A 57,671-nucleotide genomic window follows, 5' to 3' on the forward strand; every position below is an offset into this window, starting at 1 on the left:
CCGACGTCAAAGTTCCGAATTCGATTTAAGGTCAAAAGTTACACGGAAAGCCCGCTTCACGGCGGGCTTTTTTCGTTCCCCGCTTCCCCGTCCCTATGGTCTCCAACGCGTCCGAATATACAGTTGTGCGTTCATGGCGGACATTTCCGCCTTTTTTTCATTCCTTAATGACATAGGACTGGCAGTTCCTGCATTTAAACCGTATAATGATAGCGGGTCCGATAAAATAAAGCGTTCTCATCTGACTCTAATATCCAGTTACCAAACTCGGAGGAATGTATTCATGAGACTAGAAAAAGACTTTCTCGGCACCAAAGAAGTTCCCGAAGACGCATACTACGGCATTCAAACGATGCGTGCGGCAGAAAACTTCCCGATTACCGGCCAGCGGATTCATCCGGAGCTGATCCGGGCGATGGCCATGGTCAAAAAAGGGGCCGCGATCGCAAACATGGAGATTAAACGGCTGCTCCCGTCCAAAGGCGAAGCCATCGTCAAGGCGGCAGACGAGATCATCGGCGGGAAATGGTTCGATCATTTTATCGTCGATCCGATCCAAGGCGGAGCAGGCACGTCTATTAATATGAACACGAACGAAGTCATCGCCAACCGCGCGCTCGAGCTGATCGGCAAAGAAAAAGGCAGCTACGCCGACATCAGCCCGAACAACCACGTCAACATGGCCCAGTCGACCAACGATTCCTTCCCGACGGCGGTGCATTTGGCTACCCTGACGATGATCGAGAAGCTGCTGAAAACGATGCAGGAATTGAAGCAGGCCTTCGAACGCAAAGCCGAAGAATTCGACTCCGTCATCAAAATGGGACGAACCCATCTGCAGGATGCGGTTCCGATCCGTCTGGGACAAGAATTCCAGGCATACGCGCGCGTGCTTGGGCGGGACATCGACCGCCTGGCCGCGACGAAGAAAAACCTGCTCCACATCAATATGGGCGCAACCGCCGTCGGTACGGGCCTGAACGCCGACGTCCGCTACATCGAACATGTCGCCAAAGTGCTTGCCGAGCTGAGCGGTTTCCCGATCGAGCCGGCGGACCATCTGGTCGATGCCACCCAAAACACCGACGCGTACACCGAAGTTTCGGCCGCGCTGAAAATTTGCATGATGAACATGTCCAAGGTCGCGAACGATATCCGCTTGATGGCCTCCGGACCGAGAGCCGGACTTGGCGAACTGTCGCTCCCGGCAAGGCAGCCGGGTTCTTCCATCATGCCGGGCAAGGTCAATCCGGTCATGTGCGAAGTCATCAACCAAATCGCCTTCCAGGTCATCGGCAACGACCATACGATCTGCCTCGCCTCCGAAGCCGGACAACTGGAACTGAACGTGATGGAACCGGTGCTGGTATATAACCTGCTCCAATCCCTTGAGATCATGAACAACGGCTTCCGCGTATTCCGCGAGCATTGCATCGAAGGCATCCAGGCCAACGTGGAACGCTGCCGCGAATACGTCGAAAACAGCGTCGGCATCATCACTGCGCTGAACCCGCATCTCGGATACGAGGTCGTTTCGCGCATTGCCCGCGAAGCGATCCTGACCGGCAAACCTGTCCGCGAATTGTGCCTCCTTTATAATGTGTTGACCGAGGAAGAACTGAATATCATTCTGGATCCTTATCAGATGACGAATCCGGGCATCGCCGGCGCGGAACTGCTGAACAAGGAGTAATCCAAACGGCCAAGCAGCGCTTCACGCGCTGCTTTTTTTGTCCTCTTTTTCTCGGTCAAAGTCCGTGGGGCGTGGCAGACGTTCGGTATAGTAACTAGGCGCAAGCTTGTTTTGTTATTGTGAATTTTTCATATAATGAAATTATCACTTTAAATAGTTGGAATTTTTGGAGGATAAGCCCGCTTTTTTGGGTGTGGAAGCCTCATGTCATCCGCTTGTTTCAAAATATGGAATATTCAGGAGTGATTTTAGCCAAAATACGATAATCAACGATTTCATTCAGGAAGAGGGAACAAGCCTCAAATGAAAAAATCAGCATCCGTGCATATCGTGCCAATTTTGATGTCCCTTATGCTAATGAACGGCCTGACGAGCCATGTCATCATCAATCCGCTCGTGCTCGATGCGGCTGGCAGGGACGCGTGGCTTTCCGTTATTTTCGCGACCGTGCTGCTGGTGCCTTGGACCCTGATGCTTGCCGTTTTCATGAAACGGACCGGCCAGCAGAAAATTCAGCCGTGGCTGGCGGAAAAAACAACTCCCGTCCTGTCCTGGATTTTGGTTGCTCCATTGATTATTCATTTGTACCTGATCGGCGGCGTTACCCTTTATCATACTTCCGGCTGGACGATCAGCAACTATTTGCCGGCGACGCCCAAAATCGTTTTGGTCGGCACCTTGATGTTCGTATGTTTCTATATGGCCAAGCTGGGCATCCGTTCGATCGCCGTCAGTGCGGGGATATTGCTTCCCATCGTCGTCCTACTCGGCTTTTTCGTGTCGATTGCCAATGTTACGGAAAAAAACTTCAATTTGCTCGCCCCGATTCTGGAGCACGGAATAATGCCGCCGGTGAATGGAATGATATATGTTGGCGGGGGTTTTGTGGAAATCTTCGTTATTTTGTCCATGCAGCACCGGATCACAAACCGGGTCAAACCATGGCACATGGCCGTCTACGGCCTGATCATCTCCTACATCACCCTCGGCCCTATCCTCGGCGCCATATCGGAGTTTGGGCCGCAGGAGGCCGCAAAGCAAATGGAATCCCCCTATGAACAGTGGAGGCTCGTAAAAATCGGGAGATATGTGGAGCATGTCGACTTTTTTTCGGTTTATCAATGGCTGGCCGGCGCATTCATGCGGATTGCGCTTGCCCAATATCTCCTTGTCGAAATACTCCCATTTAAAAGCAGGGTGATGGCGAACCGCTTTCTGCTCGCCGTCTCCTTCAGTTATGTCCTGTTTGCCATGTTTCCTGTCAGCCAAGACGCGTTCTATCAAGGTTTGTATCGATATTACTTTCCGATCTCGCTTTGCGTAAACCTGTTACTATCCGTCATCTGGACCGCTATAACGTTTTTGCCGGCGAAAAGAAAGGAGGAAGCATCGTGACCCCGTCCGAATCACCAAACGAAAACGCGGTATGGACGCTGCCAAAAATCCGATCCGTCTTTTCCAAGAGCTTCGATGTCGTCATCCGAACGTACCGTTTGGAAAAAAACTCCGCTTCGTCCGACGTCGTGCTCATATACGCAAGCGGACTCGCGGACTCCGCGCAAATCAGCCTGGTCGTACTTCCCGAGCTCCAGGACATGTACCGGGAATCCGGCTTTTTCCTGCAGCAAAACGGCGACCTGTATTCCAAATTGGCGCTGGACGAAATGAAGGAGCCCGTCACCGAACAGGAAATCGAGGATATCGTATTCCAAGGGGGTCTCGTCATTTTGATCCCGCTCACCAATCAAATGTATTCTTTGGATATTTCCAACGCTCCCAAACGCACTCCCGAGGAGCCCAACGTCGAAATCTCGATCAAAGGGCCGAAAGACGGTTTTACCGAGGATTTTGTCACCAATATCGCCTTGATCCGCAAGCGCATCCGCAGCAAGTCCCTTTGCTGCGAAAATCTGATTTTGGGACGCAGGTCCAGAACAAGGATTGCTTTAATGTACTTCGACGACATCATCTCAAAGAGTATCCTGACGGAAGTCAGGCAACGCCTGGACCGGATCGATATCGATGCGATCTATTCGATCAATCAGCTGGAGGAGCTGTTGTCCGACTCCAGATATGCCCTCTTCCCCCTGCTTGATTTTACCGGCCGGCCGGATTACGCGGTTGCAAGCCTGATCAACGGCCGTTTCGTCATCATTATTGACGGCATTCCCATGGCGTTGATTGGGCCAGGCACCTTGTCGCTGCAGATGAAGTCTCCGGAGGACGTTCATTTCAACTATATTTATGTTTCTTTTGTGCGGCTCATCCGGATCCTCAGCCTGCTCATCTCCATCGGCCTGCCCTCCTTCTGGGTAGCTGTGACCGCTTTCCATCAGGACCAGATCCCTTTCCGGCTCATGGCGACCATTTCGACCGCAAGATTAGGGCTTCCTTTTTCCGCCCAAATGGAGCTTTTCCTGCTGATGATCCTTCTTGAAATTTTCCGCGAGGCGGGAATCAGGCTTCCAAGCACCATCGGGCAGACCTTAACGGTCATCGGCGGCTTGATTATCGGCGATGCAGCCATCCGCGCGGGGCTCGTCTCTCCTTCCGTGGTCGTCGTCGGAGCCATCACTGCGGTTGCAAGCGCCACGCTCGTCAATCAGACGCTAAGCACCGCCGTGAGCGTGATCCGATTCGGGCTGTTTTTTGCTTCGTCCATTCTGGGCATGTACGGGATGATCCTCGGCTTGATTCTTTTGCTGGCCTATGCGTCAAGACTGCGGTCCTTCGGCGTTCCTTACTTGACGCCCGTATCGCCTTTTCACGCGAAAGATTTTTTCCTTGCCATTTTGCGGGGGCCTTGGAAGCTGATGCGTAAAAAGCCGACGTCGCTCGGCACCATGGATTCGGATCATTTTGGGGAGAACCCGCAATGAGGAACGCAAAAAAAATCGCCTTATCGCTTCTCATCCTGATGCTCGTTTCCGGCTGCTGGAATTCCAAGGACATCCAGAATATGGCTTACGTTACGGCTCTTGGCGTCGATTATGAAAACGGCCGCTTCAAAAGTTACGCGCAGGTGCCGAATTTTACCAATATCGCCAAATCGGATACCGGAGAAGAGGGAAAACCGGTCCCGATCTGGGTTGGAGTCGGCGAAGGAAAAACGTTGACCGAATCGCTCACGACCATGTACGCCACTTCGCAGATCAGGGTTTTTTGGGGGCATTTGAAGGCGCTGGTCCTGTCCGAAAACGCCATGAAACATGGAATGAAGGAAATCTACGACATGCTGAACCGCTACCGCGAGGTGCGATACAACATTTTGATGTACGGCACGAACGAACCGCTGCACGAGATCCTGATCCAAAAGTCCATCCTGAATTTTTCGCCTCTGGACACCCTTATGGATTTACCGTACCAGATCTATTCGCAAAGGTCGTTCATCCTCCCCGAATACGGCTACAAAATCATCGCGCAAATGAACGAGCCGAGCGGACTTGCCATGATCCCGTGCCTCACGATTGACCGGACCGGCTGGTACGAGGATCGGAACCAACGTTCGATGTTCCGGATCAACGGGGCGTATTTTTTTCAAAACAAGGAATTCCGGGGCCATCTAAGCGAGGATGATCTCAAGGGGACGAGATGGATTCAGCGGCAATTGGTCCAATCCCCCATGAACATCCCGGATCAAGGTCCTCCCGTCGCCGCGATCGTTCTCCAAAAACCCCATCTGTATGTAAAACCCGTCATCGAAAACGGCAAGGCCCGATTCAAGATCCGGGTATCCGTCGATGCGTATATCGATGAGCTGATCAAAGACACGCCGCATAAAAAGATGGAGGAAATGGCAGGCGATGCCATCCGGGACGAAATCAAAATGAGCTTCAAAAAGGGATTGGAGAAAAAAGCCGACGTCTTCATGCTTGATGAAAAGCTTTACCGCAAAAATCCGAAAAAGTGGCATGAGTTTCATCGCGCCAGCCCGTATCTCTTGGACGCGGACTCCATCAAGACCATCGATATTCGGGTCAGCATCGAAAGCTCGGGGAAATATAAGCAAAGGGTGAATTAGAGTTCGCCGATCAAAACGCAAAAGGAGCCCGTTTAGGCTCCTTTTTGTATGTTATTGCAGCGTGAGAATTTCCGGTCCGTCCGCGGTAATCGCGATCGTGTGCTCGTATTGGGCCGACAATCCGCCGTCAAGCGTTCGTGCCGTCCAGCCGTCGCTGTCGATTTTGCTGCGGTACGTTCCCGTGTTCAGCATCGGTTCGATGGTAATGACCATGCCTTCCTTCAAACGGGGGCCGAGTTTTGGCGGTCCGTAATGCGGCACCTGCGGTTCTTCATGCATTTCCCGGCCGATGCCATGGCCGATGAACTCGCGGACGACGGAGAAACCTTCGGCTTCCGCGTACACCTGGATCGCATTCGAAATATCGCCGATCCGGTTACCGATCACCGCCTTTTCGATGCCTTTGTAGAGCGATTCTTTCGTCACGTCCAGCAGGCGCTGCGCTTCTTCGGACACGTTGCCGACCGCATAGGACCAGGCCGAATCCGCCAGCCATCCGTTCAAGTTCACGACCATGTCCACGGTCACGATGTCGCCGTCCTTGAGGGCGTAGCTGCCCGGGAACCCGTGGCAGATAACGTCGTTGACGGATGTGCAAGTCGCGTAAGGAAATCCGTTATACCCTTTCTGTTCGGGCGTCGCTCCTGCTGCCCGGATGAATTTTTCCGCGAAACGGTCGATTTCGATCGTCGTGATTCCCGGTTCGATCAGCTTTCGGATCTCCCGGTGGCAAGCCGCGAGGATGGCTCCGGCTTCCTTCATCTGTTCGATTTGTGATCTGGTTTTAATCGTAATCATGTAATCCCTCATTCCTGTCTGATCTCTTTATTATACCCTGAACCTCAGAAAAACGTCCATCCGGCGTGCTTTCACCGATGGCCGGCCATGTCAGTGCGGAAATGTTTCTAGCAGAGAAAAGGATCGCTTGCGCATAAACATGATACTCTCTTTTGCATTCGAAAAAAAGTCCTGACCCTTGCGGATCAGGACTTCGTTTTTTTGTGGAATGCCCTGAAGTTCCTGCTGCTTAAGCCGCCGCCTCGGCAGGCTGCTGCTTTTTGCTTCCTTTCCACAGGAAATAAATCAGGCTGAAAACCAGGAAGATGACGGCGACGATGCCGAGCACGCCGGCCTGTTTCCACATCAGGTCGTAATCCCCGCTGGATATGATGGCTTTATATCCAAGCACGCTGTGCGACATCGGAAGCCAAGGATTGATCGGTTTGAGCCAATCCGGAATCAGTTCGAGCGGGAACGTGCCTGCGCTGGTCGTCAGCTGCAAAATGAGCAGAATGATAATGAGGAAACGTCCCGGCATATCAAACCACGTGACGACCGCCTGCACGATAAACATAAACGTCAAACTCGTGATAAAGGTGAAGAGGAAGAAATACGGCACGCTCTGCACCTTGAGTCCAAGTCCGTACAAAATGATGGTCGCCGCCACGACGGACTGGAACAAGCCCATGCCCGCAAAAGAAAGCGTGCGGCTGACGAAACGGCCGAAGCCTGTCGCTCCTTCCACGGTCGTGCCTTTGAGCGAAATCACGAGCGTCGAGATGAGCGCCCCGACGAACAAACCGAGGGACATGAAATACGGCGTCAAGCCCGTGCCGTAATTCGGCACTTTGCGGCTGTCGTTTTCCTCGGAGTCGATCGGCTGGGCGAACATTTTCACGAGATCGTCGGTCTTTTTCAGCTCGGAAGTTTTTTCGGCCGCATCGTTCAGCTTGGTTGCCAGCTCCTTCGAACCGTCGTCAAGCTTCGTGATGCCATTGGCGAGCTCGCCCGCGCCTTTATGCAGCTGCTGCGACCCGTCGGCAAGCGTCACCAGGCCGCCCGACAATTTGTTCACGCCGCCTTTCAGCTGGGACGTGCCGTCCACGAGCTGCTTCGAGCCGGCGACAAGCGCTTGGCTGCCGTTTGCCGCTTCTCCGAGCTTCTGGTTAAACGTTGAAAGTCCGGCGGTCAACGCGGACTGCCCTTCATTCAGCTTCGCGGCGCCCTGCACGAGTTGTTCCTGGCCTTTCACAAGCTGGCCGCTGCCTTCAAGCAGCTGTTTCTGCCCGCTATGAAGCGCCGTTGCGCCGGTCAGCAGCTGCTGCTGCGCGTCATGCAGGGAATCGGCGCCTTTGGACAGCTGTTCCTGGCCAGCCGCCACCTTGGCGCTTCCTTCCGCCACGGATTGGCTGGCGGCAAGCAGCTTCTGGAATTGCGGGTTTTTGGCCAGTTCCGGGCTGGAGGAGGCAAGCTGCTGCAGTCCGTCGGCAACGCCCTTCGCGCCTTCGGAAACCTTGGATGCCCCGTCAAGGGAAGACTTGAGTCCGGAAGATAGATCCGCGCTGCCCTTTTCGGCGGCTTGAAGCCCCGCCTCAAGCTTGCCTGCGCCCTGCTCCGAACCTTGAAGGCCTGCGTTCAGCTTTTTCGCGCCTTCCAAGGAGCTTTGCAGCCCGGCATGCAGCTGCGTACCGCCCTGCTGCGCCTGCTTCGCTCCGCTCAGCAGCTGGCCTCCCGCGGCGTTCAGCTGACCCAGCCCGCTGGCGAGTTTGCCCGCGCCCTGGTTCAGCTGACCCGCGCCCTGATGAAGATCGCTTACGCCTTTGGCCAGCGGCCCCATGCCGTCTTTGGCTTCCAGCGTGCCGTCCGCCAGCTTTTTCAGGTTTTCCTTCAGCTTGACGGCTCCTTCGTCAAGATCGACGCTGCCGTCATGGATTTTGTCCGCCCCGTCGCCCGCTTCCGCAAGTCCGTCCGAAACTTCCGTGAAGTTGTCGAGCAGGCTTTCGGTATACGATTCGGTGACTTTGGCGGACACTTTCGCTTTAATGTCCTTGATCGCCGTATTTCCGATCTGGGAGGCGATAAAGTTGTAATCCCCGTTCGGTTCATACAAAATTTTTGCCGGCTGCGGATGATCGTCCAGCAGCGTCGTGGCTTGTTCGGAGAAGTTTTCGGGGATGGTAATTTTCATATAATAGCGGTTTTCCTTGATCCCCTTCTCCGCTTCCTCTGCGCTGACAAACTTCCAGTCGAAATCTTTGCCTTTTTTGAGTTCATCCACCAGGTCCGAGCCGATATGCAGCTCTTTGCCTTTGAACTCGGCGCCTTTATCCTGGTTCACCACGGCGACCGGCAAATTGTCCAAATGGCCGTACGGGTCCCAGAAGGCTGCCAGATACACGCCGCTGTACATGATCGGGATAAACATGACGGCAATGATCGGGATCAGCACTTTCGGGTTTTTGACGGCCGCAGCTAAGTCTTTAAAAAACACGGATAATGCATTCATGTCTGGCGGTAGCCCCTCCTTATCCAAATATCGATGATGCCAAAAACATTCTGACTGTTTTCATCATCCGGTCAATCATGCGCATGCGAAAGCAGGCTCCGGGTATCCGTCGCCGGTTCGCATGCCCGAGCTGAGCTGCTCCCGATGTATGAGCTTGGTTTGGCGGTGCTACTTCCATGGTTCCGGAATGCGTTACGCGTTCGCAGCGAGCCCGTTCTCCAAAAAAAGCCGGATATGCTCCTTGATCTGCTCCTTGGATAACGGCTCGTGGTTTTTGTTCCACTCCGAAGTCAAGGCGATGTACATCTTTACCATCAGGAAAGATACGATTTTGGGGTCGCAATCCCTCAGCTCGCCCCGGGCAATCGCCCGCTCGATTTCTTTTTCGATATACCCCAGAATGACGTTTTCCACCTGGGCCATCGCTTCTTGCGATTGAGGCGTGCCGACGTCCCGAAGCTCCTGGGACAGCTTGATGAGGAGTTCGTGCTCGCTGCGGAATTCCAGAAAAGAATCCAAAACGCGGAACAAATTGTCAAAAAACTTCCTGTCATGGTCCACTTCCCGCAAAATGATCGATTTCATTTCGGAAATGACGCCATTGACGATTTCGTCGAAAAGCTGCTCCTTGGTATCAAAAAACGTATAGATGGTCCCTTTCCCCACATTGGCGATTTTGGCCACCTGGTCCATCGTGGTCGCTTTGTAGCCGAACAATGCGAAGGACCGAGAAGCCGCTTCAAGCACCTGCTTTTTACGATCCACCGTTCCTATGATTTTCCCCTCCCGAATTCGCTCTACATCCTATGATTGACCGAAAAACAATTCCAGTCATAAGGTCAATGTTAACTTTATCACGTTTTGAAGGATATGACAAATGTTTAATACAGATTTTCTGTAAAAAAACCAAAAAACCACCGACCGCTTTTCAAGGATGCATGGTCGGCACGAGCCGGCAAGACCGTCAAGAAATGACGGAAATGCGGTATTTGGCCCGTCCCGTCGTCAAGCTTAAGCCGTTGCCGTCGGGGCTGCAGTCGAACTGTCCGTCCACGTAGATCTGGTATTCGTCCCTAGGCAGCGGCAATTCGCCGTCCCCGCTGACGACGTTTCCCGCCCCGTGTAAAATGAGGGAGCTTCCTTCCGCGTATTCGTCGAAGGTCGGCACCGTTTCGTCATATTCCACGCTCACCAGGCGTACCCGGGTTTCGTCGATATCGTCCCGCTCCTCTTTGCGGATCAGCAGCGTTTCTCCGGTTTTTTGCTCCAGCCATGCCTTTGCGGCGTTCAGTTGGTCACTCATTGGTTTACCCCTTCTTCCTTGGAATGTTATGAAACCCTTTTTTCCTAATATGAGTCTAACCATTCCGGCGGGACGCAAAACATCGGGCGGTCAGAAAAGCACCCTTTCCTGCCCCAAAGAAAAAACGCCCGACATCCTCGGACGTTTTATCGTTTTATAGCATTTCAATGCCTTTAGGCTTTCTCCTGCCGCTTCTGAGGGAGTTCGACCCTTGCCTTCCCCATCGCAATGACGAAAATGACGGCGATGGCAATCGGGACGAGAGCAATCAGGAACACATGGGTGATCGAACCTGACATGGCGTCGATGATTTTGGAGAGGACAGCCTCCGGAATCTTCGTACGTACGCTAGGCTCGAAGATTTGCTTGGGATCTCCGAGGCTGGACATGGCGGAGTCGGCATTCCCGCCCATGCCTTTGAAGTTCTCCGTCAGCTTGCTCGTAAACAGGTTATTTTGAATCGTGCCGAAAATCGTAATCCCCATGGTCATCCCCAGCGAACGAAGAAACTGGTTGGTCGAGTTCGCGGTCCCGCGGTAGCGCGGCTCCAAATTATGCTGGGAGGCCGTAGGCAGCAGCGAAAACGAAAAGCCCATGCCAAAGCCGACGACGACCATGAACAATGTCAGCAAATAACGCGCGGAATCCGGCTGGAGCGTGCTGAGAAGGTACATGCCTGCAAGATAAAACACAACCGAAATCCCCATCAGATTGCGATAGCTTGTCTTCGTCGAAAATATGCCGCCGATCGAACTGCCCGCCACCGAACCGAGCATCATCGGCGTCAGGATCAGTCCTGCATTGGTCGCCGAGCCGCCGTACACGGCCTGGACGAAGATCGGAATGTACACCGTCAATATAATGAACGTGCCGCCGTATAAAAACGCTAATATTTGCGATGAAGCAAACAAACGGCGTTTAAAGAGGAAAAACGGCAAAATCGGCTCCTTCGCCCGAAGCTCCACGAAAAAGAACGCGACGAAAAAAACGGCGAAGAGCGCAAACAGCGAAATGATCGGCGCCGAACTCCAGGCATACTCCTTGCCTCCGAGCTCCAGCGCGAACATCAGGCTGATGACCGCAATAACGAGGGTCGCGGCGCCCCACCAGTCGATCTTTTGCTTCGAATGGGAAGGCGATTCCTTATAGTTTTTCATGATCAGCGCAAACGAAACGATCCCGATCGGAACGTTGATATAAAACACCCATTCCCATCCCATGTAATCGGTAATATAGGCCCCGAGCAGCGGACCGACCACGCTTGCCGCTCCGAAAACCGCACCGAGAAGCCCGGTCATTTTGCCCCGTTTTTCCGGCGGAAAAATGTCAAAAATAATCGTAAACGCGATCGGCATAAGCGCTCCCCCGCCGATCCCCTGGATCGCGCGGTAGATGCTGAGCTGCTCGATCGTTTGAGCCAGCCCGCATAACGCGGAACCGATCAAAAACACGGCCAAACCGAAAATAAAAAATCTCTTTCTGCCGTACATGTCCGATAATTTGCCGAAAATCGGCATGCCCGCCATGGTGGTCACCATATACGCGGACGTGACCCAGACAAACTTGTCCATCCCGCCGAGATCGGACACGATCGTCCCCATGGCCGTGGCAACGATGGTATTATCGATAGCCGACATAAAAATGGCAAGCAACAAGCCTGCCACAACCAGCTTTATGTTGTTTTTGGCAGCTTCCATTCGCAAACCCCTTTCCCCTTTGCAAAGTATGAGCAAGTTCGATAAAATCATATTAATATCTCATTTATCGAATATCTCGTTCATCGAGATATGTAAATATTAAGAGGAGGTGTCTCGTTTGTCAAGCGAACGGCAGGAACAGCCTGCAGATCTCCGGGAACAGCTTGCGCTGCTGATGCGGGGGTTGGGCACCCGAACCGTATTGTACCAGCAGTTTGTCGCCGCCTCCCACGGTTTGTACAATAACGATCTGAAATCGGTTGACATTTTGCGCGAAACCGGGCCGATTACGGCAGGCGAGCTATCCAAAATTACGGGGCTGGCGACCGGAACGATCACCGCGTTGATCGACCGGCTTGAAAAATGCGGTTACGTACGCAGGGAAAACGATCCGGCCGACCGGCGCAGAGTCATTATCGTTCCGGTATACGAGCACAACGAAGCAATCAAAAACACGTATTCGCCTCTTCATTCGGCGATGCTGGAGCTTGCCTCCCAGTATTCGGCGGACGAGCTCCGGCTGATCATGCAGTTCATCGGCAAAACGAGCAGCATATTGGAGGAACAAATCCATCATCTCAGCGCTTCCCGCGGGAAAACCTCTCCTGAGCCTTAAACGGCTCCGCCGTCCTTGACAGGCGGAGCTTACGCCTCGCACACGGCATAATTAGCGTGGTGATCAGCGTGAAGCGTTTAATCGTGCGAGTTTTTGAAAAAACAAGGGACGGTCTTTCCGGCAAACCCGGAAAAACCGTCCCTTTTCTTTTTATTCGTAGCTGTATGTCAGGTTGAACCTGAATTAGTTGAATACTTTGACGCGCTCTTCAAGCGGCTGGAATTGTTTCTCGCCGGCAGGAGCCACCACTTTGCCGAACGGCATTTGGGCAATCAGCTTCCAGCTCGCAGGCAGGTTCCATTCGTGAGCGACCTTTTGGTCGATCAGCGGGTTGTAGTGCTGCAAGCTTGCGCCCAGCCCTTCCTCTTCCAAAGCCGTCCATACGACGAGCTGAAGCATGCCGTTGGATTGATTGGACCATACAGGGAAATTATCCTTGTAAGCTTCGAATTGGGCTTGAAGACCTTCGATCACGGCATTGTCTTCGAAGAAGAGGACCGTGCCGTATCCATTGCGGAATCCGGCCATTTTCTCGGCCGTCGGAGCAAAATTTTCGGCTGGAACGACGCCTCTGAGCGTTTCTTCCGTCAGGTTCCACAGTTTGTCATGCTGTTCCCCCAGCAGCACGACAACGCGTGCGCTTTGGGAGTTAAAGGACGATGGCGTATGTTTGACCGCTTCGTTTACGATTTCGACGATCTTTTCGTCCGAAACGGATACATCCTTGCTAATGGCATAAATGGAACGTCTGTTTTTGAGCGCATTGATGAAATTCGACATAAGTATAGTTGCCTCCAATATTTTATTTACTTACTTTTTTTATTATATAACCCCATCAACTTACTTGCAATACTTTGTTTTTCTTAACTCGCCTGCACGTACACAAAAAAACCTTTCCTAAAACGGAAAGGTTTATACGCGGCCGCAGCCTTGTATGTTATTTTGTTTATTTCACGACGACCACTTCGGGTTCCGGTTCAAAGCCGAATGCGTTATTGACCCCTTCAATGATCACGTTCATCAAATATTTCACGTCTTCGGCGGTGGCATGCCGGTGATTGATGATCATGTTCCCGTGATACGGCGAGATCATTGCGCCGCCATGCTCCTTGCCCTTCATGTTCAACCGGTCCACAAGGGCGCCCACCGGAACGCCGTAGTCGTAATTGTTTTTGAACACCGAACCGCAGGAAGGGAATTCGAAATGTCGTTTTCCGTTACGGTAATTGGCGATGTCGGTCATTTCGGCCGGAATGACGATGCCCTGTTTCTTAAGCGCTTCGGCTTCCCCATCCATGTACGAATAAAAAGAAGCCAGCGTCGACATGCCTTCCTTCGCCTTCCACCGCGCAAGCAGCTCATTGCCGGCAGCGATCTGCTTCTCGTCCGGCACGGCAAGCATATCCGCCCCGAGCACCAGCCATGGGTTCATCTGGAAAATGGATTGTTTGTAGCCGTATTGGCACTGCGACACGTCGATCGACCGAACGGCCAAGGACGGGTCGGACAAGTCGACGTAATAAACGGTTTTAATGATGTCGCTGATCTGATGGTGATTGTATTTCGCGTTCATATAAATTCCCGCGCCAAGTCCCCCGGGCAGCAAGTAGGTGAACTCGTAGCCGGGAATGCCGAACATCCTGCCGCTGATCGCCAGCATGGACATCGGCGTTCCGGAGGATATGAACCATTTGGTCGGCTGGATGTCCCAATAGACGAATTTTTTCAATGAGATATACAGCGTATCCTCCTGCGGACGGTCCGGAAACAGCAGGTTCGAACCCATCCCGCAAATAAAATAATCCAATCCGTGCGTTTTGCAGCCCCGCAGCAGTGTCAGAAGCTCCTCCACCGTTTCGGGCATGGCAAAAAAGTTCGCTTCGCCCCCGATTTGGTACGATGAATGGTTGGCCAGCGGTTCGTTCCGCAGGCACAGGCTTTCAAAAGTCATCCGGTTATTCAGCATTAGGTTCCTTCTCGCTTTCAACTTCATTATTAATGTTCAAAATCAATGAATGATTCCTTTTCGCCACGTAAACGTAGACCTATCTATTCTAATATATCGCCAGTCATTACGCCATGTGTCAATTCATACCCGCATCCAGGAATTATATCCGATTTTTTGGGGAAAGGAAACGGCGAACGCCCGCGCGGCAAAGTATCCGGCAGCATGTTCGGCGCAATGCCGGCGGTCTTTCGTAAACGGCTGCGGCCTCCGTTTTTCAGGCGCTTATCCGTATTTTCTTGTTTTCCATATGTTTCTATACGTTATTTGATGCGGCAAACCGGGCGGAAATGGCATTTCTGCCGTCTCGCCGGCGTCCTTCACCGCGTTATTTGACAGCGGACAGTACGGCATCGAGGAATCGAGCTAACGGTCTCATTTCCCCCGAATAAAAAAGAAGCAGCGAAGGTTCGCTGCTCCATGCCGCTGCCGTCCGAAATGCTGCGCGTTGACATGCGAACGGCGGCAAAATCATTTCGTCTCTATATCCGACTGTCCCCAATATGCCTTCATGCCGGTAATGAGCCCTTCCTCGTTAAACGTCATCAGCTCGATGACATGAATGACGATCGTTGCGCCTTCGACTGTCGTTTCGATATGAACGGCCATGGCTCCCGAATGTTCGTGCGACCCCCGAATCGGTTCCTCGCGGCGGATCCGGGTGCTTCCATTCACGACCTTACGGTAAAATTCCGCGATCGCGGCCTTGCCCCGCACCGGCTCGGACCCCGCGGGATCCTCTACGACCGCATCCTCCGCATATAATGAAAGGATTCCTTCCAAATCGTCCCGGTTAAAACAATCGATGTAGTTCTGCATGGCCGTTTTGATATGCTGTTCGGTAAGCATGGCTGATCCCTCCCTTAATTGACATCATGTCCAATAAGTACATTATACCTTCCGGGAAAGCGTTTGTAAAAACAAGGTTGGTAATCTCCACGGACGAGCCGCGCTTTACACGGCGTTCCGTTAGTTATAAGGTTAATATGTTGAGGTCAAATGAATTGTACTGGAGGATTCTGCATGAAATCAGACTTGGAGACCGTGATGCATGACGGGGATATCTTCCGAAATGCGGATTTGGACGGACGAATCCTGATCATGACGGCGGTCGAAGCAGAGCGGCAGGCCGTCATGCGCGGAACCCGCGATTCAAAGCGGTTTAATGTTCAACTCGCCGGATTCGGGCCGGCCTCGGCGGCGGCACGGACGGCCGCAGAGCTTGCGAAGGGCAGCTACAGCCTGGTCATCAGCGCAGGGATCGCCGGAGGCTTCAAGGGACGGGCGGAGATCGGCTCCACCGTCATCGCCGACCGGATCGCGGCCGCCGATTTGGGCGCCGAAACCCCTGACGGGTTTCTCAGCGTGGACGAGCTTGGTTTCGGCAGCTCCGTCATCCTGCCTGATTCAAAGCTTGTGCAAACCCTCTCCGATGCCATGGCATCCGAGGGGATTCCCGTTAGCCGCGGCACCATCCTGACGGTCACGACGGGAACGGGTTCCGCCGAAACGACCGCCAAGTTAACCGCGCGGTACGGCGATGCGGCTGCCGAAGGGATGGAGGGCTTCGGCGTGGCGACCGCCGCCAAGCTGTGGAATCTGCCCGTGCTCGAAATCCGCACGATTTCGAACGTCGTCGGCCCGAGGGACCGTGCGGCCTGGCGCCTCGGCGAAGCCTTTGCCGCGCTCGAAGCGGCAGGCGACATTTTAAGGAGGGTATTTACCGAATGAAGATTGCTTTTTCACCATGTCCAAACGATACCTTTGTCTTCCATGCATGGGCGCATGGCCTTATTCCGGGCGCACCGCAGCTGGAAGTTACCTATGCGGATATCGACATTACGAACCATCTGGCCGCCCAGGAACAAAGCGATTACGACGTGCTCAAAATTTCCTATGCAGCATTGCCTTGGGTGCTGGACCGCTACGCGCTTCTGCCATGCGGCGGCGCTCTCGGCAGAGGCTGCGGGCCGCTTGTGCTCGCGTCGGGCGGACCGGATGCGCCTAAAAACGCCGAAGGCTTGTCCGGACGGCGCGTAGCCGTCCCAAGCGAACGTTCCACCGCGTACCTGCTGTTCCGCTTATGGGCTGCCCAAAACGTCCCGGGAGGCATCGGGGAGATCGTCGTCATGCCGTTCGACCAAATCATGCCTGCCGTTCGTGACGGAAACATCGACGCCGGGCTTGTCATCCACGAAGCCAGATTTACGTATCCCAATTACGGCCTGACGCTGATGGCGGACCTGGGCAACTGGTGGGAACAGGATACCGGGCTGCCGATCCCGCTTGGCGCCATCATCGCCAAACGGAATTTGGATCTCAAGGCCATTTCCGATTGGGCGCGCGCATCGGTGGAATACGCGTGGGCGCATCCGGAAGCTTCCCGCGAGTACGTCCTCAGCCATGCCCAGGAAATGGATCCGAAGGTGGCCGACGCTCACATCGATCTGTACGTCAATTCCTTTACCGCGAATTTGGGCGAAGACGGTTATGCCGCAATCTCTTCCCTGCTCACGCGCGCGGCCGATGAAGGTCTTGTCCCGCCGATCGATCCCAAGGCGCTCCTGCTGCCTTAACCGGAAAAACCCGCGTTTCTATTGGCCTAGAAACGCGGGTTTTTCTATATCGCAGGTTATCTTAGCGGAAATCTTTCGGAATTCTGCGGGCTACGCCGGTCAAAATCGCTGCCTGCACGACCGCTTTGCGGACTTCGATGACGACCTGGTCGTTAAAAATGCTCGGGATGATGTACAGCTCGTTCAACTCGCCGCCGGTCACGACCGATGCGATGGCGCGCGCGGCAGCCAGCTTCATCGGTTCGTTGATGCAGCGCGCCCTGCAGTCGAGCGCCCCGCGGAACAATCCGGGGAATACGAGCACGTTGTTGATTTGGTTCGGGAAATCGCTCCGACCGGTAGCGTATACCCGTGCATGAGGAAGCGCCTCTTCGGGCGACACTTCGGGCACCGGATTGGCCATGGCGAAAACGATCGGATCGGGTCCCATTCCACGGATATCTTCGCCGTTCAGCAAGTTTCCGCGGGATACGCCGATAAAGACGTCGGCGCCTTTAATGACTTCCTTCAGCGTTCCACCCGTCGCCTCGACCTGAGGCTGATCCGCCAGCCACTGCCACATCTCGTGTTCGTACGTTCCGCCTCTGACGATCGCGCCTTCGCGGTCCACGGGCACCAATTTGGTCACGCCTGCGCTCAGCAGCATCTTGCAGATGGAAACCCCTGCGGCGCCGATGCCGTTAACGACGACCCGGATGTTTTCGATCCGTTTGTTGACGACCTTTAAGGCGTTGAGCAGCCCCGCGATGACGACGACGGCCGTACCGTGCTGATCATCGTGGAAGACCGGAATTTCCAGCTCCTCGGACAATCTTCTTTCGATTTCGAAGCAGCGCGGGGAACTGATGTCCTCCAGGTTGATGCCGCCGAAAATCGGGCTCATCGCCTTAATGGTGCGGATGATCTCCTCCGTGTCGCGGGTATCCAAACAAATCGGGAACGCATCGACCCCGGCCAGCTGCTTGAACAGCATCGCTTTCCCTTCCATCACGGGAGCCGCGGCATAAGGGCCGACGTCTCCGAGTCCGAGCACCGCCGTGCCGTCGCTGACGACGGCAACCGTATTGCGTTTGATCGTCAACGAGTAAGCCTTTTCCGAATTTTCGTGGATGGCCGTGCAAACCTTCGCCACGCCTGGCGTATAGACCCGGGACAGGTCGTCCCGGTTTTTGATCGGCAGCGTCGGCTGAATTTTGATTTTGCCGCCCAAATGAACGAGGAAGGTCCGGTCCGAAACGTTGATCAGCTTGATGCCATCCTGTTTCCTAAGCGATTCGACGACGTTGTTCTCTTCGGTGTCCACGACTTCGACGGTAATGTCCCTGACCGAAGAATCTTTTCCCGGCCTGATCACGTCGATGGACGTGATATCCCCCCCGGATTTGCTGATTGCGGCAGCAACATCCCCAAAGGTGACCTTCGCATGATCAAGTTCAACGCGCAGAATGATACTCGTGTTTGCCATGATGCTTCCTCCCAAAAATATATGTAGTCATCCTCATGTAATCGATTTCAGCACGCACATATCATAACAGCCGAAGGGCTCCAATACAAGCCTCCTTGGAATCATTCTGCTTCCATTTTCGTCTTTCGGACGGAGGACAAAACTCAAGGAATGTTGGCGTGGTGCGCATTCGACATCCTTTTGTTTGTTTCATGCACTCCCATAACGACGGCGATCAATTCATAGCTCCCCAAACGTTCGGATTCGTTCCGCAGGCAAAAAGCTCCGGATTCGAACCATCCGTTCACCTTTTCGAATTGGGCAACCGCGAGCCCGCGCTCGTCGGTGATCGAATATTCCTTGAAGAACGCGGGCGAAAAAATTTCGTAAATTCCTCTCCCCTCTGATTCGTAAATGAATTTTTTCGACATGAAACTGAGACGGTGTTTCAGCACGCCCAGCAGGCTTCCGTCCGCCCCCGTCACCTCCCATTTGGTTGACATGAACCGGAACTTTCCGCTGCAAACAAGATTCCCGCCGGCATCAAGCACGTCGAGCGACGAGCCGAACGCGCTTTTCAAATCCAATGTCCCTGCAGGCTCCCGCCTGGCGTTGACGATATCGGTACGGCCCGCATTAAAGAAATTATCTCTAAAATACAGCTCCAAGATAATCGGCACCTTCTTTCAAAGACGAATTCTTCGTTCACCGTTCCACGGAGCAAGAAAGCCATGGACAAAATGATACGATCCATGGCTTATGTTCATGCACACGCTGCATATTTTCGGTTTTCAAGCCTCCGTTAACATCACGGCAAACGACAAGACAATTTTATACTATTTTAAGCATTTTTTCTATACGCTAGGCCTGGTTCAGCTCGCATTTCATATGTACCTGATGAACCGTGGCTTTAAAGCCGGCTTCCTCCAGAATCCGTATGAGCCGCTCCTCGGATACCCGCAGATTGACGGCGCGGCGCGTTATATTTGCATCCAGCGGGGCATACGCCCGGGACAACAGCGCTTTGAGGAGCTCCGAGGCTCGCTCTCCCGTATCTTCTACGGTCCGGCACTGGTACAGAACCGTCGCCTGATGTTCTCCGCCCGCGTCCATCGTTTTTCTAAACAGCGCATAACCCGCAAGTTCCCCATTTGCGTCCGTTGCGATGACCGATTCACCGCCGGCGATGTTTTCCCAATGGGTTTGCCACGGCAGGTCTCCGACCGGAAGCTTGAAACGCTGAACATCCCGGGGCAGACCGAACCGGAATTGGTAGGCATCCGCCCCCTCCGACGCAAAAGCATCGGATTTCAATCCTTCCTTTTGCTCGTAAAATCTTAAATCCCCGATCCATCGGTATCCCATCTTCGCGTACAGCTTGATCGCCGGTTCATTTTCGCTCAGCGCCTCCAGCAGGGCCGCCTCGGCGCCTTTTTCCCTGCAGACGTCAAGCGCCGCCCCGATCAGCTGTTTGCCGAGCCCCCGGCCCCTGTATTCCGGAATGATCCCCGTGCCGCCGTTCCAGGCCGTCAACCGTCCGTCGACGGTGCGAAAACCGTTCATGACGAAACCTACCGGCTTGCCTTGATCGCAGATCGCGATCGACGCCTCCATGGAGAGCTGGTTCTCCGGAATCCGTTTGATGAACGCGTCGACGCTCATCGTCATGTCGAATGCGTATCCTTTGAAGCCTTCGTTCCACAACCGGGTAAGCTCACTCGCCGAAAATTCGCTAAACTTCACAATTTCCATGTCCCATCGTTCTCCCCTGCTCAACATTTTCATCGATACGCGAGCCCGAAAAGCGGCCAGCGTTCAGACGCCTGCCGTGATTATCTCTTGTTTAGCGCCCCGGAGCAAGCACGCCCCGGACAATCCACTCGCATCCTCTTCGGCAACATCATCACGCTTGCCTCAAGAATTTCGCTTCGGCTTCTTGAACCACGCTTTCGGAAAGAGGATCTTGATCCGAAAATAAATCGGGATGGTCCTGCAACATTCCGCTTATGACCTCCGTCATTCGGACGGCATCGCATGCCCAGCAATCCGCCTCCCCCAATTTCGCCCGGCGGATCGCCCCTGTCCGCTCAAGAATTCCCTCCACCTTCCAGAAATGTTCCGACCACGGAAGTCCGCAATGGCGCCGGGACGGAACCGGAATTTCCGTGCCGTCGCCAAGCACGACGATCAGGTTTTCATGGCCGTCGGTCAGTCTTCCGGGAACATCCGCCCATTCCTCGATCCCGTGAATAAACGTGTTGCGCCTTAAATCCACCCCGACAAGCAGGATGGTCGCTTTGCGGTCCAGCAGTTTCCCCCAAGGGGATTCCCTGTGGCACGGCGTGTCATAGCGCTCCGCTCCGGCAACAAAATCCCCGGCATCCCTGCCTAAAGCGGCGACGGAGTGCGTCGGATGATACGAACGAACCACTCCCTTGCGTTTGCGGAACAATTCCGGCAAAATGCCGACGCACGAAGGCGATGATTCGACATAAAATTTGGGATTATCAGCCTGAATGTATGACCATGTATGGGTTGGCAGAACGAGCAGGCCCTCCCGCATGTATTCGCTCAGCGCATCCAAAACCGTATCCGCTCCTCCTTCCACTTGCCCGACGCTTTTCATGGAAGAATGAACGAGCAGCGTCCCCTTCCGGTCGATTCCGGCCGCTTCCAGCTGATCGATTAAACTACGACGCGTATGCATGGTATGCCTCCTAAAAATTCATCCTATGGACCATTTGTTCCCAGTATACCGCAGACAGCCGCAATAACAACCCGCCCTTTAGGCTTTATTTCGCTGCCAAGTCCGGGACGAATGATGTTTATCCGGACCAGGTGCGCGGTCGCCATGGAAACCCCTTAGCAGGAAAAAAGCCGGATGCCCTTACGTTCCGGGGCATCCGGCCGATAAACAATGCTCGTGAAGGGGCATTTTGGCATATGGTACGATCGATCCATACAAGACGAACCGCGCGGGGCGGACCGGTATAGGAAAAATGCCCCCTATTCGGCTCAGCTCCCGTTTTTTTTTGTTTTTCGGCACCCTGCAGCCCCGCATTTCGGTTGTATCGTTCGCATAGCCTACATCATGAACAAAATGTGAATGGAAAGCAATCTTTTTGTAACTTTAAACGGAAGCGCTTATGATAAAGTAAGTACCTGTGAACCACTTCATTGACATCATCATCCGTACGGAGGCATCCAGATCATGAACATAAGCGAATCGATCTTTTCCGCATACATATCCCGCTTTTTGAGGGACCGATCCGGTTTGGAAAGCAGGGTTAGTCCATATGTCTAATCAGTTATCCCACAGCAAACGTTACATGCCGGGTCTTGACGGTCTGCGGACGCTGGCGTTGTTTTTTGTCGTTTTGTACCATCTGAACGTCGAATGGGCCCCGGGTGGACTGCTCGGCGTCAGCATCTTTTTTGTTTTATCCGGATATTTGATCACGGATTTGCTCACCGCGGAATGGAGCCGCAGCCGGTCGATCGACCTGAAATCGTTTTGGATCAGGCGATGCCGCAGGCTGCTCCCTGCCATGCTCGTCATGATGGCGGCCGTCGTCGCATGGGTCACCCTTTTTGACCGTTCCTTGATATCCGTCTTGCGCGGCGACGTTGTTTCTTCGCTTTTATACATAAACAATTGGTATTCGATTTTCCATCAGGTATCCTATTTCGAAAAATTCGGCCCCCAATCCCCGTTCGGGCACATGTGGTCGCTGGCGGTCGAGGAACAATTTTACATCTTGTGGCCCATACTGCTGCTCATCGGCATGAAACGGATGAAAAAACGCGGGCCGGTCTTTTTGCTTGCCCTGGCTTTGGCGGTTTTGTCGGCGCTTGCCATGCTTTTGCTATACCATCCCGACACGGATCCAAGCCGGGTCTATTACGGCACCGACACGCGCGCGTTTTCGCTGCTGATCGGGGCTGCCCTCAGCATCGTTTGGCCCAGCCGGAACATGTCCGCCTCAGCCGGGCCGGGAACACGCGTTACGCTTAACCTGATCGGGGCGGTTGGGTTGGTCTCGATTTTTAGGATGGTATGGAAAACCAACGAATACGACCCCTTTTTATATCCGTACGGGTTCCTGCTCCTGTCGCTGCTCACCGCCATGGTGATTGCCTCCGCCGCGCATCCGGCAAGCTTCGTAGGCAGGCTGCTCGGCATGAAACCGCTGCGATGGATCGGGGTGAGAACCTACGGGATATATTTATGGCATTATCCGGTCATTCTGCTTTCGGGCGGCGCAAATGCCGAACCGAACGTATGGCGCGCCCTGCTGCAAACGGCTTTAAGCGTCGCGCTGGCCTGTCTGTCCTATAAATATATCGAAGAGCCGGTCCGGGGAGGCCTCGTCGGCAGGTCGTGGCGCAAACTCCGCAAAGGCAGCGTTAACTTGTCCCTCGTGCCGATGAAAGGCTGGGTAACGTTAGCCTCCGTGCTGCTGATGGTCGTCGTGTCCTTCGCCGGACTCGCCATGCGGGCGCCGGTAAGCGCGTCGAAGCTGCATCAGGAGGCGGCGGCCGCGCAAGTCTGGGCCCCGTCCGAAACGCCGGCAGAACCGGCTGCGGGTCCGGCGGGAGAAGAAAGCGAGGACGCGCCGCCGGTTAAAGGGGCGCCGGAAAGCACGGCGGCCAAAAACGATGACGGGGAAGCCGTCCGGACGGATCAGCCGATCGGAAACACCGCCAACCTCGCGGATGGTCCGGCGAAAAAACCGGCAGCGGACGCGGAGGCACCGGCGAATTCGGGCAGCGGCCGGCAGCCGGCGGGCAAGGAGGGTGCACCCGAAGAGGGCTCAGCCAAAGCGGGTTCAGCCAATGATGATTCAGCCGCAACCGACGAGCCTAAGGATTCCGCAAGCCAACCTGGCAAAACGAAACCTCCGCGCGCATCGGCCGGCGGCAAAACGCAGGTTCCTGGCACTCCGAAAAGCGGCAACAGCGTTCCGGTGACGGCCATCGGCGACTCGATCATGCTGGATGCGGAGCCTTATTTGCAGCAGCTGATCCCCGGAGCGGTGATCGACGGCAAAATCGGAAGGCAAATGGCCGAAGCGCCGGAACTGGTCGCCCGTCTCCGGGAAGAAGGAAAGCTGGGCGATCAGGTCGTGATCGAGCTGGGCACGAACGGCCCGTTCAGCAGCAAACAGCTGATGTCGCTTCTGGATTCCATGCAGGACGTGCGCAGGGTCGTGCTGGTGAATGCGAGGGTTCCGCGCAGCTGGGAGAGCGTCGTTAACACCTCGATCAAAAAAACGGCTTCCGCTTATCCGAACGCGGTGCTGCTCGATTGGCACGGGGCCAGCGAAGGCCAATCGTATTTTGAACCCGACGGCGTCCATTTGAAGCCGGAAGGCGGACAAACGCTGGCGGAGCTGATCGCCCAAGCGGTCGGATACGGCAAATCGTAAACGTTATTGCCATGATCTCTGCTCTCGCGGATCGCATGGCTGTCTTAAACTTGCCGATGCCCAAAAAAGGACCTCTTCATTCGAAGAGGTCCTTTTCCCATGGATGCAGTCACCCTGCCTGCTGCCGGCGACTGCTGCCGATGACGCCATTTTCCGTATTCGGCCTTGCCGCCAAGGATCCTTCGATGATGGCATCCAGCAGCTTCGCGAAAGAGATTCCCGCCGCATGCGCGCTCTGCGGCAGCAGGCTGGTCCGGGTCATGCCGGGCAGCGTGTTGACTTCGAGGATATATGGAATGCCGTCCTTCAGCATCATATCGACTCGGGCATACACCGAACACTTCATCGCCCGGAAGCTTTTGACGGCCGCATTGCGAATGCGCTGTTCAAGCTCCGGTTCGAACGCCGCGATACGCTCGTCGCTTTGCCCCGGCTCGTATTTGGACGTATAATCGAAAAATTCGGCGCTTGGTTTAATCGACAAGATCGGCAACAGCTCCCCGTTCAGCATCCCGCACGTGATCTCCTCGCCGTCGACATAAGCTTCCACGAGCACCTCTTCGCCATAGGCAAAGGCGGTCTTCGCCGCTTGCCGAAGGCTTTGTTCGTCCCTGACCAAGGTAACCCCGATGCTGGAGCCCCCGGCATTCGGTTTGACTACGAGCGGATACCCGAGCGCGGCAACCTGCGGACTCCGGATATCGTCCAACTGGCTGAGAAGCACCCAATCCGGCGTATGCAGGCCTTCGCAACGCAGCAATTTTTTGCTTACATCCTTATCCATGCACAATGCGCTGGACAGCAGCGAACATCCCGTGTACGGGATCCCCATCGTTTCAAGCGTGCCTTGAATCGTGCCGTCTTCGCCGAAGCTGCCATGGAGGGCGAGCAGCGCCAGATCGATCCCTTTCGCCTGGGCAAGCAAATCCTGTTTATGCCGAATCTCGATCGGGATCGCCTCGTATTTCGTCCGGTCCAGATGAGCCATCATTTCTTTCCCCGTCGCTAGCGACACTTCCCTTTCGGAAGAAACCCCGCCCATAATGATGCCTACCTTCATCGTTGCGCCTCCAATCTTTTGGTCACTTCTTTTCCGATGATTTCGATTCCGCGGCGAAGCTCGTCGTCGCTCACCCGCGAAAAGCCGAGCCGGAGCGTATTTGCCCCGCCTCCATCCGTAAAAAACACGTCCCCTGCGGTATACACCACGCCTTGCCTGTAGCAATCGGCGAGAATTTCCCGGGCGCTCAGCCGCTCGGACAGTTCGATAAACAGGTGCAATCCGCCTGAACCGGTTATCCGCTCGCAGGGGATGTGTTCGGTGCAGCAGCGGACGGCCAGCTCGTGTTTTCTTTTATACTCCGATTTGGCCCTTTTCAAATATTTTTCAAAGTTGCCGTTATGGAAATATTGGAACAGCACCGCCTGGTCGAGCGTCGACGTATGGATGTTCCGCGAACGCTTCACGCTGACCAGCGCATCGATCAATTCCCGGTCCGCCGCAATCCAGCCGATCCGGATGCCCGGAAACAGGATTTTGGAAAAGCTGCCGAGGTAGATGATGCTGTTCCCCTCCCCGCCGAAAGCGGCGAGCGGTGCCATGTGGGAGCCCGAATAACGAAGCTCCTCGTTAAAACCATCCTCGATCAGCGGTATCCGGTGTTCCGCGAGCAAACGCAGCACCTCGACCCTTTTTTCCGCCGACATGACGATTCCGGTCGGATTATGGTACGAAGGCGTCAAATACGCCAGCCCGAACTCGTTCTCTTTTAACGCCCGCTCGAACAAATCCAGCCTGACGCCGTCCTGATCCATCGGAATTCCAGTGATGTCGTAGCCGTGCAATTTCGATATTTTAATCGCCGTGTGGTGGGTCGGGTTCTCGCACAGAATGTGCCTGCAAGGCACCTTAAGCGAGGATAAAATGATATCGTACGCTTCGGTAAAGCCGTTCGTGATCAAAATGTCCTTTCCTTCCATGTCGACGCCTTTCGTTTCCATGTACCCCGTCAAATATTGGATCAGCGGTTTATACCCTTTGGCATAGCCGTAATTCAGCAAAATTTCCCCTTCCAGAGCCATTCGGTCCAAAAAGGCGCGCTTCACGTTGGTAAGATCGAACAGCTTTTCGTCCGGCGCGATGCTGGCGAAGTTGATCATGCCTTTTTCGCCCCGCAAATCGCGTTTCATCAGGTCAAGGTCGACGGCCTGTTTTGCCGTATCGTTCAGCCGCTGCTGCCAATCGAGCGACCAGGACGGGACGGAGGCGATCCCGACGCGGGAAACGAAGCTTCCTTTGGAATGCACCGTATAGATGAATCCTTCTTCTTCCAGCTCGGAATACACGGTTACCAGCGTATTTCGGCTGATGCCGAGCATCGTGCTCAGCTCCCTTGTCGACGGCAGCTTCTGATCGACCCTTCCTTTTCCTTTCGTAATCCACTGTTTCAAATATTCTTTAACCTGCACCGTTAACGGCCGGCCTTCCACAATTTTAAAATCGGTAAACATATGGCAATCCCTCCGTATACTATCTTGGCATAAAGCAGGAGCGGATGAAAGAACCACCGGGATGTGTTTTGCCGCCGGTCGTGGTACGGCATGGAAGATACGAAAAAAGGGCGGCCGACAAGTCCATAAGGGATGGACCTCTCTGGCGCCCTTGATTTTTAAACCTGGCTGCATCCGATGCCGCAAGGAGGGGGTTTCCTTTCCCCCAAGGTTTTTACGGCAAATTTCTTTCGATGCGCGGCACCGTGGACAATGCCACATTACCGGCTACCGCGCGGGAAATCATGCAGGAGCTTTCCGCTTTTTCGGCAAGCCTGCGGGCATGCTCCAAATCGTGATCCGCAGCTTCGGCCTTCAGCACGATGTGCGGCTTATGCGTGATGCTGACGTACGTGAAGACGTTGTTCGTGACGTCCACGATCCCTTCCGATTCCAGCGTCAGCTTTTCGACCGGCAGCCCGCCCCGCTCCATCATCGCCGCCAGCGTGATCAAATAACACGTCGCCGCGGCCCCGAGCAGCATTTCGTCGGGATTGGTGCCGATTCCCGGCCCGCCCATTTCCTTCGGAATCGAAATGGCCGTTTTCAGCTGGCCCGCTTCGATCGTTCCCTGGCTGTTGCGGCCTCCGTCCCATACGGCTTTCAAAATAAACGAATGATTCATAGATGCCATCCCCCCATGCATGATATTCGGTTGTTTTATAATATCATAACATAACCGGCATCGTTTATTTTCCATGCCGCAGCATGGCCGCTGGTTCGCTTCCGATTCCTAAAAGGATTTCACTTTCGCCAGGAGCGGACACGCGTCACTTTTTCCCGTTCGCCGGGATCGGCAGCGTAGGCGCTTCCCTTATTTCTTCGGGCAGCCGCTGGGACATGCTCGGCACCTTTCTCGGCATGTATTCGATGACGTCCGATGAATGAATGGACACGCCGACGCGGCCTACGCCCGCAAACGCCCGGATCAAAACGGGCTGGTTGTAGGCGTTTTTAAAGACGAAGTCCGGTCCGCCCCAACTGACCGTCGCATCCCTGCCCGGCGGAACATAGGGCACGTGGCGGCTGTGGGAGTAACGCTGGACGATGCTCAGCCCTGCCCGATCGGCCGCGTTGAACAGCGTCGAGGATACCTGGCAAATCCCTCCGCCAATGCCTTCGGACAATTCGCCCCTGACGATGACGGCCGCTTTCCTATACCCTTTGCCTGTCGTTCGAATGCCGACCACGCGATTAAAAGAAAACGTTTCTCCGGGGAACACGACGGTGCCGTCGATCGCTTTGGCGGCCAACGCGATATTGTGAGAGCGGTCGATGTTGCCCGCATTGTAGTACGTTACGTAATATCCGATCTGCTGGGCCCGCAGCGAAGCAAGCAGCTCCGTGTCTACCTTGGGATAGACCGGGTACACCGGAACCTCTATCGAAGCCGGGCCTCCGCCGTAGAGTGCATCATAATAACGTTTCATGAATTCTTTGCGGTCAAGCTTATGCCCGTTTTGACCGGGCACGATTTGCCCGTTTCCACCGATGCGGGCGTTGACGGGTTCCGTATACGTTTTCCGGTCCAATTCATTTACCCATCGGTTATATTTTTCCATATCCAGCAAAGGAAACACGGGTAACCTGTGCGCATCCAAGCTCAGGCTCGATACGGATTTCCCTTCATGGGTGACGGTTAACCCGCCGTTATGCTGATCTGGAGCGTGATCCTGCAGCAGGAGATACAGGAGATATGCCGCTATTGTCCACTTCAAACCTCATCACTCGTTTCGACATTGTGGTTCCATCGTTGGTTACGCCTTGAAAAACGATGTATTTTTGCGATGAACCCGGCGTTATTCAGCGATCTCTCTTCCTGCTATTATGATTACATCGCTTGGTATTCATGCAAGAAATAACAATTCCAACAGATATCCCTCCATACAAAAACGCCCTCGGCATTCGTAAATGCCGAGGGCGCCCTATAGGCTCCGGACTTCGCTGTCATCCGGCCGTCAATTGAAACAAAGCCGCTCCATGCGGAGGAATCGTCCATTGCAGCGCGTCTTCCAAATGGCCGCATACTTCTCCGGTCCACAGGTTTTTCGCATCCGCGCCTCCGTCGATCCCCAACTCGGCAAGCGGAACGGAGACTTCCGCGGCGGTTTCGCCGATGTTGAACAGTGCCGCGTAACGTTCCCCGTCAGGCCCTTCGGCCGTCCACACCGCCTTGCCGTTCCCGCGGCTCACTTGCCGGGCACCGAAGCTATGCTTATGCATGTATAACACGTCGCGGTTTGTCAGGAGGGATAAGGTCCACTCGTCATTGTCGCGCATCTCTCCCCCGAACATCAGCGGCGAGCGGAAAATCGTCCATAGCGTCATCATCGTGAGCTGTTCGTCCCGCGTAAAGTTCGTCATCCGGTCGGGGTGGCTGGCGCGGACGCCGATGCGCCCCAGCGGGAGCATGTCGCAATCCGGCCAGCAGCCGGGTTTCGGGCGTCCCTGCCATGCCTCGCAGCGGTCGAACATGTCCAAAAGAAGCGGCCACCGATCCCAGAAATCGTCGGTCATCCGCCACATATTGGCATTCGCTTCAAAAAAATCGGCGTGCTCTACGGGCGCTGGCCCGGGTGAAAGGCTCAGCACCATCGGACGGCCGGCGTGGTCGATCGCCTTGCGGATCAGCTCGATCTCCGCCAAATGCGGCCCTCCGTGCAGCCATGAAGCCGCGATGTCGTCCACCTTGACGTAATCGACGCCCCATTCGGCATAAAGCTCGAACAGCGAATTGTAATATTCCTGCGCGCCTTGCTTGGAAGCATCGACGCCGTACATGTCGGTGTTCCAGCCGCAGAAGGAACAGGGATGGGCTATGTCCCGGGCGGTCGCCTCCGTCCCCTTGATCGGCGTATTGTCATGGACCGCCTGCCGCGGAATGCCGCGCATGATGTGGATCCCGAACTTCAGCCCGAGGCTATGCACATAGTCCGACAGCGGTTTGAACCCTTTGCCGCCTGCCGCGGAAGGAAAACGGTTGACCGCCGGAACAAGCCGCGAATAACCGTCGGTTTCCAGCCGGACAAAAGGTCTGTAGAGATCCGAGTTCGCCCCCGGCTCATACCATTGAATGTCGACGACGACGTACTCCCATCCATAATCCTTCAAGTGCTTCGCCATATATTCGGCGTTGCCGCGAACTTCCTCCTCCGTAACGGCGGCGCCGTAACAATCCCAACTGTTCCACCCCATCGGGGGCGTCGGTGCATAGGAATGATGCTGCATGTCGTTCCTCCTTAAATAGCATTCATTTGCTGTATGTCCCTATCATAAGGTTCGGAGGAATCACGTTTCTATAGTAATCTTTCGTGGAAAATAGCAAAATATTGCGGTTCCGGAGACTAATCAAAATACAACCGGCTGAGCGTCAGCTGACCCTGTTCCGACCGGAAGCTCCCGGGTGTCCGGCCGGTCATTTTCCGGAACACTTTAATAAAATAACTCCCTCCGGAATACCCCACTTCTTCGGCAATCCGTTCGATGCCGAGGTCCGTTTGCCGAAGCAGCCGCATCGCCTGCTCGATGCGGACCCGGTTCAAATATTCGCTTGGCGTTTCGCCGGTCGCGGCCGCAAACGTGCGGAGCAGATGGTACTTCGACACTCCGAGCCTCTCCGACAGCTGATCCAGGCTGATCATGCTGCCGTAATGCGTGTCGATATAGCGGGCAGCCTGACGCACCTTTTCCGGCCAATGCCGGCGTTCACCTTGCGGCGCGGTCGCAAAACGGCACAGTTCGGACACGAACTGGTACACATAAGAGGAGGCTGTAAAAGGATCCGTGATCCGGCCGTCGTTCGCTTGCTCCCATATGTCCTCCAGCAGGCGGATCGGCCGGCTGGTCGCAGGCAGATGCGGCGCTTGCCCCATCCGGCTTTTCGCTTCCTGCCAATTCGGCAAAATCAGCGACGGCCGCATCAGGATGAACATGAAGCTCCACTCGGGTCCGCCCTCCGGAAAATAATACCGGTGATCCCCCGGAATTTCGGCCATAAACGCCCGTCCCGCATCAATCCGGTACGCTTCGGCGCCCGATTCGAAAACGCCCTCGCCTTCGATCGTATACTGGAATAACAACAACGGTCCGTCCTTCCGCGTATACCCGTCCCACCGGTAAGCCGGACTCTGCACCGCGTCCCTCCCAACCGCAAACAAGCTGCACAGCGCCAAATGGTCCGGAGCCGAAAATCGAAAGCCGTATGTGCCTATCCTGTTACCGGTTCCCATATGCCCTCTCCTTTTACATCGTTTTTGCCGCAGAATCGCTGCTGCGTTCCCCATGGAGAGATTCGCCGCCATTCGAAAACATGGCTATGAACGAACTTTCGGCAATCGCTCAAGTCAAGGTTACGACGATCATGGCCAAGCGTCAATGCGGGGGAAGCTCATTTAAAAAAGCTGCCGCTTCCGCGGCAGCCTTTGGTCATGGCAATCCAGTATTGTTCATTGGACATGCAGGACTTGCCCGCTCACCGTTCGGATTCGGAAAACCGAATCGAATGGATGGCGTCGGTGGACGGATCGAAACGGATAAACACGTACACTCCGAACTCGCGGCCTTCCTTGTTTCTGACCCAAAGTTTGAATCGCTCCTCCGATTCGTTTGGCGTCCGTTCAATTCTCCCCAAATGCCGATAGTCGATGATGTCAGCCCGGTACCTTTTTTGTGCTTCTTTAACTGCTATTGCGCCCCATTTTTCGTATTCAGGATTGGCATGAACTGGAGCAGCCAACATAACGAACACCGTCATCAGGGAAATCAACCATGTTTTCATTCAACGACCACCTGCCTGTAACGTTTTACTTCCGGCTTTTCCCTTATCGCGCATTCACTCAAGGCTTTTTTTCCATGATCGGAGATGAAGCGAGGCACGAAAAAACAAACACCCGCTTTCAAGCTCGGGTTAAAAACGCCTGAAAACGGGTACTTGTGCATATTTAATGGTTGATGTCGCATTTATTCATAATAAACGCAATTTGGTTTTCAAGCCGATTGATTTGCTCCTGAGTCTCTTGGTCTTCCCTGCCCAGACCGCGGAGCGAAGCGAGTTCCTCCTTGAGTTGATGCAGGTCATCCCCTGCACGGGAACAGTCGTAGCTGCTTTCAAGGTTGTCCAGCATGCCTCATTCCTCCATTTTTTCTTGGGTGTACTTCCCTATTATGGAGGATTCGGACGAGTTTATTCAGTCGAAAGGCATTGCGGGTCACCCCGCTTATTATGCCTCTTAAGCATGATTTTTCGAAGTAGAGAGGTCGTGCGGTATCAGGGCTAACCCTTTCATCGTTCCGCTTCCCCTCCCCCGGTAACTTCGCCCATCTTCCGCAGGAAGGATTGAATATGTTCATGCATCGCTTGAATGTCTTCGATCCGAACATCCGTACCGGCGTACAGCTTGGTCGGAACTTCCGCGGCTTGTTCCCGCAAGTCCTGTCCTTTGGCGGTCAATTCGATGATCACGCTGCGCTCGTCCTCCTTGTCGCGGGTTCGCGTGATCAGCCCCATCGCTTCCAGCTTCTTCAAAAGCGGCGTCAGCGTTCCGGAATCCAAAAACAGCTTTGCACCGAGCTCTTTGACGGTCACCCCGTCCCGTTCCCATAAGGAAAGCAGCGTGATGTATTGAGTATACGTCAGTCCAAGCGGCGACAGCAGCGGGCGGTACAGCTTCATCATCTCGCGGGAGCATGTATAAAAAGCAAAGCAAAGCTGATGTTCCAGCTTCATATATTCGTTAGGCTGCATCTATCTCACCTGCCATTTAATTGTATGCAATTTATTATTCGAAATATTATAGCATTTGGAACTTGGACACGTCAAAGATCAAAAAACAGCTTGAATTCGTCATTTGAATTGTATACAATCTAATTGCACAAAATTATAACGGACTCAGGAGGAGAGGGTATCATGTCAATCTACGATATCGAGGTTCAAACGATTAAAGGAGAAGTACAGACGTTGGAACCGTATCGCGGCCAAGTGCTGCTCATCGTCAATACGGCGACCAAATGCGGGTTCGCTCCGCAGTTCAAAGGGCTGCAGAAGCTGTACGATGCATACAAGGAGCGGGGGTTTGCCGTTCTCGGTTTTCCTTGCGGCCAATTCGCCAACCAGGAGCCGGGAACGGACGCGGAGGTCGCCCAGGCTTGCGAGCTGAATTTCGGGGTGTCCTTCCCGCTGTTCGCCAAAATCGACGTCAACGGCCATAACGCCCATCCGCTGTTCCGGCACCTGACCTCGGAAGCCCCGGGCCTCCTTGGCTCCAAAGCGATCAAATGGAACTTTACGAAGTTTCTGGTCGACGGCAGCGGAAAGGTCGTGAAACGGTTTGGACCGACGGAAGAGCCGGAAAAAATCGAACCGCATATTCTCCAGCTGCTGGGGATCAGAGCATAATTATATAGGAAGAAGACTGAAGAAATCCTGATTGGCTGCCGGCCTTTCGGGGTTTCTTTTTTTCTTCGCTTCCCGAATCGATGGAGCATGTCTATAATTTTTGTCACAATCCTGTATAATCGGACATGGAGAGGTTCAAATTTTATGTTTTAGTTTATATCTACTTTATAAGCGAAATTATGATCTTTGGGCCATGAACGCTAGGTCTATGGTCCTAATGACGAAATCAAACACCAAATCACTGCCCCTTAGGCGGAAACCCTAAGCGGAGTTACATATCGGGGATGGAGGCGCAAAATGGAAAAAATACCGATGGAGGAGTACTCCTATTTGCAGCATGTATACCACAATGCTCCTTTTGGCATTGCCATGTTTACGCTCCGGGGGGTGCTCGTCAAAGCAAATCCGGCACTCACCCGTATCCTGGGGTATTCCTTGGAAGAACTGAACAAACAACGTTTTGACAAGCTGATTTACCCTGACGACCTGGAGCGAAACATCCGCCAAATCAGGACGCTGTTCGAGAATTATCCCAAACAGAACGAAATCGACGTCGAAGGCAGGTATATGCGGAAGAACGGGCAGATTGTCTGGGCATCCGTACATATATCCATCATGCCTGATCCGGAGGGGACTCCTCTCTATTACATCGTGACGCTGAATGATATATCCAAAAATAAAGCCGCCGAGCAAAAACTGCAGGAAACGGTTGAACGGTATACCTCCTTAAAAAGATATAACCACGATGCGATCATTTCACTCGACCTAAGCGGCAACATTTTGAACGCCAACACCCGGGCGGAGCAAATGACGGGCTGCCCTGTCAGCGAAATGGCCGGCAAAAGCATCGCCCGTTTCATCGGGGAGTATAACCTGCGGCGGGTTTTGCGGGAGGCGCTGAACAATCCGACCGTCGAGCAGGAGATCAAGACGATCCGGCATAAGGACGGCCATTTGGTCGAAGTCATTACGACAATCGCTCCGATCATCATTAACAACAAAAACGTAGGCTTCTATATCATCGCCAAGGATTTCACCGAGCAAAGACAGCTGATCATTGCCAAAGAACTTGCCGAAAACACGAACAAAGCCAAAAGCGAATTTTTGGCGATGATGAGCCATGAAATCCGCACGCCGATGAACGGGGTCATCGGAATGACGGATCTGTTGGAGACGACGACGGAGCTGGATGACGAGCAAAAGGAATATATCGAGATTATCCGCAAAAGCGGCGAAACCTTGCTGTCGATCATCAACGACATTCTCGATTTCTCCAAAATCGAAGCCGGGATGACCGAGCTTCAAGAAGATGCGCTAGACGTGAAGCAGTGCATTCAAGAAACTTTGGATGTGTTGTCCGCCAAAGCCAGCGCGAAGCAGCTGGAAATGACCTTCGCCGTGGACGACGACATCCCGGACCTGCTGTATGGCGACTCCAAACGGCTGAAGCAGGTGTTGATGAATCTGGTCGGCAACGCCGTCAAGTTTACCTTGCATGGAGGGATTTCGGTCAGCGCGAGAAAGCTCTACCAGGAAGGAGACCTGATCGACCTGGAGTTCAAGGTTTCCGACACGGGGATCGGCATTCCGGACAACAAGCTGGAAGCGATCTTCGAGCCGTTTTCCCAGGTAGACAACTTTATGACCCGCAACTACGAAGGCACGGGCCTGGGTCTGGCCATCAGCAAAAAGCTGGTCAACGTGATGGGCGGCAACATATGGGTTGAGAAAAAAGAAGGCCCCGGCACGACGTTCGTATTTACGGTTCTGCTGAAGAAATATCATCAGCCCCCCAAACAAAGCGCATGCGACGATCAGCTGGAATCGCTGCCGGACCCGCTTCAGATTCTGATTGCCGAAGATAATGAAATCAACCAAATCGTATTGAGGAAAATTTTAGAGAAGCAGGGGCATGCGGTCACCGTCGTGACCAACGGGCATGACGTGCTGCGGGCCGTGGAACAGGCATCCTACGACATCGTATTCATGGACGTGCAAATGCCGGGACTGAACGGACTGGAGGCCACCCGGAAGCTTAGGGCCACCGTGCCGAAGGATCAATGCCCGATGATCGTGGCGGTTACGGCCAACGCCCTGAAGGATGACCGGGAAATCTGCCTTGCGGCGGGAATGGACGACTATATCAGCAAGCCGATCAAAAGCAAACCGGTGCTTGCCGTGCTGGAGCACGTCATCCGTGAGCGGAAAGTTTCGAACCGATAAATGTCCCGGGCTCGAAACTGGCGCGAGCGGATCATCAACTGAGCGTAAAGCCGGAAAGGCCGGTCATGGGTGAAAACCCATGACCGGCCTTTTTTGTCCGCTTCCTATATGGATGATGGTTCGATAATTTCATTCGTCCCCGCTCGAAACGTCTTGAAAAAGGAGCCGGCTAAAATAATACAGATCGTTTTTCCAAACCGGCCAATCGTGACCGCCGTCCTTTGTAATGTACCACGCGTGGGGAACTTCGTGCCGGGCCAAATAGTCGTGCGTCCGGGTGCTGATCGATAAGAGTTCGTCCCGGTCACCGCATGAAAGCCATAACAGCTTGAGACTCGCCGACGTTTCCTTCGGGTTGGGGACGAGCAGTTCGGGTGCCTTCGTATTGGGGGCAGGAGAAAAAGCCCCAATCCATGCGAAACGGTCCAGATAATGCAGCCCGATATTCAAGGACTGCCCCCCGCCCATCGATAACCCTGCAAGCGCCCGGTTTCCGCGGTCCGTGAACACCGGGTAATTCGATTCGATAAAAGGGATCAGATCGTGAAGCAAATCCGATTCGAACGTCTCGAATGCTCTAACCTTGTCGGCGCTGAAAATATCCCCCGTCGCCCGGTCGTCAGGCATGGCGCGGCCGTTGGGTAATACGACGATCATGGGCGCCAGCTTGCCGTCGGCATACAGGTTGTCAAAAATGACCTCCGGATGCCCATGGTTAAACCACTCCGCTTCATCCCCTCCTATGCCGTGCAGAAGATAAAGCACGTTATATCTCTTTGCTTCGGAAAACCCTGGCGGGGTGTAAACCATCGTTTTTCGGGAATTCCCGACCGTCGAAGAGAAATATTCCACCGTATTCATGTTCCCGCGCGTTATGTTTTCCCTGGGCCGGTCGAATCCGACCGGAGCCTTTTCTATCATCATCCCGATCAACCCTTTCCGAAAAGCGTTTTTATTGAAATGCCCTACAATGGAGCATGAGATTCAGCACCTATTCGAACCCCGGGATCGAAAACCGGGAAAGCGACGTTGGTTTTGCCTTTAGGCGACTTTTCATATGGTTTCAAGCACCTTCCAATAAGACGGCTTGGGCTGATGCTTGATGTCGAACAGGAAGGGCCAGTTTTTCCGGCCGCGCACAGGGAAATGGTCCAGCCAGGTATAATCGTCTGCAGCCCCCCAAAAAGTGACGGACGTTATATATTCGCTGTATTCCTGAAACAACCGGAAAAATTGCCCGTAACGTTCCGCTTGAAGGGCAAGCATCTCTTCGGTCGGAGCCGCGAGATCGGTCCGCCGGTCATCGAACGCAAACATGGAGACATCCAGCTCCGTAATGTGCAGCTTCAAGCCGAGGCTGGCATACCGTTCGATCGCTTGGCGGATATCGTCCACGGACGGATGATGCAGGCTCCAGTGCGCTTGAAGCCCGATGCCGTGAATGGGGACTCCCTGCTCGAGCAACGATTTGACGAGCGCGTAAATTTTCTCCCTTTTCTCCGGTACGGCTTCGTTGTAATCGTTATAGAAGAGCAGCGCCCTCGGGTCCGCCTCATGGGCATACTCAAACGCTTTGGCGATGAAATCGTCGCCGATGATGTCCAGCCACTTTGAAGGCCGCAGCAGTTCGCTGCCGCTGTCGGACACCGCTTCGTTCACCACGTCCCAGGCATAGATATCTCCCCTGTAACGGGACAAAACCGTGTCGATGTGAGATTTCATGCGGGCCAGCAGCGTCTCCCGGTCAACCGGGCTGCCGTCCTGATGTTCAAACACCCATTTCGGCGTCTGATTGTGCCAGACCAGCGTGTGGCCCCTGACCCCCATGCCATTGGCTTTGGCCAGAGACACCAGGCGATCCGCCGCTTCAAACGTATATTGATCTTGCGACGGATGCAGCCTTTCGAACTTCATTTCATTTTCGGCAGTCACGCTGTTGAAATGCTCGATAAGCAAATCTCGCTGCGTGTCCAATGTGACCGGATTGACGGCGGCCCCCACCAAGAAATGCTCTTGAAACGCTTCACGCAACCTCATATAAAACCAATCCCCCTCCTTAGCGGAAATTCCCTAACTAGTAGGCAAGCGACTTACGGCACACACCTTCATCCCAAAGTCTAGCCGTCGCCTCGCCGCGAAACAACCTGCCGTTGACCGTGTCCTTACCCGGGAAAATATGGTTCCCTGCGGCCGCAGCCGGCGGCTTTCGAAAGAACATCATGTGCAAACAAGGACATTCCCGCGGGAACGTCCTTACGATTTCCTGCACGATTCGAATAATATTGGGTTAAGAGAGCACCTGGTATTGAAAATCGGAAAAGTCGGCCGTTCCCCCGATCTCGCGGGTTGAAAACAAAAACAGACCGATGCGGCAACCCATAAAATGGTCCAGCTTGTATATCATCTTGTGCGTGATCCCGAGCTGTTTCCAATCCGCCCCATCCCGGTAATAAAACATGCACTCGTCCGCGTTATTCACGAAATTGCCGGCCGCCTTGAGCGCGACGACGTCTCCGGAGACGGGAATCCGGGCGAATTCGGTGCCGGGCTTCTCGTCTACCAAATTGCCGAATATGGAACGATCCTGCGGCTCTCTCGCCAACATGACCAGATACGACTGGCCGGCTTCCTTGGTCAGGGCAATCAGGCCGTACGTACCGATCAGGAAACACAGCCCTGCATAATCGCCATCCTTCAGACCGCTGCCGTCCAGCGTGACCGTCGCTTCGCATGCCGGCCCAATGGCGCGCTGCGTCAACGTGTTGACCGCAAACGTCAAATTGGGGCTGAGCTTTCCGGATCGGATCCGGTAGACTCCCGGCTTGTCCGTTACGGACCATAATGCATCGTCAGGCGTATGATTCCACTGCCAGACATCCTTCAAGCGTACTTTGCCGCGCTCGTCCGGCGTGTAATGAAAGTCATCGCTTCCAATCAATGGCCGGTAGGAATAACCCGGTCTTGTGCTCGGCAATTCGATCATTTTGGGCGCTTCCTTGGCGAATACCGGAAAACCGTTCTCCAAGCGCAGCGGAACGAGCACCGGAATCCGGCCGACGGCGCCATGATCCTGAAACAGCACGGCCACCCATTTCCCGTCCGGCGTATCCACGATGCCTCCCTGCGCAACGCCCGAATTAAAATACCCCATGTCGTCGTTAAAGACCTCTCCGCCCGTAAACTCCCCTTCCAGGGAATCCGCCGCAAAACAGGCCTGCGTCCGGCGACCCGCCGCCTTCGAAATATGGATAAAGAAGGCGTAATACCTGCCGTCGATCTTATAAAAGTGGGCGCCCTCATATCCGAGATGATACGGCTCGCTTTCTTTGACGATGATGCGGTTCAGCCCGCCGGGCTTGGGCCCGGACAGATCCTCCTTCAATTCGGTCAGGTGAATTTCGGCATTGCCGTAAATCAAATACGCCCGGCCGTCATCGTCAAACAAGATGGAGCAGTCATGATAAAACCCTTCGATGTATTGTTTCATCCATGGACCGGATACGGAATCTGCCGTGTACAGATAGGTTCGGCGGGTATCGTTCGCCACGAAGATGACGTAGAATTTTCCCTTGTGGTAACGCAGAGTCGGCGCCCACATGCCCTGCCCGTAAATATGCTGGCGGTCTTCGAGCCGCTGTGCCGGCGTATTGTCCAATACGTCGTATACATAAGAGGCCACTTCCCAGTGAATCAGGTCGTACGAGCGCAGGATGACGCAGCCCGGCATCATGTGCATCGTCGTACTGACCATATAATACGTGTCCTCTACCCGGATCACGTCAAGATCCGGAAAATCGGCCCATATAATCGGATTTGGATACATGCTCTTTCTGCCCCTTCCTAGTCGCGTTTTACAATGACTTCGATCGACACCTCGGCCAAAGCCGGGTTCAAATCCCGCTCTTCCGTTAAATCAAGCACCGGATATCCGTCCATGCCGAAATGAACGCGGCGGATTCCGGTACCTCTGGGTTCCTCTACTCCCGGTCTGGCGTGGTAGACGTTCCAAGTGACGCCTTCATCATCGGTCACGTAGGAATTATGGCCGGGGCCGTATTCGCCGGGAACGCTTCTCGACGTCAGCAGCGGATAGTTGCCCTTCGTCCAGCTGCCGGGATTCAGCAGATCCGCATTCGCATCGGCGGTCAACAGGCCTACGCAATACGTCGCGTCGATCGCCGCGCTTGAAAAGGTCATAAAGATCCTGCCGTCCCGGATCAGGGCAAACGGCCCCTCATCGACGAAGGTATGGTTATTGGCCCAGCCAAAGTCCGGCCTGGTCAGCAGTACCGGGTCGCTCGCCAGCCTCCACGGCTCTTTCGGATCTAGTTTCGCGATATAAATCCAGGCTCCAAGATCGACGGGCACGAACTGCCGCTCCGACCAAGCCGCGTAACATTCCCCGTTCACTTGGATGACCGTCATGTCCAGGGAGATCACCTTGCCAGCCTCGCATAAATCGGTTCCGTCTCTCTTGACGACGCGCCGGGGCATCGACCAGTCTGCCGCGCAGGCAGGGTCCCCTCCCTCGCGGAGCTTCATCACGTGACACTCTTCATAGAAAAACTCGCCCGTCGTTGCCGCATGAAAAATGTACAGCTCGCCCCCGATGATATGCAGCTCGGGCGCCCACAACAGCCCTTTAATGTGATCATAGGTCTTCGTATCGAGAATTAAGGACTCGCCGGCCTGAATCAGACCGGATATCGTATCCGCTTCCCTGATAGATAAGGTTTGATTGCCGTCGGCGTCGTTGGTCGCGATGAAATAATACTTGCCGTTCCATCTCGCGATGCATGGGTCCGCCCGGTTCGCCGCGATCGGAAACGCATAATGCTCCTGACGAACCCTTCCCTTCACCCGATAAGTCCCGGCCTGATCCCAGCGAACCGCCGCCGTGTCCCAGTCCACGGACTTGGGAGCCGTGGTGCCGTCGCTATATACCGCGGTCGCTTTGAGCGTCTTCAAATCCTCGGCCGAGTTAGCCGCGATCCGATCCGGAACTTCAATGGCGACATTCTCGGGAACCGAAAGCCGGCCTATGAGACGGTCCGCCGTTTCCCGCGGAACGCGGATCACGTTTCGGTGCCGCATGCCTTCGATCTCGGCCGATACGCCTTCCAGCGTAAACGCCTCCGCCGTTTCCGGGACACCTGCACAGGTAAGGTCAAAAAGATCCTGGACCCTGTTTCGGTAATGCCCCCCGTATTCGTCGCTCCAGCGGATGACGTAGGCTTGGCTCGACTCATCATATTCGCAAGCGACATCGCGAACGCAGGCTTCGCTTTGCAGATCGATCAGCCCGATTTCTTGGTACTGCAGCAAATCGTCGGAAGTAAAAAACAGCACTGCCCCTCGGCTCTCCTCATCCTGCTGGCCATCCGCCTCCGTCCGTACGGCAACGACGCCGAATGTTCCGTCGGCCATGCGGAAGAGATACGGATTTTTCAAGCTTTTGGCTCGGAGCGTCCCGTTCTCATGTTGGGTGGCCTTGGCGAACAAGACGCCTGAATTATGGTTCAAAGCTTGGAAAGGCTTGCCGTCCTCGCGATAGGCAAGATGCATGCTGAATGCCAGCCTGGGCGCATAAATCCGATCCTCCTGCGGGATGCGCGTGTAGCATAGCACCTCGATAAACTCGCTTTTCTTTTTTGGTATCATGGCATGGACCTCACCTTTAATTGATCATTTCAATACAACGACATAAACAGAGGCTTCCTCCGCTTCTTGTGGTTCTATTGACTTTATATTGCGTTTACTATGAAATTATAAAATAGGATACCTCATCAAATGAATGATCTATGCTGACAGAAACTTGATCTATTCTAAGATTGGAGATTGCGATGACCACATCCATTTACTATGTCGGATATGATGCCGCCCATCCTGGCGACTTTATTTACGATATTCCGGAAGGACATGACTTTTGGCTGCTGATCCTGACGCAAACGCCGGCCGAGTTCTGGGTCCAAGGAGAAATCAGGGAATACCCGGCCAACTGCGCCGTTCTCTTTCCCCCTCGCCAAAAGATCATGTACCGTGCCTGTTCAGGCCCCTTTGTGAACGACTGGGTGCGGTTCGAAACGGACGAAGCCTACGTTCTGGAGACGCCGTTTCCGCGGGGCATTCCGATTCCGGTCCCGGATCCCGGATACTGCCGCCAACTGTTCCAGCTTCTCGCCACCGAAAATTTTTTCAGCTGCGATTACCGGGAACTCTCCATCGACTACCTGTTTCGGCTCTTGTTCAACAAGCTGCTCGAAGCTTTTCAATCCAAGGAGCAGTCGCCGCATTACCAGAAACTATTGGATTTGCGCAAAGCGATCCATAACCGTCCCGGCGGCGAATGGAGCGTCCCCTCCATGGCCGATGACGTTCACTTGAGCCCCGGGTACCTGCAAACGCTGTATAAGGCGACCTTCGGGATTTCCTGCATGGAGGACGTGATCCAGTGCAGAATCCGTCTCGCCAAGGAAAGGCTGAGCCACGGGTCGCTCCGAATCGCCGATATCAGCGAGCTGTGCGGATACAAAAACGTCGAGCATTTCTCCAGACAATTTCGGCGGATCGTGGGCTGTACGCCACGTGAATACCGGCAATCAGCTCATTTGCGGCCATGAGCCGCTGCCGGCATGGCATAAAGAAGCGTCTTTCAGGTACCAAGCATTTACAGCTTGATTCCGAAAGACGCGCTGAATGTATCCAACGTTACCCGACGATGCCGGTCCGCTCGATGCTTTCCACAAAGTAACGCTGCACGAACAAATAAATAATGATCAGCGGCAGAATCGCCAGCAGGATGCCGGTATCCTGAACCATGCTCATATAGAAAGGATCCTTGTTGGTCGCAACCCCGCCCTCCAGCATGATGGAGAGGTTGTGCGGCAGCGACGCCAGTTGGGTGGACATCACTTTGCCCGACGTTAAATACGTGGTCGTAAAGAAGCTGTCATTCCACTGCCATACGAACGAAAAGAGCAGCACGGTAACGATGGCCGGAACGGCATTGGGCAGCATGATGCGCATAAATGTTTTGCTTACGCCCGCCCCGTCGATATAAGCCGCTTCCTCCACTTCTTTCGGGATACCCCGGAAAAACTGCCTGAAAATAAAAATGTAGAGACCTGCCTTCAGCGAGTTTGCGGTGACTGAGGTAAGAAAGAAAGGCCAGTACGAATCCAGCAGGTTCACGGACTTCCCGGTCAGCAGCGGAATCAGTCCCATGAGGCTGAAATCCTTCAAATTCATGTAGATCGGGATCAAAATGGTCGTTGGCGGTACCAGAATGGTCAGGATGACGCCTCCAAAGAGCAAGTTGCTGCCTTTGAATTTAAGCCGCGCAAAGGCGTAGCCTGCAAACGCGCAGGACACGGCTGTCAGGATCGTCGTCATGGCCGATAACGTAAACGTATTGAACAGCGTATGCCAGTAGTCCATGATCGAGATGGCTTTTTTGAAATTGTCCAGCGAATAATGCTCCGGGATAAAGATGACGATCGGCGAATACAGGTCGCTTTTGTCCTTGACGGCCGTCGAAATCTTTTGAAGAATGGGGTACAGAATGACAAACGACAGTCCTGCCATCAGGACCAGCCGCACGACGGTCCATAACCAGCGCTTCCAGCTTTCGAGCGACAACAAACGGGCGATGATCAACGCTGCTCACGCTCCTTCTATTCTTGATAGAAAATTCTTTTGGAAATGAAAAACGTAATGATGGACAAAATGACCATGATCGCCAGGAAATAGATCCAGGCCATCGCCGAGCTGAGGCCGAAGTTGAAATTCGTGAACCCCGTTTCCCGGATCAGCGTCGTCATTTCGCTCCGGGAAAACGAGTCGATGATCGTATAAATCACGTTGACCAGGATGAGCGGGCTGACCATGGGCAGCGTGATTTTCCAGAACGCTTCGTAACCTGTCGCTCCTTCGATCTTGGATGCCTCGTAAAGCTGGGGGGATACCGATTGGATCCCCGCCAGGAAGATCAAAATTTGCACGCCCGACTGGCTGACGATCTGGTAGATGCGATCCACGGCGCTGGTCAGGTACGCGACGACGTTTTCGCTGACGCCGGAATTGAGCATGATCCGCGTCAGCTCGCTGGTCCCCAGACCGCTCACGGCGCCGCCGGCGTTCTGCTCGTTGATGGCTTGAACCAGGCTGGTCGTCTCCAAATTCGCGATGACCCCGGAAGCCAAAATGACCGGAAGGAAAAAGATCGATCTGGCAATGGCTCTGCCAACAAACTTCTGGTTCAGCAACACAGCCAAAAACAAGCTGAAAATCACGATGAGCGGCACGTTGATGACCATGTTGACGATCGAGGTCGTCAGCGTCCGGTTAAAGCTCGTATTGACCGTAAGGGCTTCCACGTAATTGGAGATGCCGATGAAGCTGATTTTCATGCCGTTTGCATTGGCTTCGATGGAGCTGAAGCTGTACCTTAACGAAGAGACCAGCGGGATCAGGAAAAAAAGGAGGAATCCAAGCAGCCATGGCAGCACGTAGATAAAACCCCAGAGTGCCTTCTGTTCGGCGTACGTCCGCCGCTTCATGCCGAATTTCAGTATGGACTTCATGATTGCACACCACCCGTCAAATAGCTCTCGGCTTTCACCGTTCGGCCGTCCACCGTCACATCCGTGCGGTTATAGTTGACAATGACGTACGTGCCGTTCCCGTACACGGTTTTGAATACGCCTTCGCCAAGCTTCTCATGACCCGTAATCGGCTCATTCCGGACCTTCTTCAGCACGTCGTTCACCTCGCGGTACATTGCGGCGGCCTGATCGATCCACTGCTTGTAATGGACGGCGTACAGGTCGTTGTATTCCGTATCCTTCACTTTATCGTTCGGTTCATGGATCCATTCGAAATACACGCCCGCTCCGTATTCGAGGCATTTCAGGATATACTGCCGCTCATCCGTATAGGTCGACAGGTTAAACGGACTGCCCGTGTAGTCGACGTACCCGCGAATGACCATTTGGTAGAACGGGATCTCCTCGTCCTCGATCTTGAAATGGCTGCCTGACATCGGCGCGTTCGTAATATCCGATAAATATGGAAGCGCATAAACGTTGCCGCCGTCCGCCATGACCTTCGGATTCGCCTGCGAGAAGCTGCCCAGCGCCTGAATCGATATGCTCTCGGATTCGGTTCGATCCAGCTGATCGTGCTTCCGGTAATCGCTATTGAGCCGATCGGCGAGATCCCGTAGCGAAATGCCGCCCGGCTGGTATTCTTTCAACCCCTTCAGCATCGACTCGGTATAGGATACGGTAAGCCGTGGGGATACAACATAAGACGGCGATTTAGTCCGGTCCCTTCGATTGAGTGCCTGATCCAGCGGATAGAGAGCGGCAGGAACGCCTCTCAACGTTCTGGCGGCATTCGCGTTCTCGTTGAATCCCTTCCCCGTATTTGCGGTCAGGACCGCAACGTCAGGATAAAAAGAAACCCCTTGTTCCCGGGTGAAGGAGATGAAGTTACGCAAACCTTTGCTGCCGCCGACAGCCTTGTCGACCGAAACATGATCCGGAACCTCATGATCCATCCCCCCGTTGAACCAGCCGGAATATTTCAGCTTAATGTTGGATATGCCCCGGTTTTTCATCTGGTTGATGATGTCCTGCGACTGTTCGAACGTCGTGAGCGGTTCAATCGTCCGGTAAGGGATGCCGGCGACATGCTTCTGTTTGGCAATGCCGCCGACCAATTGCAGGTAAAACGGCATATTTTCCGCTTCCGCAGCCGGCTTCGGCTTGGGCAATCCGCCGTGATCTTCGAGATACTGCCGATAGTACCGCGCCAATCCTTGATAAGACGCCTCTTCTTTGTTCAAAAAAGCGTACCGGACCGTAAAATCCGATTTCGTCGGACGTTCCTGGAACCTGGGCAACGTGCGTTCCTGACCGTTTGCCTGCAGCGACACATCGCCCTTGTTGACGACATTGAAACTTGGATACACATAGTTATAGCTGTTCAACTTTCCGCTGATATCGGCATGGATCGTCGCAGCCGAGGCGCCTTCCTCGATGATGCCGAGCATCGCGCCGCTTTCGCGAATGATCCCGAACACCGGCAGACGAACCGCTTGCTCGTTCTTGGCATCCTCGATCGTCTTCATCGTCAGGTCTTCCCCGTACACCGGTTGCTGGTAAGCGGGATACTGCTTCTTCCCGTTGTTGAAATGGATGAGCGCGCCGGAGCCGTCCGGCACGAAGATCGCCCCCTGCTCCTTGGAACTGCCGGCTCCAAAAAAGCTGAGGAAGGAAATGTTCCCGATCGGATAGGCGCTCGGGTATTGAATGCCGGATGCCGGAATTTTGGCGATTAGGCTGCCGCCGTCCAGGGCGTATTCGATCGATGCCAGGAAAATCCGCGGTTCCGGCTTTTCCTGCGTGAATTGCAGCTCCTCCATGTCTTTCATCAGGTCCTCTTCGGTATATCCTGCATCTTCGAATGCCTTAAAGGCACGATCGAGCTGCAGCCCGTTTAAGGCGCTGTCGTTGCGGACATATACTTTTTTATCCGGATCCTCTTTGTAGGCGATTTTCAGCGCCCGCTGGCCCGTTTTGTCCAGCTTGCCCAGCATCGCCTCGATTCGTTCGCTGCTGAGCATCATCGGCAAATCGGCCGCCGATTTCACGGCCGTTCCGAACTGATACGTGACCCTTACCCCGTTTGGGATCGGCTCGAATTTGATCTGCTTGTGCGAGACGCTGTCGGTGAACGTGTTGATGGAATTCACCTGGCCGAAATTGTTGTAATAATCTATTTTCAGCTGGGACGAAAGGATGCCTTTATTCACCCCGGACGCAAGCGCATCCTTATCGCGTTCCGGCGGGTTGCTATACCACATCTCGCCGGATTGTTTATTCAGAACGGCGATGACGCCCGTTTGCTCATCCACGAACAACCGCAGCCGTTCATTTTCGGCCACGCCTTTCATGCCTTCTGCCCGGGCATCGGTGAAGGCGGCCTTCACGGGCTGGCCCTTGGTGAATTCAATGGCAGCCGGTGCATCGCTTGCACCGGACTGGACCGTGTTCGAACCGCTGCACCCGGCCAGCGCGACCCCCGCGAGCAGTACCGGGAGCCACAAGGCGTTTTTGGCTTTACGCATGGTTTCTCCTCCTTTCTTTAGTTTCTCAGCATGATTTCCTGGTAGATGACATGAACGAACGAAATCATCTGCTGAATCAGTCCGAAAAACAGCAGGCAGATAAAAGCCATGAATCCCATCGCCACGACCGTCAGCAGGATCGTCCCGACGGTCTTCGACGGCGAATATTGATGCACCGTCATGTTGCCGACGAACAAGAGATACGCCGTCCAGAGGACGGCCGCGCTGTTGCAGAAGTAATAAAACGCGGTTTCCTGCAGCGATATGACATTGCTGAGCCAAATCCACGGAAAGTTGATGATCATCATCGGAACGAGGGCAAAACACGTCGATGTAAAGATCTCAACGAACTTCCCTTCGCCGTCCATAAGCGTCGTCAGCGACCAGTTGGCCACGCACCAGAACAAGACCGGGACAACGACGTACACCACTTCCATCAGGCTGTTTATATCGTCCGGGTTGGACAGGCGGACCAGAAATCCGCTGTACTGGTTGCCGAGTACATTCGTAATGATCATCAAAAACAAAATGATAAAAGCGGTGATCAAGGTATGCCGCTTGTTCCGTTCATATTTCAGATCCCAATACGCGTTAAAAGGATGAACCATAAGATAAAGGGGATATTTCACGAGCTCACGATTCAATCGTAACACCTCCTTGTCTCCTCATCCGCTTACGGAGCTTTTTGAAGAGCAGGAGAACTGCGGCGAGCACGATCAACCCCGTCATGACGGCCGGGAAATATTCTCGCAGCACCTGCTTGCGGTAAAGCAAGTAAGCCTTGGAATAATTGGCTTGATCGTAGCTTTCCTTGAAATAATGCATCGCCCCTTTGTAGTCCCCTTTCCGAAGGAGGGCCTTGCCCACACCGGAATAAGCAAATTCCAGGTTCGCATTCATGTTGATCGCCTGTTGATAGAGATCAAACGCTTTTTCCTCGTCGCCTCTGTAGTAGCTCCGGACCGCTTCGTTCAACAGCCGGCCGTACGCCGTCGTCCGAAACACCGTAATCTCGCCGAATGCCTTATCGAGGACAAGAAAATCGTCCCCGACCCGTTCAATCGCCGCAGGGGTGTTGAATTGGCCCAATTGGTTGCCCAGGCCGCCGAAGATATACATCAGATGGCCATCCCCGCTGTAAGTGAAAATTCTGCCCCGCTTGGAATCGAGGACCGAATACATCTCGCTGTCGGCGACATCGATATCGATGAGCCGCGAAGGACCGACATCGGTTGAATACCGGGTATCGCCCACCAGGCTGATATATCCCGTCCGCCGGAGAATATCGTTGCCCTGAGCGTTCAATTTCTTGATCGGGTTGTTCGAGTAGTCTCCGCTCGTGGCGTAAATGAAGCCTTCGTCATCGATGTCCAGGTTCGTGAATTCGGTAGGCGTAAACATGACCATCTGGCTCCGCTGCGCCTGCGTGGACATCCTTTTCCAAAACAGCTCCACCGGATCGACCGTCACCCGGTTGGCGCCGATGAACGAGGTGAACGCTCCGTCGGAATTGAACTCCATAAAGCCGTCGAATACGCCGGTCGACATGACGTAGATCCGCTGCGCCTTGTCCACGACCACCCGAACCGGCTGGAAATCGAAATTGGCCTGCAGCAGGTCGGACTTCGGCGCTTCGAGCACTCCCAAGAACCTTAAGTTGGCATCCAGGTGAACCACCCGTTTATTGCCCGTATCGGCGACAAACAGCTCTTTCCGGTCGGTCACGAAGATCCCTTGCGGGTTGTTGAACGTATCCTTCTTTCCCCCGTGGTCAAAGGAATTCACCACCTTTACCGGCTTGAATTGCTCATCGAGGACGACGATGCGGTTGTTGCCCGAATCGAGCACATAGATCCGCTTGTCAGCCGTGACATGGATGTCGCTCGGGTTTTTGAAGGGACCGACGCCAAGCTGAGCGCCGTTCAGCAAAGACGCGGCCTCATACGCGGCAGGCGCTGCCACGGTGTCGTTCCAGAAGGAATAGTTGTAAGAGGCGCTGCCTTCGGCATGAACCGCGTTTACGCCGATACTCGTCCCCAGCAGGCAGCAGAGGGCAGCCAGGAGGAACCATTTCACTTTCGTTTTGCTCATTTGCATCGTGCTAAGTCTCCCCCTATTCTTTCATTCCGGAGGTCGCCATCGTCTGAAGGACGTTGCTCTGCGAAATGATAAAGAGTGTAATCGGCACGATCATCAGAATCAGCGCGACGGCGGCCCCCACGCCGGCACGGGCGATCCCCCCCGCGGTAATTTGGCCCAAGGCGTAGTGAAGCGTTTTGAGGTTCTCGCTGTAAATGAAGTTGCCCCCGTCCGAGCCCCACAGCATCGGAAATTGCAAAATCATCAGCGTCAACCAAGCAGGTTTTACGTTGGGCATGACGATCGTCCAATAAATCCGGTATTCGTTCGCACCGTCTATTTTGGCTGCTTCCAGCAGGGCGTCCGGAATTTGTTCCATGAACTGCTTCATCAGAAACAACCCGAGCGGGAAAGCGAGCGACGGGACGATAATCGAAGCGTGCGTATTGATCCAGCCCAGCCACGACATCACCATATAGTTGGGAATCGCCGTCACGTGCCCGGAAAACATCAAGGCCATGACGACGATGGAGAACAGAACCCTGGACCCGGGAAAGCGGTATTTCGCCAGCGGGTAAGCCGCGGCGGACGACAGCAGGATATGGCCGACGGTCCCGACGATCGTAATGAAAAGCGTATTCACGATGTATCGGGACAGCGGCACCCAGGAATTCCCCATTAACGCCACCAGATCGTAAAAATTGTCCATCGTCGGATTGTTGACGAAGAAACGCGGCGGAAACAGGAACAGTTCGTTCAGCGGTTTAAAGGCGTTGTTTACGGCATAGATCAGCGGCAGCGCCATGAATGCGCCGAATACGGCCAGGAACGCGAACAGCACAAAGCTGACGGCAAAAGAGCGGTTTAGCCTTCGCGGCATGCGAATGGCGCCCATCATTCTCGTCACCAAATCACTCCCCTACCTTTCTGAGCATTCGCTGCGTCAGCTTGTTGGCGCCAAGCATCATGGCGAACAGCACCGTTGCGATCGCGGACGCATATCCCATTTCAAAGCGGATCGTTCCGTAATCCATCAAGTGAGTAACGATCGTATGTCCCGCATAGTTGACGCTTGGAAAACCCGCGAGCGCCACCGAAATATCGGCCACCGCAAACGAGCTCGTAATCTGCATGACCGCCCCGAACATCAGCTGCGGCCGCATGGACGGCAGCGTAATGAACCACAGCTCCTGCCAGCGGTTGCGGATGCCGTCGATCGCCCCGGCTTCAATCAGGGACTTGTCGATGGTCTGCAATCCCGCGATAAAGGCCAGGAAGCTCGTGCCCAAACTGAGCCACAGCTGGACGATCATGATGATCGGCAAAATGTACTTCTCGTTCGTCAGCCATTGAATCGGTTCCAATATAAAGCCGAATTTAATTAAAAAGCCGTTCAAGTAGCCGTATCTGTCGCCTGAAAAAATGATGAGCCAAATAAAGAAAACGTTGCCGGAAATCGACGGCGCGTAGAAAACAAGCGTCATCAACGCGCGGACTTTCGGGGACAGCTCATTGATAATCCATGCAAACAGGAAGCAGGCCAGGTAGCTGATCGGCCCGCAAATGACCGCGAACAGCAGCGTATTTTTCAAAGCGATCATAAAGACGTCGTCGTTCAAAAACAATCTGGAGTAGTTCTGCCACCCGACAAACCGGGGGAACTCCAGCATGTTGAAATAAAAGAAGCTGAGGACGATCGAAAACACGACCGGGACGACCGTAAAGGCAAAGAAGATCAGCATATACGGACTCATCAAAATGTAATAATGCCTGTTTTTCTTCAGTTCTCTCCATAAGCTGGCCAGCCGCGGCTGCTTTTTCGGCTGCACGAGGCTTGAAACGGCGGACGGACTGGTTGTTTCGGCTTGCATCCGATTTCCACCCCCTGACTGTTAAGGTAAATTGAATTCCTTCCGCTTGACCGCAATTTCGTCATCGATGTACAAGAGGTAATCCGACAAAGCCTCGCGGGGATTTTCGCTGGCGTTGACGACTCTGCGGAATGCGTTGTCCAAGTGCCGCCCGGTAAAGTAGCCGCCCGGAACCTGCGGGATTCCCCTGACCCATTTCCACTGGTTCTCCAAATTGCGATAATCTTTGACCGGCCAAGGCAGCTCCTCAAGCGCCTCGACGTTGGCTGTCGGATAACGGGCCGCCTCGCCCATCAGCCCTTCCATCTCGCGGCCGTAAGCGATTTGGGTATCCTTATCCGTCCACCATTTCATAAATTCCCAAGCCGCCTCTTGATCCTTTGCCCCGGCCAGCATCATGACGCCGGTCGTGTGGCTGGCCACCTCGTGATGGACCGTGCCGTTTTTCTCCGTGCCGGGAACCATGGTGAATTCCCAGAGTCCTTTGATTTCCGGCGCCAATACGGTCAGCATGTTGTACGTCGTATAATCCGCGATGCCGATCGGCATTTCGCCGGTCCGGAACCGGTTCGGGAAATCGGCCAGCAGCGGGAACTTGTAGCTTGTATAAAACTGCGTCCATTTCTTGAAGGCATCCATGGCGGTCTCAGAGTCCAGCGCGCTTTTTTTGCCGCCGTCCCGATAAAACTCGCCGCCGCCTTGATACAGCAGCATGGAGAACGTCGGGTTAGGCACCAGGCTCGCGTTGGCGGCCTCGATCGGCAAGTAAAATTGCATGTTGTGCTTCTGCAAAACCGAAATCATGTTATAGATATCCTGCCACGTTTGGGGAGGCTCAAGGTTCAGTTCCTTCAAGATATCCTTGCGGTAAAAGAGCATCGGGAACGACTGCTGCTCCGGCAGCGCGTAAACGCCCCCGTCATATTGGTAAGGCACCAATCCGCTGTCTCGAAAGCGGGATGCCACTTCGTCATAATCGGCAAACTTCGACAGGTCGACGGCCGCCCCCCGCATGGCATAGTTCACGGGCACGTCTTCGCCGATCTGCATGGCCACGTCCGGTCCTTCGCCGGCGAGCGTCGCGGGCAGAAGGATGTTGGCCGGTACGAGCTTCAGATTGACCGAGATGTTCGAGTTCGGGGTAAACGAATCATCGATCAGGTTTTTCAACACCTGGGCCTGATCCCGCCCCGTCGTAATCCAAACCGTCGTCGATCGCTTCTGCTTGCCGGTATTGCCGATGCTGTCGTAATCCTCGGTGTAAGACGCTGCCAGCGCCCCGGCTTCATGCTTCACGACTTGCGGAAACGTCGCGTCCGCTTTCGGCAGTTTATGATCCGGCGAGGAGACGATCAAATAATCCAGCGTAAGCGGCTGTTCCCGGACGGTCAGAATCCACGTACCCAGGCCGCCGACGTTCGTCTTGAAGGCCTCCAAGCGGTTCGCAACCGTATCCGGCCGCTTGGCCATTTCCTCCAGTTGCTTGGCCATCGTGTGCAAAATGGCGACCTTGTCGCTCTGTTCTCCTGTCGTTTGTTCCAGGTAATCGGCCACGCTTTGGATCGTTTCGGCTTGTTTACGGAATACCTCCGCCATTTCCGGGATCCGCTTCTCCAACTGGTAGTCCCGGTACGGATCGGGGGAATTGGACGTGATCATCAATATTTTGCGGTACATTTCGTTCAACTGCAGCACGCTGGACTCGATCGTCTGAATCAGCGGAGCCAGCTCTCCAAGGGAAACCGCCATGCGAATGCGGTGCTTGCCTTGGGTCAAGTGGAACAGATACGGCTCATCCCCTCCCAGCACGTACATGTCCCAGTCCCTGCCGAATTCGAAAGGAATCCGCTTCATCTCCTTGAACGGAACCTTGCCGTCAATCGTCAGGCTTCGCGTGGCGAAGACGCCTCGCAGCTGATCCTGCTTCTCTTTTAAGGCGATTTGGTACAAGCCGTCCTCCGGCGCTTCGAACTCCCACTCGATCCACTGTCCCGGCAGTTTCCAGTTCAACCCTCCGATCGTGTTGATCCGGATTTTGGACACGTCGTACGGAATCACCGTCGGGCTGGACCTGTCGGAAACGGGATATAAGGTCGGAGAGGATTTATACACCGCATCCTCTGCCTGAATCACGATGTATTGGCCTGTGGCGGGCTGCAATCCTTTGGCTGAATAATCGCCCTTGATTTCTTCGTACGTCTTTAATGTTTCTTCCTGATACAACTCGATATAATCGATGGCCATTGGCTCGCGCAATGCCGTTAATGTCATGCTTTGAAGGCCTTTGTCAAAATAAAACAAGTAGGGTTCGTCATAATAACCGCTGCGGTCGGTAATGGATTCGATTTGCCAGACGGGCTTCTCGACCTGGCTCGGACGCAGATCGTTGCCTCTGTCGTCCCGCCTGATCTTGTCGTCCCGGTTGCCCCATACCCGGTCAAAGGTAACCAGATCGGCTCCCTTAAAGGGGATCTGTCGATTGATCGTCAACTCGCGTTCGATCGCGGAACTTTTCCCCTCGACGGGCAAATATCGGACTCTCACGTTGTAGAGACCCGGCTGTTCGATGGGGATGTTCCAGCTGATGGAACCCGACTCCGGCGTGAGGACGGCGGTTTCCCCCGACGGATGAACGACTTCGAATCCCGGCCCATCGGTCTTGGTAAAGCTCTCGCCCTCAACCCGAATGACCTGATCCGGACGTTTCGCAGCTGAATGGGCTTTTAAATACGCGTCGTAGCCGCCGTCATCTCCGCCCGATCCCGTAACAGCCGCGAAATCGGCCATGGCCCGAACGTTTCGGACTTCGGATGAACCGGAAGGGTAGAAGGCCCAGACGGACGTTACTATGACAAGGACGAGCAAAACAGCGAGGTAGCTCTTCTTTCGGTTGATCATCTTCTCCCTCCTGAAGCAAGAGACTTATCATTTTAATAACAGTCCCGATTAGACATGTTCTAATAGGGACTGTCGGTTCAACGTTTGGATTTCAGGATTTTGCAAAATTCGTTTCCTGCCGCTCCCGGGTACAATATATAGACGAACTAGACCGTTTCGTTCTGTATATTGCTGACTGAAAGTCGCTTTTTGGATTTTTGCAAAATCCTCATTTATTTCGATCCGTACACTTCATCAATCGCTGCTTGGAACGGCGCCTTGTATTTCTCTACGACGGTAGATACCGAAGTTCCGCCGACGATCTCGCCGAGAAAATCGTAAAACTTCAGGTTCGGGAACGTGCCGTGGTCGAGAACGGCCAAATTGGCGGCGACTTCCTTCGCATTGTTGATATCCTCTTCTTTCGTAAACAAGGTTTCATAAGTGGCCTGGTCCGGATAGTCATACATCGAATCGATGTCGTTGATTTTCTCCCAAATATAAAGCAGCTTATCCGGGTCCTTAGCGGCCTTAGGGATGAACAAAGATTGATACAGGCCTTCATAGGAATGGTACGCGCTTGCGCTCGGGCCTTTAGGGAACGGAACGAATCCGATATCCACATCAGGCATATCCTTCTTGATGCCGCTAAGCTCATGAAGGGCCCCTGCATACATCAGCGTATTGCCCTGACGGAAAAATTGGCCCGGTTCGGTCCAGTCTCCGCCTTCCGTCGGCCTGGCTATTTTTTCCGTCGCGATTCGGGAAATGAAATTAAGCGCTTCGGTCGTTTTTGGATCTTCCAGGTTCTGCTTGTTTTCTTTCGTCAAACTTGTTTCGTTGGAAGCGAGCGCAAATTCAAGCGGCGACGGATTGGCGAGTCCCCAGGAATCCAGCTTGCCGTCGTTATTCGTATCCTTGTTGGCTTCTTTGGCCACTTGCAGGAACGTATCCCAATTCCAGCTGTCCTCATTGACGTAGTCTTGAAGCGGCTTCAAGCCGAGCTTGCTCATGAGGGTCCGGTTGTAAAAAATGCCCTGAACCAGGTTGGCTTGGTTTTCCGTGAAGCCGTACCCTCTTCCGTTATATTGCATGTATTGATTGGTCACGTTTTGGTTAAAAGCTGCCGGATTTTTCGTGTACTCATCGACGGGTGCCAGCAGATCCTGTTTCACAAGCGTTGGAATCGTATAGTTTTTGCCCAGTCTGACGATGTCGCCGAGCGGCTCGCCGGCCAGCAGGGATGCCGTCACTTTTTGCTGGTATTCGCCGTAGTCGATCGCGACGTATTCCATTTTGAAATTATGCTTCTTTTGCAGCTCCTCCAGGTTTTTTTTGCGCTGGATGTTATCCGGGTTATCCTCCGGAATCGTCATATCCCACCACGATACGACCTTGATCGTTCGGCCGCCCAAGTCGAAATCCATGTCCGGCGTTTTGTACGATTGCTCCGATTCTTTCTCCGCGCCCTTATTTTCCGTGTCGGTTGCCGCAGTCTCGGGTTTCGTCTCCGTCACGGCGGCAGTGCTTGGACCGCCCTTGGAGCCGCCATTGCTGCATGCCGAAAGCACAAGCATCAGCGTGCAAAGCAGCATCATCATTTTTCGATTACGCATTTTTCCAATCCCCCCATGAAATGAGTTGCATTCGAATCACATTCAAAGTGTAGCGCTTACATTGAAAGAGCAACAACCCGTGGTAAATTAGGTATTCTACCCGTCAAAATATAGATCCCTTGCAACCCCTTACATTGCAAACGGCCAATAAGTAAACAACGGTTAGCAATATAAAGAAAAGCACATTGTTTGCGGGACGGGTTTTTTTTCATAATGAGAAATAAGCAACTTCACCGAGACAACGTTTTAACGAGAAAGAAATAGGGGGGAATATCGTGTATAAGGTGCTGCTTGTTGATCCCGATCATCATGCGAAGGAACGGATGAAGCGTATGCTGGACAGACATCAAGCGGAATTTGAATTGGAGTGCCATGCCGCTGCGGCTGCCGAGGCGTTGTCGATGCTTTCCGCCCAGAATCATCAGCTGGTGCTGATCAGCATGAGGGCCTCGGAGGAAGAAGGGCTTCGGCTGTGCGGCCGCATCCGGGAGAAAAGCCGCGTCCCGATCGTGCTGATCGGCGGGCGCAATGAGTTCCAGCTTGCCCGGAAGGCCTTGTATTATCAGGTGAACGACTATCTGCCCGACCCTGTCACGCCGGAGGAATTCTCCGCGAGCCTGGAGAACGTGAAACGGGAGCTGGACGTGGCGCTGTTTTCCGGAAACCAAGCGGACCCATGGTCGGAAGCCGTTCGGCAAGCTGCGGCCGTCTCTTCGGCCGACATTATCGATAAGGTGAAGGCTTATGTGGACGAGGCCCTGCATCAAAACATCACTCTGAAGGAAATCTCCCATATTTTCCATTTCAACTATTCTTATCTGGGCCAGAAATTCAAGGTTCAAGAGAAGATGACCTTCAAGGAATATCTGCTTCAGCAGCGCATGGAGAAGGCGAAATTTCTGCTCGAGAATACCGACATGAAGGTGTATGAAATTGCGAACGAAGTCGGATATACCGAGATGGACTGGTTCTACAAGAAGTTCAAAACGTATACTGGTGTAAGCGCTAACAAGTATAGAAAAACCCTGAACATTACGGCGTAACAAAACGTCTATCAATGTAGACACTATGTAACTAACCATCACATATCAAAGGCCGCTTCCCGGTTGACCATCCGGGAGCGGCCTTTATTCGTTCCCCCTCTCGCTGGGGTTATTCCAATGTTAACAGTCCGATGTTGGTCAGGTTCTGCCACGTTCTGTCCGACGTATCATTCCAGATCGCCACGCTGTCGCGTGTCCCGTCGTCATTCTCGTCATTGTTGACCTGTACGTCAAACCCGATGAGACTGCCCGCCTTAGGCGGCGTTCCGACCCAATCGACTGCGGCCTCGATGATATAGCCTGTCGGTGTCCGCTTCGCGGCCGACGTCAAATTGGCGCCGAGCGATCCGGGGTTGACCGACGTTTCGTTATCGAAGTTCACGCGATACTGCCCGTCGTCGCCGTCATAAGAACCGGTCCTTGCATTGTTCTGATCGATGAAGATTTCGACGGAGTCCTGCTCCCATGCATTGGCGCTCCGCTTGGTCACCAGCGAGTCGGTCACCTCGGCCAGCACGTACAAACGGTTGTCGTCCCAGAGCGTTCGTACCTTCGCCGTTGAGCCCGAAGATCCGCTGACCCAGCGGTCGGTTACGATCTGCTCCGCCTTGTTCCAAATGTCGTCGATCTCCCCGTCGATGACCGCCGTTCCTTTTACGGCCTTGGCGGTTCGCGGACCTTCCACCATCGTCAATACGCCATACCCGGACGTATCGGCGTCCTGCCTGTGATGAATATCGTTCCAGGATGCCAGCTCTTCCGCCGAACCGGACCGGTCGCGGATGCGGACGTCAAAGCCGATTTCCTTTCCGGTTTGCGCGCCGTCGACCGGGATCGAAGCTTCGATCCGGTATCCCTTCTCCGTCTTCACCGCCTTATACTCGGCCCGTTTATGCGGATTCGCGCCGCTGCGCCGAAACGTGTACTTTTTGTCGTCTGCTTCGTAAGCATTCGTTTTGCCGTTGTTTTCGTCAATATACACCTCGACGGCATCATTGCCGTTCACCGTGGCATCATCGACATCGACCCATACGTACAGATGTCCTGCATCCCATAACGTTTTATAAGTCGCTGCCGCTTTGCCGCCTGCCTGGATCGGCACGGCCTGCGCCACATTCCATGCCGCTTCCGCCTGGCCGTCGATCTTCACGCTGCCCCCCAGGGCTTTGATGCGCTTCGTTTCGACCGGAACCTTCGCCGGATCGACGAGCGCCCAATAAGCGTATTTGGCTTGCAGCCGTTCATCGAACAGCAGCGGCCAATTGTTGCGAACGACCGGAAACGTGCGCAGCCAGGTGTTCAGGTCGTCCTTGCCCCAGAATATGACGGCGCTGAGCTGATCCGAATGCTTCCTGAATACGTCGAAAATCTCCTTGTAGCGGTTGGCCTGCTTGATTTGCAGCTCCGTTGGGAACGTCTCATAAGCGTCCGCGTCATTCGTATAGATGCTCATGTCCAGTTCGGTGACTTGCTGATCGATGTTAAGATCCCGAAACGCCTGAATCATATCATCTAACTCCTGTACCCGCGGATATTCGATCCCGATATGCGTCTGGTGGCCGACTCCGTCGACCGGAATCCCTTTGTCCTTCAAACGCTTGATCAGATCATGCAGAAACTGCCGTTTCACGGGATCATTCGTGTTGTAATCGTTGATGAACAGCTTGGCGTCCGGATCGGCTTCATGCGCATAAATGAACGCTTTTTCAATGAATTCCTCGCCTGCAATTTGATACCATAAGCTGTTGCGGAGGCCCCCTGGCTTCTTGTCCCCGGGCTCAATAACCTCGTTCACGACGTCCCAAGCGTAGATTTTT

48 protein-coding genes (2 of these 48 only partly in view) are annotated in these 57,671 nt (G+C 54.0%); 13 read left to right on the forward strand and 35 right to left on the reverse strand.

What is annotated here, in order from left to right; translation table 11 throughout:
• From fabV to MKY58_RS15115, 5 genes are all read left to right on the forward strand, one after another.
• Positions 1–29, forward strand: partial view of an enoyl-ACP reductase FabV gene (gene fabV, locus MKY58_RS15095; protein ID WP_339321004.1) — the end only. It extends 1,162 nt beyond the left edge of the window; 29 of the gene's 1,191 nt are visible here — the last part of the coding sequence; its start codon lies beyond the left edge, outside the window; its stop codon occupies positions 27–29.
• A gap of 254 nt (positions 30–283) precedes the next feature.
• Positions 284–1,693 (forward strand): aspartate ammonia-lyase, encoded by a 1,410-nt coding sequence (aspA, locus tag MKY58_RS15100; protein ID WP_036714702.1) that lies wholly within the window; start codon positions 284–286, stop codon positions 1,691–1,693.
• A gap of 303 nt (positions 1,694–1,996) precedes the next feature.
• Positions 1,997–3,088 carry an endospore germination permease gene (locus MKY58_RS15105; protein WP_339321005.1) on the forward strand — a complete coding sequence of 364 codons (1,092 nt, stop codon included), beginning with the start codon at positions 1,997–1,999 and terminating at the stop codon, positions 3,086–3,088.
• A complete protein-coding gene (locus MKY58_RS15110; RefSeq protein WP_339321006.1) occupies positions 3,085–4,572 on the forward strand; it encodes a spore germination protein in 1,488 nt (495 codons plus the stop codon). The genes MKY58_RS15105 and MKY58_RS15110 overlap by 4 nt, the downstream gene beginning before the upstream one ends.
• Complete coding sequence (locus MKY58_RS15115) at positions 4,569–5,714, forward strand: Ger(x)C family spore germination protein (protein WP_339321007.1); 1,146 nt, start codon at positions 4,569–4,571, stop codon at positions 5,712–5,714. Before MKY58_RS15110 ends, MKY58_RS15115 begins: the two co-directional genes overlap by 4 nt.
• A gap of 51 nt (positions 5,715–5,765) precedes the next feature.
• On the opposite strand, the gene map is transcribed toward MKY58_RS15115, so the two are convergent.
• From map to MKY58_RS15140, 5 genes are all read right to left on the reverse strand, one after another.
• Entirely contained in the window at positions 5,766–6,512 is a 747-nt protein-coding gene (gene map, locus MKY58_RS15120; RefSeq protein WP_339321008.1) for a type I methionyl aminopeptidase, read from the reverse strand.
• Positions 6,513–6,741: 229 nt separating this feature from the next.
• On the reverse strand, positions 6,742–9,000 hold the full coding sequence (locus tag MKY58_RS15125) for a YhgE/Pip domain-containing protein (protein ID WP_339321009.1): 2,259 nt from the start codon (positions 8,998–9,000) through the stop codon (positions 6,742–6,744).
• 192 nt (positions 9,001–9,192) lie between these two features.
• Positions 9,193–9,774: a TetR/AcrR family transcriptional regulator gene (locus MKY58_RS15130; protein ID WP_036711610.1), complete on the reverse strand. Its 582-nt coding sequence runs from the start codon at positions 9,772–9,774 to the stop codon at positions 9,193–9,195.
• Between the two features lie 190 nt (positions 9,775–9,964).
• The gene (locus tag MKY58_RS15135; protein WP_036711608.1) at positions 9,965–10,303 is read right to left on the reverse strand and encodes a hypothetical protein; all 339 of its coding nucleotides are present in this window, start codon (positions 10,301–10,303) and stop codon (positions 9,965–9,967) included.
• Positions 10,304–10,476: 173 nt separating this feature from the next.
• A complete protein-coding gene (locus MKY58_RS15140; protein ID WP_339321010.1) occupies positions 10,477–12,000 on the reverse strand; it encodes an MDR family MFS transporter in 1,524 nt (507 codons plus the stop codon).
• Positions 12,001–12,175: 175 nt separating this feature from the next.
• Between MKY58_RS15140 and MKY58_RS15145 the strand changes: the two genes are divergently transcribed.
• On the forward strand, positions 12,176–12,616 hold the full coding sequence (locus MKY58_RS15145) for a MarR family transcriptional regulator (protein ID WP_339325165.1): 441 nt from the start codon (positions 12,176–12,178) through the stop codon (positions 12,614–12,616).
• Between the two features lie 183 nt (positions 12,617–12,799).
• Here the strand turns inward: MKY58_RS15145 and MKY58_RS15150 are convergent, their stop codons facing one another.
• From MKY58_RS15150 to MKY58_RS15160, 3 genes are all read right to left on the reverse strand, one after another.
• Positions 12,800–13,402 carry a nitroreductase family protein gene (locus MKY58_RS15150; protein ID WP_339325166.1) on the reverse strand — a complete coding sequence of 201 codons (603 nt, stop codon included), beginning with the start codon at positions 13,400–13,402 and terminating at the stop codon, positions 12,800–12,802.
• A 160-nt stretch (positions 13,403–13,562) separates the two neighbouring features.
• The gene (gene murB, locus MKY58_RS15155; protein WP_036711602.1) at positions 13,563–14,582 is read right to left on the reverse strand and encodes a UDP-N-acetylmuramate dehydrogenase; all 1,020 of its coding nucleotides are present in this window, start codon (positions 14,580–14,582) and stop codon (positions 13,563–13,565) included.
• A gap of 510 nt (positions 14,583–15,092) precedes the next feature.
• Positions 15,093–15,470, reverse strand: a complete 378-nt coding sequence (locus MKY58_RS15160) for a nuclear transport factor 2 family protein (protein WP_339321011.1) — start codon at positions 15,468–15,470, stop codon at positions 15,093–15,095.
• Between the two features lie 198 nt (positions 15,471–15,668).
• Between MKY58_RS15160 and MKY58_RS15165 the strand changes: the two genes are divergently transcribed.
• Both MKY58_RS15165 and MKY58_RS15170 read left to right on the forward strand, forming a co-directional pair.
• Positions 15,669–16,352, forward strand: coding sequence for a futalosine hydrolase (locus tag MKY58_RS15165; protein ID WP_339325167.1), 684 nt, complete (start codon positions 15,669–15,671; stop codon positions 16,350–16,352).
• Positions 16,349–17,197, forward strand: a complete 849-nt coding sequence (locus MKY58_RS15170; RefSeq protein ID WP_339321012.1) for a 1,4-dihydroxy-6-naphthoate synthase — start codon at positions 16,349–16,351, stop codon at positions 17,195–17,197. The genes MKY58_RS15165 and MKY58_RS15170 overlap by 4 nt, the downstream gene beginning before the upstream one ends.
• Before the next feature lie 61 nt (positions 17,198–17,258).
• Here MKY58_RS15170 and MKY58_RS15175 read toward each other — a convergent pair whose 3' ends face one another.
• The 4 genes from MKY58_RS15175 to MKY58_RS15190 all read right to left on the reverse strand — a co-directional run bounded on the left by MKY58_RS15175 (position 17,259) and on the right by MKY58_RS15190 (position 21,348).
• Entirely contained in the window at positions 17,259–18,662 is a 1,404-nt protein-coding gene (locus tag MKY58_RS15175) for an NAD-dependent malic enzyme (protein WP_339321013.1), read from the reverse strand.
• Positions 18,663–18,805: 143 nt separating this feature from the next.
• Positions 18,806–19,309 (reverse strand): hypothetical protein, encoded by a 504-nt coding sequence (locus MKY58_RS15180; protein WP_339321014.1) that lies wholly within the window; start codon positions 19,307–19,309, stop codon positions 18,806–18,808.
• Positions 19,310–19,502: 193 nt separating this feature from the next.
• Positions 19,503–20,393, reverse strand: coding sequence for a GNAT family N-acetyltransferase (locus MKY58_RS15185; protein ID WP_339321015.1), 891 nt, complete (start codon positions 20,391–20,393; stop codon positions 19,503–19,505).
• 151 nt (positions 20,394–20,544) lie between these two features.
• Positions 20,545–21,348 carry an AAC(3) family N-acetyltransferase gene (locus MKY58_RS15190; RefSeq protein WP_339321016.1) on the reverse strand — a complete coding sequence of 268 codons (804 nt, stop codon included), beginning with the start codon at positions 21,346–21,348 and terminating at the stop codon, positions 20,545–20,547.
• Positions 21,349–21,937: 589 nt separating this feature from the next.
• Here MKY58_RS15190 and MKY58_RS15195 point away from each other — a divergent pair.
• Positions 21,938–24,070: an acyltransferase family protein gene (locus MKY58_RS15195; RefSeq protein WP_339321017.1), complete on the forward strand. Its 2,133-nt coding sequence runs from the start codon at positions 21,938–21,940 to the stop codon at positions 24,068–24,070.
• Between the two features lie 109 nt (positions 24,071–24,179).
• Here MKY58_RS15195 and MKY58_RS15200 read toward each other — a convergent pair whose 3' ends face one another.
• The 9 genes from MKY58_RS15200 to MKY58_RS15240 form a co-directional block, all read right to left on the reverse strand.
• On the reverse strand, positions 24,180–25,130 hold the full coding sequence (locus MKY58_RS15200; RefSeq protein WP_339321018.1) for a D-alanine--D-alanine ligase: 951 nt from the start codon (positions 25,128–25,130) through the stop codon (positions 24,180–24,182).
• Positions 25,127–26,581: a PLP-dependent aminotransferase family protein gene (locus tag MKY58_RS15205; RefSeq protein WP_339321019.1), complete on the reverse strand. Its 1,455-nt coding sequence runs from the start codon at positions 26,579–26,581 to the stop codon at positions 25,127–25,129. The genes MKY58_RS15200 and MKY58_RS15205 overlap by 4 nt, the downstream gene beginning before the upstream one ends.
• 214 nt (positions 26,582–26,795) lie before the next feature.
• A complete protein-coding gene (locus tag MKY58_RS15210) occupies positions 26,796–27,245 on the reverse strand; it encodes an OsmC family protein (RefSeq protein WP_036711576.1) in 450 nt (149 codons plus the stop codon).
• 145 nt (positions 27,246–27,390) lie between these two features.
• Positions 27,391–28,302 (reverse strand): VanW family protein, encoded by a 912-nt coding sequence (locus MKY58_RS15215; RefSeq protein WP_339325168.1) that lies wholly within the window; start codon positions 28,300–28,302, stop codon positions 27,391–27,393.
• Between the two features lie 265 nt (positions 28,303–28,567).
• Positions 28,568–29,848, reverse strand: coding sequence for a glycoside hydrolase family 27 protein (locus tag MKY58_RS15220; RefSeq protein WP_339321020.1), 1,281 nt, complete (start codon positions 29,846–29,848; stop codon positions 28,568–28,570).
• A gap of 116 nt (positions 29,849–29,964) precedes the next feature.
• Complete coding sequence (locus MKY58_RS15225) at positions 29,965–30,849, reverse strand: AraC family transcriptional regulator (protein ID WP_339321021.1); 885 nt, start codon at positions 30,847–30,849, stop codon at positions 29,965–29,967.
• 242 nt (positions 30,850–31,091) lie between these two features.
• Positions 31,092–31,397, reverse strand: coding sequence for a DUF3889 domain-containing protein (locus MKY58_RS15230; protein WP_339321022.1), 306 nt, complete (start codon positions 31,395–31,397; stop codon positions 31,092–31,094).
• Positions 31,398–31,560: 163 nt separating this feature from the next.
• Entirely contained in the window at positions 31,561–31,743 is a 183-nt protein-coding gene (locus MKY58_RS15235) for a DUF2524 domain-containing protein (protein WP_339321023.1), read from the reverse strand.
• Positions 31,744–31,901: 158 nt separating this feature from the next.
• On the reverse strand, positions 31,902–32,363 hold the full coding sequence (locus MKY58_RS15240) for a MarR family transcriptional regulator (RefSeq protein WP_339321024.1): 462 nt from the start codon (positions 32,361–32,363) through the stop codon (positions 31,902–31,904).
• 162 nt (positions 32,364–32,525) lie between these two features.
• Between MKY58_RS15240 and MKY58_RS15245 the strand changes: the two genes are divergently transcribed.
• Entirely contained in the window at positions 32,526–33,014 is a 489-nt protein-coding gene (locus MKY58_RS15245) for a glutathione peroxidase (RefSeq protein ID WP_339321025.1), read from the forward strand.
• Positions 33,015–33,311: 297 nt separating this feature from the next.
• Entirely contained in the window at positions 33,312–35,237 is a 1,926-nt protein-coding gene (locus MKY58_RS15250; RefSeq protein ID WP_339321026.1) for a PAS domain S-box protein, read from the forward strand.
• A 129-nt stretch (positions 35,238–35,366) separates the two neighbouring features.
• On the opposite strand, the gene MKY58_RS15255 is transcribed toward MKY58_RS15250, so the two are convergent.
• The 4 genes from MKY58_RS15255 to MKY58_RS15270 form a co-directional block, all read right to left on the reverse strand.
• Positions 35,367–36,161 carry an alpha/beta hydrolase-fold protein gene (locus MKY58_RS15255; protein ID WP_339321027.1) on the reverse strand — a complete coding sequence of 265 codons (795 nt, stop codon included), beginning with the start codon at positions 36,159–36,161 and terminating at the stop codon, positions 35,367–35,369.
• 129 nt (positions 36,162–36,290) lie between these two features.
• Positions 36,291–37,274 carry an endo-1,4-beta-xylanase gene (locus MKY58_RS15260; RefSeq protein ID WP_339321028.1) on the reverse strand — a complete coding sequence of 328 codons (984 nt, stop codon included), beginning with the start codon at positions 37,272–37,274 and terminating at the stop codon, positions 36,291–36,293.
• 250 nt (positions 37,275–37,524) lie between these two features.
• On the reverse strand, positions 37,525–39,060 hold the full coding sequence (locus tag MKY58_RS15265; protein WP_339321029.1) for a glycoside hydrolase 43 family protein: 1,536 nt from the start codon (positions 39,058–39,060) through the stop codon (positions 37,525–37,527).
• A 17-nt stretch (positions 39,061–39,077) separates the two neighbouring features.
• Positions 39,078–40,898 carry a family 43 glycosylhydrolase gene (locus MKY58_RS15270; RefSeq protein WP_339321030.1) on the reverse strand — a complete coding sequence of 607 codons (1,821 nt, stop codon included), beginning with the start codon at positions 40,896–40,898 and terminating at the stop codon, positions 39,078–39,080.
• A 182-nt stretch (positions 40,899–41,080) separates the two neighbouring features.
• Here MKY58_RS15270 and MKY58_RS15275 point away from each other — a divergent pair, with 182 nt between their 5' ends.
• The gene (locus MKY58_RS15275; protein ID WP_339321031.1) at positions 41,081–41,857 is read left to right on the forward strand and encodes an AraC family transcriptional regulator; all 777 of its coding nucleotides are present in this window, start codon (positions 41,081–41,083) and stop codon (positions 41,855–41,857) included.
• An 88-nt stretch (positions 41,858–41,945) separates the two neighbouring features.
• Here the strand turns inward: MKY58_RS15275 and MKY58_RS15280 are convergent, their stop codons facing one another.
• The 9 genes from MKY58_RS15280 to MKY58_RS15320 form a co-directional block, all read right to left on the reverse strand.
• Positions 41,946–42,893, reverse strand: a complete 948-nt coding sequence (locus tag MKY58_RS15280) for a carbohydrate ABC transporter permease (RefSeq protein ID WP_339321032.1) — start codon at positions 42,891–42,893, stop codon at positions 41,946–41,948.
• A gap of 17 nt (positions 42,894–42,910) precedes the next feature.
• On the reverse strand, positions 42,911–43,819 hold the full coding sequence (locus MKY58_RS15285; protein ID WP_036711547.1) for a sugar ABC transporter permease: 909 nt from the start codon (positions 43,817–43,819) through the stop codon (positions 42,911–42,913).
• Positions 43,816–46,368, reverse strand: a complete 2,553-nt coding sequence (locus tag MKY58_RS15290; RefSeq protein WP_339321033.1) for a DUF5696 domain-containing protein — start codon at positions 46,366–46,368, stop codon at positions 43,816–43,818. Before MKY58_RS15290 ends, MKY58_RS15285 begins: the two co-directional genes overlap by 4 nt.
• Positions 46,369–46,385: 17 nt before the next feature.
• Positions 46,386–47,012 carry a Yip1 family protein gene (locus MKY58_RS15295; RefSeq protein ID WP_339321034.1) on the reverse strand — a complete coding sequence of 209 codons (627 nt, stop codon included), beginning with the start codon at positions 47,010–47,012 and terminating at the stop codon, positions 46,386–46,388.
• Positions 47,002–48,465: a hypothetical protein gene (locus MKY58_RS15300; RefSeq protein ID WP_339321035.1), complete on the reverse strand. Its 1,464-nt coding sequence runs from the start codon at positions 48,463–48,465 to the stop codon at positions 47,002–47,004. Before MKY58_RS15300 ends, MKY58_RS15295 begins: the two co-directional genes overlap by 11 nt.
• Before the next feature lie 16 nt (positions 48,466–48,481).
• Entirely contained in the window at positions 48,482–49,345 is an 864-nt protein-coding gene (locus MKY58_RS15305; protein ID WP_036711630.1) for a carbohydrate ABC transporter permease, read from the reverse strand.
• Positions 49,346–49,358: 13 nt separating this feature from the next.
• Positions 49,359–50,318: a sugar ABC transporter permease gene (locus MKY58_RS15310; protein ID WP_339321036.1), complete on the reverse strand. Its 960-nt coding sequence runs from the start codon at positions 50,316–50,318 to the stop codon at positions 49,359–49,361.
• Positions 50,319–50,339: 21 nt separating this feature from the next.
• Positions 50,340–53,216, reverse strand: coding sequence for an extracellular solute-binding protein (locus MKY58_RS15315; RefSeq protein WP_339321037.1), 2,877 nt, complete (start codon positions 53,214–53,216; stop codon positions 50,340–50,342).
• A 212-nt stretch (positions 53,217–53,428) separates the two neighbouring features.
• Positions 53,429–54,811, reverse strand: a complete 1,383-nt coding sequence (locus MKY58_RS15320; protein ID WP_339321038.1) for an extracellular solute-binding protein — start codon at positions 54,809–54,811, stop codon at positions 53,429–53,431.
• A gap of 275 nt (positions 54,812–55,086) precedes the next feature.
• Here MKY58_RS15320 and MKY58_RS15325 point away from each other — a divergent pair, with 275 nt between their 5' ends.
• Complete coding sequence (locus MKY58_RS15325; RefSeq protein WP_036711533.1) at positions 55,087–55,854, forward strand: helix-turn-helix domain-containing protein; 768 nt, start codon at positions 55,087–55,089, stop codon at positions 55,852–55,854.
• A 109-nt stretch (positions 55,855–55,963) separates the two neighbouring features.
• On the opposite strand, the gene MKY58_RS15330 is transcribed toward MKY58_RS15325, so the two are convergent.
• Positions 55,964–57,671, reverse strand: partial view of an endo-1,4-beta-xylanase gene (locus MKY58_RS15330; RefSeq protein ID WP_339321039.1) — the 3' portion only. It continues 1,019 nt past the right edge of the window; 1,708 of the gene's 2,727 nt are visible here — the last part of the coding sequence; its start codon lies beyond the right edge, outside the window; its stop codon occupies positions 55,964–55,966.

Source organism: Paenibacillus sp. FSL W8-0194, assembly GCF_037969745.1.
GTDB lineage: Bacteria > Bacillota > Bacilli > Paenibacillales > Paenibacillaceae > Paenibacillus_AQ > Paenibacillus_AQ cookii.

Excerpts from the sequence above, each read along its gene's own strand:
- MKY58_RS15240 (WP_339321024.1), bottom strand. The coding sequence starts at position 32,363 with ATGCAGCCTAACGAATATATGAAGCTGGAACATCAGCTTTGCTTTGCT.
- MKY58_RS15105 (WP_339321005.1), top strand. The coding sequence starts at position 1,997 with ATGAAAAAATCAGCATCCGTGCATATCGTGCCAATTTTGATGTCCCTT.
- MKY58_RS15170 (WP_339321012.1), top strand. The coding sequence starts at position 16,349 with ATGAAGATTGCTTTTTCACCATGTCCAAACGATACCTTTGTCTTCCAT.
- MKY58_RS15300 (WP_339321035.1), bottom strand. The coding sequence starts at position 48,465 with ATGCAAATGAGCAAAACGAAAGTGAAATGGTTCCTCCTGGCTGCCCTC.
- MKY58_RS15210 (WP_036711576.1), bottom strand. The coding sequence starts at position 27,245 with ATGAATCATTCGTTTATTTTGAAAGCCGTATGGGACGGAGGCCGCAAC.
- MKY58_RS15165 (WP_339325167.1), top strand. The coding sequence starts at position 15,669 with ATGCATGACGGGGATATCTTCCGAAATGCGGATTTGGACGGACGAATC.
- MKY58_RS15270 (WP_339321030.1), bottom strand. The coding sequence starts at position 40,898 with ATGATACCAAAAAAGAAAAGCGAGTTTATCGAGGTGCTATGCTACACG.
- MKY58_RS15250 (WP_339321026.1), top strand. The coding sequence starts at position 33,312 with ATGGAAAAAATACCGATGGAGGAGTACTCCTATTTGCAGCATGTATAC.
- MKY58_RS15255 (WP_339321027.1), bottom strand. The coding sequence starts at position 36,161 with ATGATGATAGAAAAGGCTCCGGTCGGATTCGACCGGCCCAGGGAAAAC.
- MKY58_RS15290 (WP_339321033.1), bottom strand. The coding sequence starts at position 46,368 with ATGCGTAAAGCCAAAAACGCCTTGTGGCTCCCGGTACTGCTCGCGGGG.
- MKY58_RS15245 (WP_339321025.1), top strand. The coding sequence starts at position 32,526 with ATGTCAATCTACGATATCGAGGTTCAAACGATTAAAGGAGAAGTACAG.
- map (WP_339321008.1), bottom strand. The coding sequence starts at position 6,512 with ATGATTACGATTAAAACCAGATCACAAATCGAACAGATGAAGGAAGCC.
- MKY58_RS15195 (WP_339321017.1), top strand. The coding sequence starts at position 21,938 with ATGTCTAATCAGTTATCCCACAGCAAACGTTACATGCCGGGTCTTGAC.
- aspA (WP_036714702.1), top strand. The coding sequence starts at position 284 with ATGAGACTAGAAAAAGACTTTCTCGGCACCAAAGAAGTTCCCGAAGAC.
- MKY58_RS15200 (WP_339321018.1), bottom strand. The coding sequence starts at position 25,130 with ATGAAGGTAGGCATCATTATGGGCGGGGTTTCTTCCGAAAGGGAAGTG.
- MKY58_RS15145 (WP_339325165.1), top strand. The coding sequence starts at position 12,176 with ATGCGGGGGTTGGGCACCCGAACCGTATTGTACCAGCAGTTTGTCGCC.
- MKY58_RS15135 (WP_036711608.1), bottom strand. The coding sequence starts at position 10,303 with ATGAGTGACCAACTGAACGCCGCAAAGGCATGGCTGGAGCAAAAAACC.
- MKY58_RS15230 (WP_339321022.1), bottom strand. The coding sequence starts at position 31,397 with ATGAAAACATGGTTGATTTCCCTGATGACGGTGTTCGTTATGTTGGCT.
- MKY58_RS15175 (WP_339321013.1), bottom strand. The coding sequence starts at position 18,662 with ATGGCAAACACGAGTATCATTCTGCGCGTTGAACTTGATCATGCGAAG.
- MKY58_RS15225 (WP_339321021.1), bottom strand. The coding sequence starts at position 30,849 with ATGGGAACCGGTAACAGGATAGGCACATACGGCTTTCGATTTTCGGCT.
- MKY58_RS15190 (WP_339321016.1), bottom strand. The coding sequence starts at position 21,348 with ATGCATACGCGTCGTAGTTTAATCGATCAGCTGGAAGCGGCCGGAATC.
- MKY58_RS15310 (WP_339321036.1), bottom strand. The coding sequence starts at position 50,318 with ATGCAAGCCGAAACAACCAGTCCGTCCGCCGTTTCAAGCCTCGTGCAG.
- MKY58_RS15205 (WP_339321019.1), bottom strand. The coding sequence starts at position 26,581 with ATGTTTACCGATTTTAAAATTGTGGAAGGCCGGCCGTTAACGGTGCAG.
- MKY58_RS15260 (WP_339321028.1), bottom strand. The coding sequence starts at position 37,274 with ATGAGGTTGCGTGAAGCGTTTCAAGAGCATTTCTTGGTGGGGGCCGCC.
- MKY58_RS15235 (WP_339321023.1), bottom strand. The coding sequence starts at position 31,743 with ATGCTGGACAACCTTGAAAGCAGCTACGACTGTTCCCGTGCAGGGGAT.
- MKY58_RS15315 (WP_339321037.1), bottom strand. The coding sequence starts at position 53,216 with ATGATCAACCGAAAGAAGAGCTACCTCGCTGTTTTGCTCGTCCTTGTC.
- murB (WP_036711602.1), bottom strand. The coding sequence starts at position 14,582 with ATGCTGAATAACCGGATGACTTTTGAAAGCCTGTGCCTGCGGAACGAA.
- MKY58_RS15125 (WP_339321009.1), bottom strand. The coding sequence starts at position 9,000 with ATGAATGCATTATCCGTGTTTTTTAAAGACTTAGCTGCGGCCGTCAAA.
- MKY58_RS15265 (WP_339321029.1), bottom strand. The coding sequence starts at position 39,060 with ATGTATCCAAATCCGATTATATGGGCCGATTTTCCGGATCTTGACGTG.
- MKY58_RS15140 (WP_339321010.1), bottom strand. The coding sequence starts at position 12,000 with ATGGAAGCTGCCAAAAACAACATAAAGCTGGTTGTGGCAGGCTTGTTG.
- MKY58_RS15275 (WP_339321031.1), top strand. The coding sequence starts at position 41,081 with ATGACCACATCCATTTACTATGTCGGATATGATGCCGCCCATCCTGGC.
- MKY58_RS15160 (WP_339321011.1), bottom strand. The coding sequence starts at position 15,470 with ATGCTTACCGAACAGCATATCAAAACGGCCATGCAGAACTACATCGAT.
- MKY58_RS15320 (WP_339321038.1), bottom strand. The coding sequence starts at position 54,811 with ATGCGTAATCGAAAAATGATGATGCTGCTTTGCACGCTGATGCTTGTG.
- MKY58_RS15115 (WP_339321007.1), top strand. The coding sequence starts at position 4,569 with ATGAGGAACGCAAAAAAAATCGCCTTATCGCTTCTCATCCTGATGCTC.
- MKY58_RS15285 (WP_036711547.1), bottom strand. The coding sequence starts at position 43,819 with ATGAAGTCCATACTGAAATTCGGCATGAAGCGGCGGACGTACGCCGAA.
- MKY58_RS15305 (WP_036711630.1), bottom strand. The coding sequence starts at position 49,345 with ATGATGGGCGCCATTCGCATGCCGCGAAGGCTAAACCGCTCTTTTGCC.
- MKY58_RS15220 (WP_339321020.1), bottom strand. The coding sequence starts at position 29,848 with ATGCAGCATCATTCCTATGCACCGACGCCCCCGATGGGGTGGAACAGT.
- MKY58_RS15185 (WP_339321015.1), bottom strand. The coding sequence starts at position 20,393 with ATGGAAATTGTGAAGTTTAGCGAATTTTCGGCGAGTGAGCTTACCCGG.